This window comes from Lentzea sp. NPDC006480 (assembly GCF_040611995.1).
Lineage (GTDB): Bacteria > Actinomycetota > Actinomycetes > Mycobacteriales > Pseudonocardiaceae > Lentzea.
Genome location: NZ_JBEXPJ010000069.1, coordinates 1 through 41,033, shown reverse-complemented (window position 1 = coordinate 41,033; position 41,033 = coordinate 1). Strand labels below are relative to the sequence as shown.

At 67.9% G+C, this 41,033-nt stretch carries 39 protein-coding genes and 1 tRNA gene; 22 read left to right on the top strand and 18 right to left on the bottom strand.

What is annotated here, in order from left to right; genetic code table 11:
* Positions 1–98 precede the first annotated feature (98 nt).
* Entirely contained in the window at positions 99–2,543 is a 2,445-nt protein-coding gene (locus ABZX92_RS25365) for a M14 family zinc carboxypeptidase (protein WP_355564077.1), read from the top strand.
* An 88-nt stretch (positions 2,544–2,631) separates the two neighbouring features.
* Complete coding sequence (locus ABZX92_RS25360; protein ID WP_355564069.1) at positions 2,632–2,784, top strand: hypothetical protein; 153 nt, start codon at positions 2,632–2,634, stop codon at positions 2,782–2,784.
* A gap of 160 nt (positions 2,785–2,944) precedes the next feature.
* Here ABZX92_RS25360 and ABZX92_RS25355 read toward each other — a convergent pair whose 3' ends face one another.
* Positions 2,945–4,174 (bottom strand): aspartate aminotransferase family protein, encoded by a 1,230-nt coding sequence (locus tag ABZX92_RS25355; protein ID WP_355564066.1) that lies wholly within the window; start codon positions 4,172–4,174, stop codon positions 2,945–2,947.
* 77 nt (positions 4,175–4,251) lie between these two features.
* On the opposite strand from ABZX92_RS25355, the gene ABZX92_RS25350 reads away from it, so the two are divergent.
* The 6 genes from ABZX92_RS25350 to ABZX92_RS25325 all read left to right on the top strand — a co-directional run bounded on the left by ABZX92_RS25350 (position 4,252) and on the right by ABZX92_RS25325 (position 11,115).
* On the top strand, positions 4,252–5,118 hold the full coding sequence (locus ABZX92_RS25350; protein WP_355564063.1) for a LysR substrate-binding domain-containing protein: 867 nt from the start codon (positions 4,252–4,254) through the stop codon (positions 5,116–5,118).
* 2 nt (positions 5,119–5,120) lie between these two features.
* On the top strand, positions 5,121–6,089 hold the full coding sequence (locus ABZX92_RS25345; RefSeq protein WP_355564060.1) for a LacI family DNA-binding transcriptional regulator: 969 nt from the start codon (positions 5,121–5,123) through the stop codon (positions 6,087–6,089).
* Between the two features lie 110 nt (positions 6,090–6,199).
* A complete protein-coding gene (locus ABZX92_RS25340; RefSeq protein WP_355564058.1) occupies positions 6,200–7,483 on the top strand; it encodes an extracellular solute-binding protein in 1,284 nt (427 codons plus the stop codon).
* A complete protein-coding gene (locus tag ABZX92_RS25335) occupies positions 7,480–8,376 on the top strand; it encodes a sugar ABC transporter permease (RefSeq protein WP_355564056.1) in 897 nt (298 codons plus the stop codon). Before ABZX92_RS25340 ends, ABZX92_RS25335 begins: the two co-directional genes overlap by 4 nt.
* Positions 8,373–9,185 carry a carbohydrate ABC transporter permease gene (locus ABZX92_RS25330; RefSeq protein WP_355564054.1) on the top strand — a complete coding sequence of 271 codons (813 nt, stop codon included), beginning with the start codon at positions 8,373–8,375 and terminating at the stop codon, positions 9,183–9,185. Before ABZX92_RS25335 ends, ABZX92_RS25330 begins: the two co-directional genes overlap by 4 nt.
* 34 nt (positions 9,186–9,219) lie before the next feature.
* Positions 9,220–11,115: a glycoside hydrolase family 2 TIM barrel-domain containing protein gene (locus ABZX92_RS25325; protein ID WP_355564075.1), complete on the top strand. Its 1,896-nt coding sequence runs from the start codon at positions 9,220–9,222 to the stop codon at positions 11,113–11,115.
* Here the strand turns inward: ABZX92_RS25325 and ABZX92_RS25320 are convergent.
* The 7 genes from ABZX92_RS25320 to ABZX92_RS25290 form a co-directional block, all read right to left on the bottom strand.
* Positions 11,006–11,839, bottom strand: coding sequence for an alpha/beta hydrolase (locus ABZX92_RS25320; protein WP_355564052.1), 834 nt, complete (start codon positions 11,837–11,839; stop codon positions 11,006–11,008). The two genes, ABZX92_RS25325 and ABZX92_RS25320, sit on opposite strands and share 110 nt — an antisense overlap.
* A gap of 69 nt (positions 11,840–11,908) precedes the next feature.
* Positions 11,909–12,694, bottom strand: coding sequence for an SDR family NAD(P)-dependent oxidoreductase (locus ABZX92_RS25315; RefSeq protein ID WP_355564049.1), 786 nt, complete (start codon positions 12,692–12,694; stop codon positions 11,909–11,911).
* Positions 12,695–12,704: 10 nt separating this feature from the next.
* On the bottom strand, positions 12,705–14,021 hold the full coding sequence (locus ABZX92_RS25310) for a M20/M25/M40 family metallo-hydrolase (protein ID WP_355564072.1): 1,317 nt from the start codon (positions 14,019–14,021) through the stop codon (positions 12,705–12,707).
* A 28-nt stretch (positions 14,022–14,049) separates the two neighbouring features.
* Positions 14,050–14,940, bottom strand: coding sequence for a glutaminase (locus tag ABZX92_RS25305; RefSeq protein ID WP_355564046.1), 891 nt, complete (start codon positions 14,938–14,940; stop codon positions 14,050–14,052).
* A gap of 30 nt (positions 14,941–14,970) precedes the next feature.
* A complete protein-coding gene (locus ABZX92_RS25300; RefSeq protein ID WP_355564043.1) occupies positions 14,971–15,558 on the bottom strand; it encodes a DUF6801 domain-containing protein in 588 nt (195 codons plus the stop codon).
* A 144-nt stretch (positions 15,559–15,702) separates the two neighbouring features.
* Positions 15,703–16,860, bottom strand: a complete 1,158-nt coding sequence (locus ABZX92_RS25295) for a helix-turn-helix domain-containing protein (protein WP_355564040.1) — start codon at positions 16,858–16,860, stop codon at positions 15,703–15,705.
* Between the two features lie 58 nt (positions 16,861–16,918).
* Positions 16,919–17,587: a GAP family protein gene (locus ABZX92_RS25290; protein WP_355564037.1), complete on the bottom strand. Its 669-nt coding sequence runs from the start codon at positions 17,585–17,587 to the stop codon at positions 16,919–16,921.
* A gap of 78 nt (positions 17,588–17,665) precedes the next feature.
* On the opposite strand from ABZX92_RS25290, the gene ABZX92_RS25285 reads away from it, so the two are divergent.
* Genes ABZX92_RS25285 through ABZX92_RS25275 form a run of 3 tightly spaced genes read left to right on the top strand, consistent with a single transcriptional unit; the run spans position 17,666 to position 20,015 of the window.
* On the top strand, positions 17,666–18,076 hold the full coding sequence (locus ABZX92_RS25285; RefSeq protein WP_355564034.1) for a hypothetical protein: 411 nt from the start codon (positions 17,666–17,668) through the stop codon (positions 18,074–18,076).
* A gap of 49 nt (positions 18,077–18,125) precedes the next feature.
* Positions 18,126–19,115: a serine hydrolase domain-containing protein gene (locus ABZX92_RS25280; protein WP_355564031.1), complete on the top strand. Its 990-nt coding sequence runs from the start codon at positions 18,126–18,128 to the stop codon at positions 19,113–19,115.
* 18 nt (positions 19,116–19,133) lie between these two features.
* Positions 19,134–20,015 (top strand): LysR family transcriptional regulator, encoded by an 882-nt coding sequence (locus ABZX92_RS25275; RefSeq protein WP_355564028.1) that lies wholly within the window; start codon positions 19,134–19,136, stop codon positions 20,013–20,015.
* Here ABZX92_RS25275 and ABZX92_RS25270 read toward each other — a convergent pair.
* A complete protein-coding gene (locus tag ABZX92_RS25270) occupies positions 19,996–22,578 on the bottom strand; it encodes a hypothetical protein (RefSeq protein ID WP_355564025.1) in 2,583 nt (860 codons plus the stop codon). The genes ABZX92_RS25275 and ABZX92_RS25270 overlap by 20 nt on opposite strands.
* Positions 22,575–24,920: a LuxR C-terminal-related transcriptional regulator gene (locus ABZX92_RS25265; RefSeq protein WP_355564023.1), complete on the bottom strand. Its 2,346-nt coding sequence runs from the start codon at positions 24,918–24,920 to the stop codon at positions 22,575–22,577. Before ABZX92_RS25265 ends, ABZX92_RS25270 begins: the two co-directional genes overlap by 4 nt.
* A gap of 169 nt (positions 24,921–25,089) precedes the next feature.
* On the opposite strand from ABZX92_RS25265, the gene ABZX92_RS25260 reads away from it, so the two are divergent.
* The 4 genes from ABZX92_RS25260 to ABZX92_RS25245 are packed head-to-tail and all read left to right on the top strand — an operon-like array spanning position 25,090 to position 28,497.
* A complete protein-coding gene (locus ABZX92_RS25260; RefSeq protein WP_355564020.1) occupies positions 25,090–26,055 on the top strand; it encodes an ABC transporter ATP-binding protein in 966 nt (321 codons plus the stop codon).
* Entirely contained in the window at positions 26,052–26,759 is a 708-nt protein-coding gene (locus tag ABZX92_RS25255; protein ID WP_355564017.1) for an ABC transporter permease, read from the top strand. The genes ABZX92_RS25260 and ABZX92_RS25255 overlap by 4 nt, the downstream gene beginning before the upstream one ends.
* The gene (locus tag ABZX92_RS25250) at positions 26,756–27,895 is read left to right on the top strand and encodes a histidine kinase (RefSeq protein WP_355564014.1); all 1,140 of its coding nucleotides are present in this window, start codon (positions 26,756–26,758) and stop codon (positions 27,893–27,895) included. Before ABZX92_RS25255 ends, ABZX92_RS25250 begins: the two co-directional genes overlap by 4 nt.
* Positions 27,892–28,497, top strand: coding sequence for a response regulator transcription factor (locus ABZX92_RS25245; RefSeq protein ID WP_355564012.1), 606 nt, complete (start codon positions 27,892–27,894; stop codon positions 28,495–28,497). Before ABZX92_RS25250 ends, ABZX92_RS25245 begins: the two co-directional genes overlap by 4 nt.
* Here the strand turns inward: ABZX92_RS25245 and ABZX92_RS25240 are convergent.
* On the bottom strand, positions 28,494–29,414 hold the full coding sequence (locus ABZX92_RS25240) for a squalene cyclase (protein WP_355564009.1): 921 nt from the start codon (positions 29,412–29,414) through the stop codon (positions 28,494–28,496). The two genes, ABZX92_RS25245 and ABZX92_RS25240, sit on opposite strands and share 4 nt — an antisense overlap.
* 337 nt (positions 29,415–29,751) lie before the next feature.
* Between ABZX92_RS25240 and ABZX92_RS25235 the strand changes: the two genes are divergently transcribed.
* Positions 29,752–29,834, top strand: a tRNA-Leu gene (locus ABZX92_RS25235).
* On the opposite strand, the gene ABZX92_RS25230 is transcribed toward ABZX92_RS25235, so the two are convergent.
* From ABZX92_RS25230 to ABZX92_RS25205, 6 genes are all read right to left on the bottom strand, one after another.
* Complete coding sequence (locus tag ABZX92_RS25230; protein WP_355564006.1) at positions 29,816–31,579, bottom strand: recombinase family protein; 1,764 nt, start codon at positions 31,577–31,579, stop codon at positions 29,816–29,818. The two genes, ABZX92_RS25235 and ABZX92_RS25230, sit on opposite strands and share 19 nt — an antisense overlap.
* Before the next feature lie 150 nt (positions 31,580–31,729).
* The gene (locus tag ABZX92_RS25225; RefSeq protein WP_355564003.1) at positions 31,730–33,853 is read right to left on the bottom strand and encodes an FtsK/SpoIIIE domain-containing protein; all 2,124 of its coding nucleotides are present in this window, start codon (positions 33,851–33,853) and stop codon (positions 31,730–31,732) included.
* A complete protein-coding gene (locus ABZX92_RS25220) occupies positions 33,850–34,491 on the bottom strand; it encodes a hypothetical protein (protein ID WP_355564000.1) in 642 nt (213 codons plus the stop codon). The genes ABZX92_RS25225 and ABZX92_RS25220 overlap by 4 nt, the downstream gene beginning before the upstream one ends.
* Entirely contained in the window at positions 34,488–34,820 is a 333-nt protein-coding gene (locus ABZX92_RS25215; protein WP_355563997.1) for a hypothetical protein, read from the bottom strand. Before ABZX92_RS25215 ends, ABZX92_RS25220 begins: the two co-directional genes overlap by 4 nt.
* Complete coding sequence (locus tag ABZX92_RS25210) at positions 34,817–35,155, bottom strand: WhiB family transcriptional regulator (protein WP_355563994.1); 339 nt, start codon at positions 35,153–35,155, stop codon at positions 34,817–34,819. Before ABZX92_RS25210 ends, ABZX92_RS25215 begins: the two co-directional genes overlap by 4 nt.
* The gene (locus tag ABZX92_RS25205; RefSeq protein WP_355563991.1) at positions 35,148–35,345 is read right to left on the bottom strand and encodes a helix-turn-helix domain-containing protein; all 198 of its coding nucleotides are present in this window, start codon (positions 35,343–35,345) and stop codon (positions 35,148–35,150) included. The genes ABZX92_RS25210 and ABZX92_RS25205 overlap by 8 nt, the downstream gene beginning before the upstream one ends.
* A 212-nt stretch (positions 35,346–35,557) precedes the next feature.
* Between ABZX92_RS25205 and ABZX92_RS25200 the strand changes: the two genes are divergently transcribed.
* The 3 genes from ABZX92_RS25200 to ABZX92_RS25190 all read left to right on the top strand — a co-directional run bounded on the left by ABZX92_RS25200 (position 35,558) and on the right by ABZX92_RS25190 (position 37,974).
* A complete protein-coding gene (locus ABZX92_RS25200; RefSeq protein WP_355563989.1) occupies positions 35,558–35,917 on the top strand; it encodes an XRE family transcriptional regulator in 360 nt (119 codons plus the stop codon).
* A gap of 135 nt (positions 35,918–36,052) precedes the next feature.
* Entirely contained in the window at positions 36,053–37,627 is a 1,575-nt protein-coding gene (locus ABZX92_RS25195) for a transcriptional regulator (RefSeq protein ID WP_355563986.1), read from the top strand.
* Positions 37,624–37,974 (top strand): signal peptidase I, encoded by a 351-nt coding sequence (locus ABZX92_RS25190; RefSeq protein WP_355563985.1) that lies wholly within the window; start codon positions 37,624–37,626, stop codon positions 37,972–37,974. The genes ABZX92_RS25195 and ABZX92_RS25190 overlap by 4 nt, the downstream gene beginning before the upstream one ends.
* Here ABZX92_RS25190 and ABZX92_RS25185 read toward each other — a convergent pair whose 3' ends face one another.
* The gene (locus tag ABZX92_RS25185; protein WP_355563982.1) at positions 37,975–39,453 is read right to left on the bottom strand and encodes a transcriptional regulator; all 1,479 of its coding nucleotides are present in this window, start codon (positions 39,451–39,453) and stop codon (positions 37,975–37,977) included.
* Positions 39,454–39,724: 271 nt separating this feature from the next.
* On the opposite strand from ABZX92_RS25185, the gene ABZX92_RS25180 reads away from it, so the two are divergent.
* From ABZX92_RS25180 to ABZX92_RS25170, 3 genes are read left to right on the top strand one after another with little or no spacing between them, the layout of a single operon-like run.
* Positions 39,725–39,970 (top strand): hypothetical protein, encoded by a 246-nt coding sequence (locus tag ABZX92_RS25180; RefSeq protein WP_355563979.1) that lies wholly within the window; start codon positions 39,725–39,727, stop codon positions 39,968–39,970.
* Positions 39,967–40,146 (top strand): hypothetical protein, encoded by a 180-nt coding sequence (locus tag ABZX92_RS25175; protein WP_355563977.1) that lies wholly within the window; start codon positions 39,967–39,969, stop codon positions 40,144–40,146. The genes ABZX92_RS25180 and ABZX92_RS25175 overlap by 4 nt, the downstream gene beginning before the upstream one ends.
* The gene (locus tag ABZX92_RS25170; protein ID WP_355563974.1) at positions 40,143–40,454 is read left to right on the top strand and encodes a hypothetical protein; all 312 of its coding nucleotides are present in this window, start codon (positions 40,143–40,145) and stop codon (positions 40,452–40,454) included. The genes ABZX92_RS25175 and ABZX92_RS25170 overlap by 4 nt, the downstream gene beginning before the upstream one ends.
* Positions 40,455–41,033 lie beyond the last annotated feature (579 nt).

Here is a 41,033-nt window from a genome sequence, read left to right as displayed (position 1 = left end):
CTTGTCACCAACTGACCGCACCGCGACGAAGGACGCCACGCTTGATCACGCAATCATGGACAGAGCCGCCCGTTTGACACACCCAGGGCCGGAACGGGCTGCTCGTCGCGAACCCGGACGGCTACCAGTACACGTTCGACGCGGAACGGTTGTGGCGCAAGAACCTGCGCGACAACGACGGCAACGGCCAGATCACCGTCGGCGACGGCGTGGACCCGAACCGCAACTTCGACGAGCACTTCAACTACGACAACGAGGGCTCGTCGTCCGCGACCGCGAGCGAGACCTACCGCGGCACCGGCGCGGCCTCCGAGCCGGAGACCAAGGCCATGCAGGGCCTGCTGACCCGGATCAAGCCGAAGTTCCAGACCAACTTCCACTCCGCGGCCCAGCAGATCCTCTACCCGCAGGGCTGGCAGACCGGGTCGCCCGAGGCCGACAACCCGATCTACGTCGCCATGGCCGGCACCGACGCCAAGCCCGCGATCCCCGGCTTCGACCCGGGAATCAGCTCCGACGAGCTGTACGTCACCAACGGCGAGACCACCGATTACGCCGACGCTCACGCAGGGACCGTGGCCTTCACGCCCGAGCTGAGCGAAGGCTGCGAGGGGTGTGGTTTCGTCTTCCCGGACGACGAGGCTCTCGTCGAAGCGGAGTTCCAGAAGACGCTGCCGTTCGCGTTGTCGCAGGCCAGGTCCGCACTGGACCCGAGCAACCCGAAGTCGTCGGTCGGCATCACCGTCGAGCCGTTCTACCTCGACCAGGCCGACATCGACCCGGAGAACGCGCCACTGTCCATGTTGGACTTCACGTTCGACGTCTCCTACGGCGACCCGCAGGAAGTGCGAGTGCTGGCGAAGAAGTCGCTCGGCGCGGTCCAGGCGAAGTGGCAGATCGGCAACGGGCCGGTGCACAGCACGACGACGTCCGAGTGGACCGGTGGCGAGAAGTACGGCATCGGCAACGCCAACTACTTCCACGTCATGCGCGGCACGGTGACCGGGACCACCCCCGGCGACCAGGTGAAGGTGTGGTTCGAGGGCGGCGGCAAGACGAGCAAGTCGTTCACCTACCGCGCCGTGTCCGAGTCGAACGACAAGGTGCTCGTCCTGTCCGCCGAGGACTACACCGGCGCGTCACCGAACCAGGGCGTCACGGCGCCGAAGTACGTCAACTACTACACCGACGCACTCACCGCCAGCGGCATCAGCAGCGACGTGTACGACGTGGATGCCAACGGGCGCAAGGCACCTGACGCGCTCGGTGTGCTGAGCCACTACAAGGCCGTCATCTGGTACACCGGTGACGACGTCGTCACGCGCGAACCAGGATGGGGCCCCGGCAACGCGTCGAGCCTCGCGCAGTCCGAGCTGTTCGAGGTCCGCGACTACCTCAACGAGGGCGGAAAGGTGCTCTACACCGGCAAGTACGCCGGGCACCAGTACGCGGGCGGGCACGGCACGCAGCTCTACGACCCGTTCGAGAACAAGCAGTGCAGCACGCTGGCCGACGCCGATCTGCGGTGCCGTCCGCTGTCCGGCTCCGGCGACGGTGTGAACGACGTCATCGAGTACTGGTTCGGCGCCTCCGTGATCAACGAGGGCACCGGCCAGGACGAGAACGGCGACCCGTTCGGCGTCAACGGCGTCGCGAACCCGCTGACCGGCGTCTCGCTGACCCTCAACGGCACCGACAGCGCGCAGAACCAGGACCACACGGCGTCGTTCCTGACCACGAGTGGCCTGCTGCCGGCGAACCAGTACCCGCAGTTCGCCAGCGACGTCGCCGCGGCCTGGGACCGTCCTGGCGGCCCGTTCGCGCCGCACTTCGGCGACTACTACGTGTACTCGCAGATCAGCGACGTGTCGTACAAGCGGCTGACGCGCACGATCACCGTTCCGGCTGGCGGCGCGCAGATGTCGTTCTGGACGTCGTACGACACCGAGGCCGCGTGGGACCACCTGTTCGTCGAGGCGCGCACCGCGGGTGGCACCAACTGGACGACGCTGCCCGACACCAACGGCCACACGACGAACGCCACCGGGGAAAGCTGTCCGGCGGGGTGGCGCGACCTGCACCCGCAGCTCGACCACTACCAGACCCTCAACCCCGACGGCACGTGTTCGCCGACCGGCACGACCGGTAGCTGGAACGCGGCGTCCGGCGGATCCGGTGGCTGGCAGCAGTGGAACGTCGACCTGACCGCCTACGCGGGCACCCAGGTCGAGGTCTCCATCGCCTACGCGAGCGACTGGGCCACGCAGGGTCTGGGCGTGTTCGTCGACGACGTCACCGTCACGACCGGTGAAGGCACCACGTCGTTCGAGTCCGGTTTGGACGGATGGGCCGCCACCGGTCCGCCGGCCGGAAGCGCTCCGAACGGCAACAACTTCGTCCGCACCACCGCCGCCGGCTTCCCGGAGGGTGCCGTCGTGAAGACCGCCGACACCCTGTACTTCGGGTTCGGCTTCGAGGGCATCAGCGACGCGGCGACCCGCAACACGGTGATGGCGAGGTCGATGCAGTACCTGCTCGGCTAGCGCTGCTGCCACTTCGGCACGGGCGGCGCGGTGTCAGGACCGCGCCGCCGCAGTGCGGGACGCCCTTGAGCAGGCATAACATGGAGGCATGGGTACTACCCTGGAACTGACCGACGAGGAGCTCGTCCTCCTTCGGCACGCGCTGCGCCACTACCTGTCGGAGTTCGGCCACGAGGAGGCCGACATCGTCCGCAAGGCACGCGCGCTGCTCGGCAAGCTGCCCGCGCCGGCGTCCAAGTAGCCGTCAGGGTTCCGCACCTCGCCGCGGCCCGGCGAGCGATGACGCTTGGCCTGGACCGCGCACCAGCCGAGGAACGCGCCCACGGGCGTGATCGTATGAGGCCGCCGACCAACCGGCCTCGCTCTTCCAGCCGAGGCGCCGCTGCCCTCTCCCCACTCCGTCAGCCGGCAGTCCCGATCGCCTCGTCGAGGATGCTCAGCCCCAGCGTCAACTCCTCCTCGGTCGCGGTGAGCGGTGGCGCGATCCGGAACACCCCGCCCATCCCCGGGATCTGCACGATGTTCATGTGCAGCCCCAGCTCCAGGCACTTCTGGGTGATCGGCGCGCTCAGCGACTCGTCCGCGATCTCCAGCCCCACCAGCAATCCGCGCCCGCGCACGTCCGACACCAGGTCGTGGCGCGCGGCGATGTCGTCCAACCCGTTGCGCAGGAACGTCCCGAGCTTCGTCGCCCGCTCGTCCAGCCGCTCCTCGACCAGCACGTCCAGCACGGTGTTGCCGACCGCGGCCACCAGCGGATCCGACACGTGCGTGGTGAAGAACAGGTAGTTCCGGGCGTGTGCCTCCTCCTCGATCTCAGCCGAGGTGATCACCGCCGCCAGCGGCAACCCGGCGCCCAAGGTCTTCGACAACGTCAGGATGTCCGGCACCACACCGTCGCGCTCGAACGCGTACCAGGTCCCGGTGCGGCACAACCCGGTCTGCGCCTCGTCGAAGATCAGCAGCATCCCGCGCTCGCGGCACTTCTGTCGCAGGGCGGCGAAGTAGCCCAGCGGTGGCTCGAGAATCCCGCCGGAACTGAGGATCGGCTCCACGATGCACGCCGCCAGCGACCCCACCGACTGCGCGTCGATCAGCTCGAACGCCAGGTCCAGCTGAGCCTGCCAGTCACCGGACGGCGCCGGAATCGCGAAGTTGCCCGGCGTCGCGGGCCCGTAACCCTTGCGGCCCGCGGAGTAGGTCGCGGAGGCCGCCGCGCCCGTCATGCCGTGCCACGAGCGAGCGAACGCCACCACCTCGTGCTTGCCCGTCACGAGCTTCGCCATCCGCAGGGCGGCCTCGTTCGACTCGGCACCGGTCGTCAGCAGCTGCACCTTGGACAACGAAGGCGGCAGCGACGAAGCGAGGCGCCGGGCCAGGTCCACGACCGGGCGCGAGAGCATGCCGCTGAACAGGTGGTCGAGGTTGGCGATCTGCCGCCGCACGGTCTCGACGACGCGTGGATGCGAATGGCCGAGGATCGCGCTCATCTGGCCGGACGTGAAGTCCAGGACGCGGCGGCCGTCCTCGGTGAACAGGAAACTCCCCGCCGCGCTGTCGATGATCTCGCGCGTGAACGTGCCGCCGTAGCGGACGAGGTGGCGGTCGGCGTCGTCCCAGAAGGTGTCCATACCCGAAAAGCTACGAGCGCCTGAGCATCAGGTCCATCTCACAATTCCACGCTCGCTGTTCGGTAATACTGAACAGCATGACGCTCAACCCGTGGCGGCTCAAACTGCTCAGCCAGCTCGACGCGCTGGGCACGGTCCGGGCGGTGGCGCAGGCCGCGAACCTGAGCGCGTCGAGCGTGTCGCAACAGCTCGCGGTGCTCGAAAGCGAAACGCGCACGCAGCTGCTCGAACGCACCGGGCGACGAGTCCGGCTGACGTCGGCCGGACTGATCCTGGCGCGGCGGGCCCGCTCGATCCTCGACCACATGGACGCGGTCGAGGCCGAACTCAGAGGCCTCAACGAGGAGCCGTCCGGACGCGTGCGGCTGGGCGGTTTCCAGAGCTCGATCCACACCCTGGCCGTGCCCGCGATCCAGCACCTGAACCATCCGCACCTGGACGTCGAACTGGTCGAGCTGGAACCGCACGCGAGCATGCCCGCGCTGCTCGCCGGCGAGGTCGACGTGATCATCACGACCACGGACTTCGTGGAGCTGCCGGTGCCGGAGGACGTCGACGTCGTCCCGCTCGGCCAGGACCCGGTCGTGCTGGTCACGCCACCGAACCACCCCGCAGGCGGCCTCAGTCAGTGCAAGGACGAGCCGTGGGCGTTCGACATCCCCGGCTCATACATGGCGAGCCTCGCGACGCGGCTGTGCCGGGAAGCCGGGTTCGAGCCCAAGATCGTCGGCCGGTTCAGCAACTACATGCTGACGCTCAAGCACGTCGAGGCCGGGCTGGCGGTCGCGGTGCTGCCCGCGCTGGCCGTCGACCCGAGATTCGACGTGGCGACGAAAGAGCTGCCCGTGACCAGGCGGATCACCGCGGCCGTTCGGCGGGATTCGCGCGCCGCGATCACAGTGGTGCTCGACGCCCTGCATACTCGGTCCCTGGACGGGAGGTGATCATGGGCAAACGGGTCACCATCAACGACGTCGCGAGCGCGGCCGGGGTGTCGCGGCAGACGGTGTCGCGGGCCCTCAACGACAAGGGCGAGATCGACGGCGACACCAAGCAGCGCGTGCTCGACGCGGCCAGGGAGCTCGGCTACCGGCCGAGCCGGTTCGCGAGGGGCCTGGTGCGACCGGACACCACCTCGATCGGCCTGGTGATCCCCGACCTGCTCAACCCGTTCTTCACCGAGGTCGCCGCCGCCGCGCTGGAAGCCGCGCGCGCCAAGGGCTGGCACGTCGTCATCTACGACACGGCCGACAGCGTCGACGAGGAGCTCAGCACGCTGCGGGTGATCGGCTCGCAGGTCGACGCGGTGGTCGGCTACTTCAACCTGCCGGAATCGGCGCTCGACCAGCACACGCACGGCATCCCGGTGGTGCTGATCGGCCGCGAGCACCACGCGCCGCGGTTCAGCTCCATCCGGATCGAAGGCGCCGAGGGCGTTCGCTCGGCCGTCGACCACCTCGTCGCCGCGGGTCACCGCCGCATCGGCATGCTCGACCACGCGCACGCCGAGCCCAGCGACAAGCACCAGTGGTTCTGCGACGCCATGAACGCGCACGGCCTGGTCCCGGACAAGGTCGCGGGCGCCGTGCAGTCGGTCGACGGCGGTGCGGACGCGTTCACCAGGCTGCTCGAAGCCCAGCCGGACGTCACGGCCATCTTCACGTTCAACGACATCATCGCGATCGGCGCGCTGCGGGCGGCCCGGCGGTCGGGCCACGACCTGGCCGTCATCGGGTTCGACGGCCTGCAACTCGGCACCGTGGTCGACCCGGCGCTGACCACCGTCGCGCTCGACACCCGCAGGATCGGCGCGCTCGCCGTCGAGCAGGCCGCCCGGCTGATGTCCGGCGACGAGCCACTGTCGGGTGAGGACATGGTCGTGCAGGCCTACCTGCTCCTGCGCGAGTCCGCCTGACCTGCTATTTCAGTGAGCGGGGGTTGACACCCTCACACGAAGGGGCTCATGCTTCGCGCCACGCCGTGAACGTTCACGGGAGCGTTCACGGGCTCCTCGGAGGGTCCCCGATGACGTTGACTCGACGCAGGTTCCTGACCGGCACGGCGGCAGTCGCCGCCACCGCGTTCGGCGCAGGAGCATGTAGCAGCCCCACCACGGCCAACCCCGGCCGCATCACGCTCTGGTACGGCACGAACTCGGTGTCGGAGAAGCTGCTGGCGCAAGCCGTCGAGCGCTTCCCCGCGCAGAAGCTGACGCCGTCCAAGGTCAGCGGTGAGCTGAACCAGCGGTTGCTCGCCGCGCTGTCCGGCGAGGCCTACCTGCCGGACATCACCCTGATCGGTGACGGCATCTCGACGTACTTCTCGGCCACCGACCGGTTCGCCGACCTGAACTCACTGGGCGCGAAGCAGGACGAACCGCGCTACCTGCCGTGGAAGTGGCAGGCGGGCCGCAGCCCGGACGGGTTCCAGCTCGGGTTCCCGATCGACATCGGGCCGGCCGCGCTCTACTACCGCGCCGACCTGTTCGGCGAGGCCGGGCTGCCCACCGAGCCGCGGGCCGTCTCCGCCGCACTGTCCACTTGGGACGACTACTTCGAGTTCGCCCGGCGGGTCAAGGACAAGCTGCCCGGCCGGTACCTGATCACCGACACGAAGATGGTGTTCACCTACTCGCTCGCGCAGGAGAAGCAGAAGTACCTCGACCGGCAGAACCGCTATCTCGCCGACCAGTCACAGGTGCGACGAGCATGGGACCGCGCGGTCAAGGCGTTCCGGATGGGGCTCACCGCGGGGTACGCGGGTTCGGCGAGCGGAGAGGGCGTCGACCGGCTCGCGGCCTGGAACAACGGCAAGGAGGTCAGCTTCGTCAACGCCTCCTGGATCACCGGCAGCCTCAAGCAGTCCGCGCCGGGCACCTCCGGCAGGTGGCGGGTGTGCGGTCCACCGGGCGGTCCGGGCAACCAGGGCGGGTCGTTCCTCGCCATCACGAAGTACTGCCCGGATCCACAGGGCGCCTACGAGATCGTGAAGTGGTTGCTGTCGCCCGAGAACCAGGCGGCCGCCTACCAGGAGCTCGGGTTGTTCCCGTCGAGCCCCGCCGCGTTCGACGACCCGCGGGCGCTCGCTCCCGAGGAGTTCTTCGGCGGCCAGGTGACCATGGAGGTCTTCGCCGAGGTCGCCTCCGAGGTCCAGGCGGTCTACTTCTCGCCGTACGACATCTCGATCAGCGACACCTACACCGACGAGCTCACGAACGTCGAGAGCGCGGGCAAGGACCCGGACCAGGCCTGGGAGGACGCGCAGACCGCCGTCGAGCGACTGCTGCGCCGGCAGGGGGTGCTCGCGTGAAGCGCAGGTACCTGCCGCAGTACCTGGCGATCGCGCCGTTCTTCGTGCTGTTCGCGGTGTTCGGCGTCTACCCGGTGCTGTACTCGCTCTGGTTGTCGCTGCAGCGGTGGAACGGCGTCGCCGAGATGAAGTTCGTGGGGCTGGAGAACTTCCGGTTCCTGCTCACCGACACCGCGTTCTGGGACTCGATCGGCAACACCCTGATCATCTGGGTGATGTCGACGATCCCCATGCTGATCCTGTCGATGCTCGTGGCACTCGGCCTGAACTCCGCGGTGCGCTGCAAAGGCGCGCTGCGGATCGCCTACTTCCTGCCGAACGTCACGTCGATCGTCGCGATGTCGCTGGTGTTCGGCTCGTTCTTCTCCAACGAGTTCGGTGTCCTGAACTGGTTCCTGGGCCTCGTCGGCGTGGATCCGGTGCAGTGGCTCAGTGATCCGTGGGCGATCCGGGTGGCCATCTCGTTGATGATCATCTGGCGCTGGACCGGCTACAACGCGATCATCCTGCTGGCCGGACTGCAGGCGTTGCCGAACGACGTGTTCGAGGCCGCGAAGCTCGACGGCGCCGGGCCGGTGCAGACGTTCTTCCGGGTCACGCTTCCGTTGCTGCGCCCGGTGTTGCTGTTCTCGGTCGTGATGTCGGCGATCGGCGGGCTGCAGATCTTCACCGAGTCGCAGATCCTGCTCGGCAACCGCGGTGGCCCCGAGGGCGCGGGCATGACGATGGTCCTCTACTTCTACAACACCGCGTTCGCGGACAACGACTTCGGCTACGGCGCCGCCATCGCGTGGGGCATCTTCGTCGTGGTCGTCCTCTTCTCGATCCTCAACTGGCGGCTCGTGCAGCGCCCGCCCAAGTTGAGGTCACAGCTGAAGGGAGCGGCTGAGTGAACCGCGCATTCACCTCGGCGGCGCTGGCGATCGGCGCGTTGATCACGCTGTTCCCCTACTACCAGCTCGCGGTGATGGCCTCGAACACCACCGCGGACATCTACTCGTCGCCGCCCACGTTCTGGTTCGGCGGGCACCTGGTCGAGAACATCGGCGAGGTGTTCGCGAAGATCGACTTCTTCGGCTCGGTGGTCAACACGCTGATCGTGGCCGTCGCGACGACGTTGCTGGTGCTGTTCTTCGACTCGCTGGCGGCCTTCACGTTCGCCAAGTACGACTTCCCTGGCAGCAACGTCCTCTTCGGACTGCTGCTGGCCACGTTCGTGGTGCCGACGCAGCTCGCGGCGATCCCGCAGTTCAGCCTGATGGCGGCGTTCGGCTGGGTCGGCGACCTGAAGGCGCTGATCATCCCGGCGGCGGCGAACGCGTTCGGCATCTTCTGGATGCGCCAGTACGCCCGCGGTGCGATTCCGGACGAGCTGCTGGAAGCCGCACGGGCTGACGGCGCGGGTTTCTTCCGCACCTACTGGTCGATCGGCCTGCCGGTGCTGCGGCCGGCGCTGGCGTTCCTCGGGATCTTCACCTTCATCAACGCGTGGAACGACTACCTGTGGCCGCTGGTCGTGCTGATCGACTCGAACCACGTGACGCTGCAGGTGGCGTTGTCGCAGCTCAACGGCCTGTACCTGAAGGACTACGCCGTCGTGATGGCCGGGACGCTGGTGGCGATCGTGCCGCTGGTGATCGTGTTCCTGATCGGTGCTCGCCATTTCATCCGCAACATCGCCGCCGGTGCCCTAAAGGGTTGAGCACAGTAAGGGCTGACAGTTGTACATCGAAGACATGGGTCCTGGTACCGGAACGTTGCCGCCGCGCGCCTTCTTCACCTCAGACGCGGCGTCGTTGTCGCTCAACGGGACCTGGGAGTTCCGGCTGTCCCCGAACGCGGCCTCGGCCGATGCCGGGGACGACTGGGGCACGATCACCGTTCCCGGCCACTGGCAGCTGCAGGGCCACGGTTCGCCCGCGTACACCAACGTCGTGTACCCGTTCCCGGTCGAGCCGCCGTTCGTGCCGTCCGAGAACCCGACGGGCGACTACCGGCTCTCCTTCGACCTGCCGGCCGAGTGGCCTGCGGCCGAACCGGCTGTGCTGCGGTTCGACGGCATCGACTCGTGCGGGCGGATCTGGCTCAACGGCACCGAACTCGGCGTGACGCGCGGCAGCCGGTTGCCGTCCGAGTTCGAGGTCGGCCACCTGCTGCGCCAGGCGGGGAACGTGCTCTCGGTGCGCGTGCACCAGTGGTCGGCCGGCAGCTATCTCGAAGACCAGGACATGTGGTGGCTGTCCGGCATCTTCCGTCCGGTGACTTTGCTGTCGCGGCCTCGCGGCGGTGTCGCGGACTACCACCTGCAGGCTTCGTACGACCACGTGTCCGGGCTCGGCACGTTGTCGATCGACGGCGCGCTGGTGAGCGTGCCGGAGCTGGGAGTGGTCGGCGCACGGTCCGCCGAGGTGCCGGTCGAGCCGTGGAGTGCGGAGAATCCCAGGCTCTACGACGGTTTCGTGCACACCGATGTCGAACGGGTGCCGGTGCGGATCGGGTTCCGCACGGTCACCATCGAGGACGGCGTGATCCTGATCAACGGCTCGCGCGTGGTGTTCCGCGGCGTGAACCGGCACGAGCACCACCCGAGGTTCGGCCGCGCGGTGCCGCGCGAGACCATGCTCGCCGACGTGCTGTTGATGAAGCGGCACAACGTGAACGCGGTCCGCACCAGCCACTACCCGCCGGACCCGCACTTCCTGGAGCTGTGCGACGAGTACGGCCTGTGGGTGATCGACGAGTGCGATCTGGAGACGCACGGATTCGGCGAGCTGGACTGGGCGGGCAACCCGAGCGACGACCCGCGCTGGGCTGAGTCCTATGTGGACCGCATGCGCCGGATGGTGGAACGCGACAAGAACCACCCGTCCATCGTGATGTGGTCGCTGGGCAACGAGTCCCACACCGGCCGCAACCTGGCCGCGATGGCCGAGTGGACCCGCGACCGCGACCCGTCCCGCCCCGTGCACTACGAGGGCGACTACGCCTGCGAGTACGTCGACGTCTACAGCCGCATGTACGCCTCCCACGCCGAGGTCGAGGAGATCGGGCGCGAACGCAGGCACGGGCTGCCGTTCGTGCTCTGCGAGTTCGCGCACGCCATGGGCAACGGGCCGGGCGGGATGCTGGAGTACCGCGAGCTGTTCGAGCGGTACCGGACCGTGCAGGGCGGGTTCGTCTGGGAGTGGATCGACCACGGGATCGAGGCCGGCGGGCACTACGCGTACGGCGGCGACTTCGGCGAGACGATCCACGACGGCAACTTCGTGATCGACGGGCTGGTGTTCCCGGACCGCACGCCGTCACCGGGTCTGCTGGAGTTCGCCAAGGTCTTCGAACCAGTCCGGATCACCGGCACTCCCTCCGGAATCAGGATCGAGAACCACTACGACCACATCTCACTGGACCACCTGCGCTTCCACTGGACCTACGAGGCCGACGGCACCGAGGTGGCGACAGGTGCCGTGAACGGCTCTTTCGCGGACCTCAGGTCCACGAAAGAGCCGCTCATGGCACACGTCCTCACGCCTTGGCGGCCACCTCGCGGATCAGGTTCGCGAGCTCGGCGGGCCGTTCGAGGGGGAGCATGTGTCCGGCGTCGGTCAGCACGACCGCGGTGCCGCCGAACTTGATCGCGTCGGACTCGGGCACCAGCCGGTCCTCGTCACCGACCACGGCGACCACGGCCTTCTCCTTGGCCACGGTCAGCCCTGCCTCGCGGTCGTACCGGTCCACGGCGGGCCGGAACAGCGCGACCGTCTCCGGCCACTGCCCCCACACCATGTCCGCGGTCAGCTCCACGTCCTCGTCCGCCGGCTGGTCTCCGAACAGCCACCACCGCAGCCCCGCGGTCTTGGTCGGCTCGATCCTCTCCCGCACCGCCCGCACGATCGGCCCGAACGCGCGTTCCAGCTCCCGGACGAGCTTCCCGACCGCCTTCGGCCACGCCAGCGACGACTCACTGCGCCCGCTCGCCGCCGTCGACACGAACACGTTGCCCAGCACCCGCTGCCGGAACAGCCGCGGCCGCCGCTCGGCCATCGCGAGCGCCGCCATGCCGCCCATCGAGTGCCCGGCGATGACGACCTGCCCCTGCGGCACCGCTCGTTCGATCAGCTCCCCCAGGTCGTCGCCGAGCTGCTCGATCGTCGCCGTCTCCTTGGTGGCACCGGTCGACTTCCCGTGCCCGCGGTGGTCGTAGGCGACGACCTGGAACTCCGGGCTCAGCGCGGCCACGACCTTGTGCCAGCTGCGGTGGTCGAGCGCGTAGCCGTGTGCCAGCACGACTGTCACCGGTGCCTCGGGATCGCCCGCCCGCACCACGTTGAGCTCGGTCCCGTCCTCCAGCCGCACCATCGGATTCCCTTTCGCCGTGTCGTCTGATCGTCCTAACGAGACAACACGGATCCGGTTATCGCCGTGGCGTCAAACTCGGCCGAGCACCACATCAGGGGGCAGCTGGCCGCCGCCCACTCCCGGCACGCCGCGGAACTGGTAGGCCGACGCCTTGCCACCCGCCTGGATGATCCACGCCTCCCCCGGCTCGGCCTCCGCGATCACCGACTCCAGGGCGTCGGCGATGTCCGAAGGCGTCAGCAGCGGGAACTCGACCGCGACGAACTCCTCTCTCGCCGCCCCGAGCAGCAACGTGTCCACGAAGCCCGGACACAGCGCGGCGACCACGATCCCGTCCGCGGCCAACGCCTTCCCCGCGGCCCGCACGTACCCGACGACCGCGTGCTTGGTCAGCGTGTACAACGGATCCGCGGGCATGGCGGCCAGCCCGGCCAGCGACGACGTGATCACGATCTTCCCGCCGCCGGCCCGCCGCAACGCCGGCACAGCAGCGCACAACCCGTACACGACGTGGTCGACGTTGACCCCGACGAGCTTGCGGTACCTGGCCACGTCCAGGGAGTCGATTCCGACCTGGCCGCCACCGATGCCCGCGTTCAGGTGCACGATGTCGAGCCGCCCGAACTCCTTCTCGACCTGCGCCACCACCGCGGGCATCGTCGAAGGATCGGTGACGTCACCGGCGATGGCGATCCCGCCGGCAGCGGAGGCGACGCGTCGTGCCCCTGCGGCATCGAGGTCCAGGACAGCCACCGAGGCGCCGAGCCGGGCGAGCCGGCGCACCACCGCCGACCCGATTCCGCCCGCACCGCCCGTGACCAACGCGACCCGGCCTGTCAGATCCACAGTGGACACAACGCACTCCTCAGCTGTTGCGAAGGAAACGGTCCAGCACGCGCACACCGAACTTAAGCGCATCCACCGGCACGCGCTCGTCCACGCCGTGGAACAACCCCGAGAAGTCGAGGTCCGGCGGCAGCTTCAGCGGCGAGAAACCGAAGTTCCGGATGCCGAGCTGCTGGAACGACTTGGCGTCGGTGCCGCCCGACAGCATGTAGGGCAGGACGCGCGCTCCGGGGTCCTCGGCGATGATCGACGCGGTCATGGCGTCCACCAGAGCACCGTCGAACGTCGTCTCCACCGGTGGCAACCCGACCCACTCGCGCTCGACGTCCGGCCCGAGCAGCTCGGCGAGCTCGCGGTCGAACGCCTCCTCGCGGCCCGGCAGGATCCGGCAGTCGACCGTCGCCTCGGCGGAAGACGGAATCACGTTCGCCTTGTAACCGGCGGACAACATCGTCGGGTTCGCCGTGTCCCGCAAAGTAGCGCCGATCATCCGCGACAGCGCGCCGAGCTTGCCGATCGAGCCCTCGATGTCGTCGTCGGGGAAGTCGAGCCCGGTGATCTCCGAGACGCCGTCCAGGAACTCGCGCACCGACGGCCGCACGATCAGCGGCCACTTGTGCTGGTCCAGCTTGGTCACCGCCGCGGCCAGCTTCGCCACCGCGTTGTCGTGGTGGATCATCGAGCCGTGCCCGGCGGTGCCCTTGACCCGCAGCTTCAGCCAGCGAATGCCCTTCTCGGCGGTCTCCACGAGATAGGCCCGCACGTCGTCCTTCAGCGTGATCGAGAACCCGCCGACCTCGGAGATCGCCTCGGTCACGCCCTCGAACAGCTCGGGCCGGTTCTCCACCAGCCACTTCGCGCCGAAGAGCCCGCCGGCTTCCTCGTCCGCGAGGAACGCGAACACGATGTCGCGCGGCGGCACGACACCCTCGCGCTTGAAGTGCCGGGCCAGGGCCAGCGTCATGCCGACCATGTCCTTCATGTCGACCGCGCCGCGCCCCCACACGTACCCGTCCTGCACCGCACCGGAGAACGGGTGCACGGACCACTCGGACGCGTCCGCGGGCACGACGTCGAGGTGACCGTGGACCAGCAGCGCGCCACGGCTCGGATCGGCACCGGCCAGCCGCGCGACCACGTTGCCGCGCCCTTTAGCGCCCGACTCGACGTACGTGGTCTCGTACCCGACCTCGGACAGCTTCTCCGCCACCCACTCGGCGGCCTTGCGCTCCCCCACCAGCGTCGCGGGATCACCCGTGTTGGTGGTGTCGATCTGGATCAGCTCACTGACCAGGGTGACTGCCTCGTCCTCGGCCAGCGCCAGTGCGTTCCCCAATGTGCTCACCCCGTCTTCCTACCACCCGTCAGAACACCGACCAGCCAGTGAGAGTGGTGAATCGGTCCAAGGCGTCCAACCCCGCCACGGAGTTGCCTCGTGCGTCCAAGGCTGGACTCCACACGCAGATCGCGCACTTCCCGGGCACGACGGCGATGATCCCGCCGCCGACCCCGCTCTTGCCGGGCAACCCGACCCGGTAGGCGAACTGCCCGGCGGCGTCGTAGGTGCCGCACGTGAGCATCACGGCGTTGACCCGTTTCGCCCCGCTGACGCCCAACAGCCGCGTGCCGTCATTGCGCACACCGTGGCGCGCCAGGAAGAGGGTCGCCCGGGCAAGATCAGCGCAGCTCATCGCGATCGAGCACTGCCGGACGTACTCGTGCAGCACGACGTCGACGGAGTTGCGCATGTTGCCGTACGAGGCCATGAAGTGGGCCAGCGCGCGGTTGCGATCGGAGTGGTCCAGTTCGGACTTGGCGACCTCGGGATCGACGTCGACCGAGGCGTTGCCGCTCTCCGCGCGCAGGAAGGCCAGCAGCCGGTCCGCCGCCCCGAGCCCGAGGTGGTCGGTGACGACGAGCGCGCCGGCGTTGATGAACGGGTTGCGCGGGATCCCCTGCTCGGTCTCCAGCTGGACCAGTGAGTTGAACGGCGACCCGGACGGCTCGCGGCCGACGCGCGCCCACACGTCGTCGTCCGAGTGCAGGGCCAGAGCCAGCATGAACGCCTTGGAGATGCTCTGGATCGAGAACGGCGTCAGATGGTCGCCGGCGCCGAAGACCTCGCCGTCCAGTGTGGCGACGGCGAGGCCGAAGGCGTGCGGGTCGATCCGGGCGAGGGCCGGGATGTAGTCGGCTACCTCACCACCTGGCGTGACCTCGGCGGCGATGCGGTCCACCAGTTGCTGGAGCTCCATGCCGCCAATCCCATCACGGGATCGGGAGGACTACGCCACCGGGAAAGTGTAGAAACTCGTGTTCTGACCGGCCTTGACAGTGCACGGAACCGTGATGGTGCCGAGCCACGTCGGGGAGCCGTCCGCCATGCGCGGCGTCAGCTTGAGCGTCGCGTTGCCGAGCGAGATCGTCGCCGAGCCCGGGTTGGCGAGCGTCATCGCCGGGAACGTGCCCGTGGCCGTCACGTCGAACGTGCCGCTGGACGGCACCGGCGTGTTCGGAATGGTCGACACCGACGTCAGCGTCTGGGTGGCGCCGCCGTTGGCGACCGGCACGTTGCTGGTCATCGTGCCGTCGACGGACTTCGCGCCGAGGAAGCCCAGCGTCGTGGTGGCGTCCTCGGACACCGTGCTCTTCACCGTGGTGTTGGACACCGCGGTCGGCACACCGACGGTCGCGGAGTCCGGCAGGTCCGCGGAGCTGACCGTGGTCGGCATGTCCTGCGCACCGATGAGCGTGAAGTTGCAGGAGTACGTGATGTTCAGCGACGCCGTCGCGGCGAAGCTCGGGACGGCCGTGGCGACGCTCAGTGCTCCGGCGGCCAGTACGCAGGCAGCGGCGCGTGCGAGGGTCTTCATCTGCAGGGACCTCCGTGAGTACGACATTGAACTGCAAGAAGGCGGTGTTGCTTTACTCGCCAGCAAAGTAACCAGCGGAGATTCCGCAAAGCAAGAGAAAAACCGCTTTTGTCACCTGCGTACGAATTGGCTACGAGCGATTTATCAGTCTCGATCCAATAAATAGTGCGCGCGCAGTGCCAGCTCCAGCGTGAACCGCTCCTCGGCGTCGTGCATTCGGTCGCCGAAGAGTTCGTCCAACTGGTTCACCCGGTAGCGAACGGTCTGCGCATGCACCTGCAGCCGGGCGGCCACCTCGGGCGCGCCGCCGCGTGCCGACAGCCACACGAGCAGCGTTTCGGCGAGCTTCGTCCGCTGCCGTTCTGTCAACGATGCCAACGGCGCCAACGCCCGTTCCGCCAGCTGCCGGGCCAGGAACTCGTCCGCGAGCACGGTCAGCTCGACCAGATGATCGGCGCAGTCGAGCACCGGGCGGTCCGGCAGCACCTTCTCGCGTGCCAGCGCCAGCACCCGGCGTGCGCAGGCCAGCGACCACGGCGCCTCGGCGGGCACCACCGGCAACCCGACCGCCGCGCGCCACCCCGGCAACGCGCGGCGGATCCAGCGCGACACCGCGACCGGGTTCGGCACCAGCAGGTACGGCGTGGCGTCCTCGAAGTTCACCAGGACGTCCGGCGGCAGGTCGTCCGCCGGTGCGGCAGACGGCTCAAGAGCGACCGCGCAGAGCCGGTCGGGCATCGGCCACGCCGCCGCGCCCGCCGCCTGCACGACGCTCTGCCAGTTGCCGGACGGATCACCGACCAGCAGCTCCATCAGCTTGCGCCGCTTGCGTTCCAGCGTCCCCGCCGCACTCGCCTGCGCGGCCGCGTACCCCTCGACCGACAGGCTCACCAGCTCGTCGACGTGCGCGATCATCGCCTCGCCGAGCACCGACATCTGACGCAACGACAGCTCGCGTTGCTCGGCGAACCCGCACACGTGCCGCCACGCCACCCGCGCGCCGATCCGGTACGCCGCCTGCAGGCTGTCGAGGCTGCGGCCGGACTTGAACTCCCACGCCCCGAGCTTGCGGTGGATGTCGTCGTGCGGGTCCGGTTCGGAATCCGGTTCGGCGATCATGTCGACGAACTTCACCAACGCCTGTCGAATGCCATCGACGACGTTGTCCCTGAACAGGCTGTATTCCGGAATCGATTTCTCGATCGCCTCGAAAATGCTCACCGAGACGGGCGCGACTTCCATTCGGAGCAACGGCGCGAGCTCCCGCGGGACCGATCTGCGCGGATCGTCCAGCCCAGTCACCCTCGCGAGTGTAGGAGGAAAACGAAACGCGGTCGTTCAGCCAACTGGACCAAATGGTTCACAGGAAGAACAGCCGTGCGATGGCATCGCGTGCCACCAGGAACCCGGCGATGCCGAGAATCCAGCCCGTCAGGCCGGCGCCCTTCTCCGCGAACCACGCGCTGATCCGGGTCAGCAGCGGCTCGATCTTGCTCTGGAGAGCCAGCCGCGCGGCGAGCAGCACGACCGCCGGCACGATCATGACCAGGCAGTATCCGGCGAGCAGCAGCCCGATCTGGGGCGCCGGGAGGTCGGCGGCGCTCATCATCCCGATCGCGCCGAGGTACGGCAGCATCGTCGCGAGCTCGACCACACCCGCGAGCACCGCGATGCCCGCCAGCGCTCCCGCCGAGCCGGTGGCGTTGATCCGCTCCTGCCACTTCCCCGTGCCCGGCTTCTTCTTGCCGTCGAACCGGAAGCTGATCACGAACAGGAACACGCCGATCACCAGCTGGACCCACAACGCGATCTTGCTGTCGAGGTGGTCGATCACCCGCGAGGCGCCGAGCACGATCAGCACACCGGCCCCGAAGTAGAAGACGGTGATCGTGCCGAGGTAGACGCCGAACCTGCCGAGCTTCAGCCGTCCCGGCGTGAGCATGAGCCAGATCGGGATGAACAACGTCCCGATGCTCGTCGAGTCGAGCAGCGCCAGCCCGGCCAGCGCCGCCACCAGTCCCAGCGTCATCCGTTCCCCCAATTTTTTAGCACGCTCGTAATATTACAGGCCGCGCAACCGAGGCGGCGACCAGGCGTCAAGATCGGCATGAGACGTTGGGTGCAGGCGACCGGGGCCGTGGTGGTGGCCGTCGCGGGGGTGGTGGTCTGGCAGGTGTCGACCACGGAGTGGACGACGGTGATCACCGCGATCCACCCCGACGGCACCGTGGAGTGGGTCGAGGGCGAGGCGCGGCACACGGAGGACAACAACTCCTACGTCTTCAAGACCTCCGAGAAGCCGCACGTGGCGAAGCTCGCCGACGACGCGGTGATCCGCACGGCGTTCGGCTGCGCGTCCCCGCCGACGCAAGGGCTCGACCTGGCGTGGAACGGGCTCGGCGCGGTCGAGTGCAGCCGGGAGGAGTTCCTGGCGATGCGGTACCCGCCGTACGCGCCGTGCCTGACCTTCAACTGGCGCGGGGAGATCACCGAGATCGCCGGCCGCTACCACCCGTGAATCGGAAAAGAACGCGCGTTCCGGGCAGTCGCCGTGCCACGGTCGCCGCATGGAAGCAGAGTTGGACGAGGTGGCCCGTGCGAACGACTTCTCCGGCGTGGTCCGGGTGGAGGAGGACGGGCAGGTCTTCGAGAAGGCGTACGGGCTCGCTCATCGCGGCTACGGCATCCCCAACACGGTCGACACCAGGTTCGCGATCGCCAGCGGCGGCAAGGGTTTCACCGCGCTGGCCGTGGTGAGCCTGATCGAGGACGGCACGCTCGGCTACGACACGAAGGTGCGCGAGTTCCTCGGCGAGGACCTCAAGCTCATCGACGACGAGGTCACGGTCGGGCAGTTGCTGGCCCACCGGTCCGGCATCGGTGACTACCTCGACGAGGAGGTCATCACCGACTTCAACGACTACGTCCTGCCGGTGCCCGTGCAGAACCTGCGCGACATCGAGCAGTACGTGCCGATCCTCGACGGGTATCCGCAGAAGTTCCCGCCCGGTACGCAGTTCGGCTACAACAACGGCGGCTACATCGTGCTGTCGCTGATCGCGGAACGGGCGAGTGGTGTGCCGTACCACGACCTCGTGCTGCAGCGCGTCTGCGAGCCGGCGGGGTTGACGGACACCGACTTCCTGCGGTCGGACTCGCTCGGCGCGCGCACCGCCATCGGCTATCTGCTGATCGACGGCGAGTGGCGCACCAACGTGTTCAACCTGCCGATCCGGGGCGGTGGCGATGGCGGCATCTTCACGACCGCCGCCGACGTCAGCGCGTTGTGGAAGGCGTTCTTCGCCGGCCGGATCGTGTCGCCCGAGTGGGTCGCCGAGATGGTCAAGCCGCACAGCGAGATCCCCGAGGACAAGCTCCGCTACGGCCTCGGCTTCTGGCTGCACGGGTCGAGGAACCAGGTGCAGCTGGTCGGGCAGGACGCCGGGGTGTCGTTCAAGACCGTGCACGAACCGGAGTCGGGCGTGACTCGCACGGTGCTGGGGAACACCGCGGACGGTGTGTGGCTGGTCGCGCGGTTCCTCAACACGCGAGGCTGATCCGGTATCCATGTCCGCATGGATCTCACGGCGGTTCCGCTGGTGTCGTTGCGGGTGTTCCAGGAGGTGGCCGAGCGCGGGACGCTGAGCTCGGCCGCGTCGGCGCTGGGCTACACGCAGTCCGCGGTGTCCCGGCAGATCGCCGCGCTCGAACGGGTCGTGCGCGCGCCGTTGCTCGACCGTCAGCGTGATGGCGTCCAACTGACCGGCACGGGCCACGTGCTGCTGCGGCACGCCGGTCTGGTTCTTGCGCAACTGGACGCGGCCAGCCGGGAGTTGTCCGGACTCCCGGCCACCGCGGGGACCGTGCGGCTCGGCTGGTTCGCGGGTGCGGGTGGCACTCTCGTCCCGTCGGCGTTGGCCGCGTTGAGGCGCAGCCATCCGGCGTTGACCGTCACCACGCGCGAGGGCACCACCACGTCACTGGTGCGCGCACTGCGAGCCAGGACCGTTGATCTCGCTGTGCTCGCCTCTCCGTCGCCGCTGGACGACGAGACGCCCGCGCTGCGGGTCAAGGTCCTGGACGAACGAGAGCTGCAGCTGGCCGTGCCGTCCACGCACCCGTTGGCGCACAGGGATTTCGTCGACGTCGACGATCTGCGCGGGTGGGCGTGGATCGCCTCGCCACCGCCCGGCCTCGGTGTGTGGCCGGGCGTGGACGAACGACAGGTCGTCGCACACATGGCCCGTGACTGGATGGCGAAGCTTCAGCTCGTGGCGTCCGGTGCGGGCATCACGACGTTGCCGGAGTCTCTCGCAGCGTCTGTTCCTCAAGGCGTGCAAGTACTTCGGGTGCGTGGCGGTTCACGAGAGAGGCTCCGCGTCGTCGTGGCGTGGCTGAATCTCTCCGAACCGGCGTCCGTGGTGGTGGACGCCCTCGTCAGTGGTACTCACCCGTGAGCATCGCCGTCGCCAGCTCCACGCGTGACCGGTAGCCGGTGCGTTGGAAGAGCCGGGTCAGCTTGGCCTCGATGCTCTTCTCCGTGGACCTGAGCACACCGGCCAGCTCGCGGTTCGTCAGCCCTTCCGCGACCAGGCACGCGAGCAGCCGTTCCTGCTCGGCCGTCGTCGCCGCTCGTCCGGGCACCGCCACGCCGTGCTCACGCATGATGTGACGCAGCAAAGCCCTGGGCAGCAACGCGTCCATGATGCCGAACAGCTCGTAGGCCTCGCGCAACGTCCGTGCGTCACCGAGCCCGTGCGTCGCCAACGCGGTCAACGTCAGCGCGATCTCGTGCGGGTGGTCGCGTTCGCTGACGATCCTGCGCACCTCGGCTGCGGCCCGCTTGTCGTGCCACGTCACCGCGCGGGCGAGCAGGTGGTTGCGGTGGGCGCGGCCGGTGTCCATGGTCTCGGCGATGTCGGCGAGCCGTTCGACGCGGAACTCGGCGTCCTCGCGGTCGCCGTCCTCCAGCGACAGCACGGCCAGCCGCATCTCCAGCTCGTCGGTGCCGATCACGATCGCGTACTGAGCAGCGAACGCGAGGCCGCGCTGCAGGGCCCGGCGGCTCTTGTCCCGAGCGCCCAGCACGAGTTCGAGATCGGACTCCGGGGCGTCCAGCAGGTGCGGAAGGATGTTCTGGCCTGCGCGCGCGTCGGCGATGACCTCGCGCGCACGGGTGAGCTTCGCGCGTGTGATGAGCATGGTGGCGAGGTCGTGTGCCAAGGCCGTGTGTGCCGCGACCTGGCCGAGCGTCGAGCCGGTGACCAATGCCTTGCGGGCGTTGCCGAGCGCGTCGTCCCAGCGTCCGTCCGCCGCCTGGATCAACGCGAGATCGGCGGCTTCGAGCTGCCGGCCGACGAGCATCCGTTCGGCGCGCTTCATCTCCCCCGCCAGCATCAGGCAGCGCGCCATCGCCGCCTGGAGCGCGGGCTGGTGCCGATCCACCGCGTAGAGCGGGCACAGACCGGGATCGCTGGCCACACGTTCGAAGTCGGCCATCCGTCCGGACATCAACGCCGCGCTCATGCCGAACAGCTCGCCGAACGTCACCGTGGCCGCGTTGCCGAGGCGCCACATGCCACGCGTACTCGCCAGCAACGTCGCCGCCTCGTCCCATCGGTCCGTGTAGCACATGGCGACCGCACGGCCGATGAACCGCGCGGCCGTGCCACCGGGAAGCGAACGCCAGCTGCTGTCGGCGACCTTGCGCAGTGCGGCCCGGTCCCCCGCCGCGCACATGCCCACGAGTCGGATGAGGTGCAGCTCCTGCATCTGGTCCGGGGTGAACTCGTCCGGCAGCTCCAGGGCCGCTTCGGCGCTGGCCATCGCGGTCACGAAGTCGTTGTGGGACGCACAGGCGACGGAGTGCATGAACAACGCTTCCGCCTGCTGAGTCGGGCTCGTGGCGCGATCGGCGGCGGCGCGCAGCCAGCGCCGTGCTGCCGGGTCGCGCCGGACCGCGGCCTTGCCCGCGGCGAGCAGCTGCGCGCAGGCCTTCTCCGCGTCGGCGAACCCACCCGCGTCGATCAGCCGGTCCGGGAGGTAGCCCGGGTTCGCGCAGAACGCCCGGCCCTCCCAGATCGCGCTCACCGCACGCCATCCGAGGTCGTGGCGCTCGTACGGGCCGAGGACAGCCGCGAGCGCATGGGCGAGCACGGGCGCACGGAACCGGTAGCCGTCGTCGTGCCGTACGAGCACGCCTTCCGCTTCGAGCTCGGGCAGCGCGCGGGTGTCGCCGAGGAGCTCTTCGGCGGCCGGGCCGAGCGGGTGCAGGACCGCCATGGCCTTGGCGGTCTGCCAGGCGTCCTCGCCGAGCAGCCGGATCCGTTCGACGGCGGGGTGCCGGTGGCCGGTGCCGCGTGGTTCGTCGACGAGGTAGGCGGTGCGGTCGATGATCCGCAACGCACCGCCGCGCAGGTAGCTGTCGACGGCGAGGTCGGCCAGGCCGGGAACGCCGCGGCTGTCCTTGTGCAGCCTGCGGGCGAGCTCCGGATCCGCCGAGACGTTGAGCAGGCCGGTGAACATGAGGCTGACCTCGGCCCGGTTCAACGGCGTGAGGGGAACGATCTCGGTGAGCGCGTTCGACTTCAGCGCATCGGCGAGATCGGTGTGTTCGAGGCGCACGGGCGTGCGGTAGCTACCGACGACACAGGTTGCCAGTTGGGGCAACGCGTCGAGGAGCGCGCGCAGCACGTCGTGGTTGAGGCGGTGCAGGTCGTCGAGGAACAGCACCGGCGGCCGTGACCACCGTGCGAGCTCCTCGCGCACACGGGCGACCACAGCCTGGGGGCGGTTGCGGTCGGCGCGCAGCAGTGGCACGTCTGCTGTGCGCACACGCTGATGTTCGAGCGTGTCCCGGACCTCGTTGAGGAGCGCCGTGCGGCCGATGCCCGCGGGTCCGGTGACGAGCACCAGCCGCGTGGTCCCCGACAACAACGGCCACACGACGCTCGTGTGTGCGTCATCTCGCGCGATCAGGTTGGAGGTAGGGGTGTCCGTGTGGTCGAGCGTTCCCGTCATCCGGTAGCTCCTCGATCATCGAGCCTGCCTGCCAGGCTCGCGGCGGCCAGTTCCACGCGCGACCGGACGCCGGTGCGCAGGAACAGGCGGGTGAGGTGGTGCTCGACGGCCTTCTCGGAGGTCTCGAGCTCGGTGGCGATCTGACGGTTCGTCTGGCCCGCGCGGACCAGTTCGACGATGCGCAGTTCGGTGCCGGTGAGCTCGCCCGGGTTCGCCCTGGTGCGCGGCGCGGTGACACCGAACTTGCGCATCAGCGCGGAAACCCTGGCGGGCAACAGGAACGACGAACCGCCTTCCCTGGCGATGGAGTGCAGCTCGCGCACGATCTGGCGCGGGTCGTCGGCGAACTGGGCGAGGATGTGGCACGCCCACAACAGGTCCGGGCGGTGGCTCCGACGACGCACCAGGTCCGCGCCGCGTACCGCCTCGGCCGGGTCGTTGTGGAGCAGTCCCTTGGCCAGCAACAGGACCTGGAGCGTGCAGCGGCAGTCGCCCCACCGGTGCAGCTCGGTGATCTCGGTCATCACCGAGCGCGCGATGTCGAGGTCGTTGTTCCTCATCGCGATCTGCAGTGCTTGCAGCATCAACCGGCTGGTGCCCGTCCGCACGCCCGCGTGCTTGACGCGCTGGAGCGTGCGCCAGGCGAGGTTGACCGCGGCCTGGGAGTCGCCGGCGCGGTGCAGCAGGCCGCATTCGACCATTGCGCGCGTGGGGGCGTACCTCGTCGCGTGGCTGACCTTGGCGAGCCACGCGAAGGCCTGCCGGTGCTCGCCGCGTGCGGAATGCATTGCGGCGGCGAGGATGCGGCCGTGGTGGTGGGCGGGCATCGGTCGTTTCGTGAGCTCTAGTTGACGCACGGTCTGCAGTGCGGACGTGAAGTCTGCTTTGGCGTAGTCGCGGACCATGCGTTGGTAGAGCTTCAACGGGCCGTGGTCCGGAGTGCGGTAGCCCTGGCCCAGGACGAGTTCCAGGACCGTCGCGACGTCTCCGGCCGTGCTCGCTTCGATGATGTCGTCGAGGCGTTCCCGCGCTTGCTCGTCGCGGACGAACCTCAGTGCCGTGCGGCAGGCCTGCACGTCCGAGCGCAACGCGTGGTAGATCGCATTCAGCTCGGCGTTGGTGATGACCACTTCGTCGTCGTGCGTGGTCATCGGCAGAGGCGTCCAGTCGGGCGGTCCGCCGAGCCACCACCGTGCGAGCGCCACGGCCGGGCCACCCTTGGTGTGGGGCTCTTCGCCGTTGAGCAGCAACAGCATCGACACGGCGTCGGTGTTCGCGTCCTCGGTGACGCACTCGTCGAGAACGGTGCGCATCAGCTCGTCCTGGCCCGTGGCGACGAGCACGGCGAGCGCTCGGTAGTACAAGCGTCCGCACGGACGGTCCTGCGCGGCGGTCATCCGGACCGCGGCGGTGAGCCAGCGCCCGGCCCGTTCCGGGTCGGTGGCCTGGATCTCGACGGCGCGGTCGGCGAGCCAGCGGGCCTTGTGCGGCGCGTCAGGCAGGTCCGGGCCGGCCAGCGCGACGAGGTCCGGGTCGGCGGTGTCCGCGGCGAGGGCGACGTGCATGCGGCGCACCTCGTCCGCGCCGCTCTGGTCGATGATCGCGTTCGCGAGCGCCGGGCAGAGGACCTTGAGGTCCTTGGTGAGCACGCCGCGGTCGACGAGGTCGTCCAGCGCGCGGCCGCAGGCGTCCAGGTTCTCCTTGAGCAGCTTGAGGTCGGTGACCTCGATGCCCTGGCGCACGACGCACAGCAGCGCGACCTTGTGGGCGAGCCCTTGGACGTGCTCCATCAGCGAGTGGTGCTTCGGCAGGCTGATCCGGTCGCCCGCGAGGAAGAGCCGGTCGCCGACCCACGTCAGGTTGAGCTCGTTGAGGGTCGCGAGGACCGTGCCGGGGTTGCCGTAGAGCGGCCCGAGGGCGTTCCGGAGAGCTTCGACCACGCTGTGGTCGAGCGGGTCGCGGCTGGTGATCAGCTCGGTGACGATGTCGGCTGACAACGTTGACACGTCGATGACGAGGTCCGCGGCCTCGGCCAGCTCCGCGTGGTCACGGCAGACGGCGACGACGAGGCAGCCGGGCATGCGCATGGCGGTCGACGTGAGGACCGGGTCGTCGAGCTGGTCGGCGTCGTCGATCAGCACGACCGCGCGGGATCTGGGGCGGTGGCTGACGACGGTCACGCCCTCGGCGCGCCACATCAGGGCGGCCTGGCGCAGCAGTTCGGAGCGTCCGCTCCCCGGCTCACCGCGCACCACCGCGAGTCGTCCACGTGAGGCCGAGGCCTCGAACGCGGCGCGCAGTGCGGCAATCTCCCCATGGCGTCCGCGCAGCTGTTCCTGCACGTGACGACTCCCCTCGCTTGGACGGGATCCGGCGGGCCCCTGCCACCCGCCGGATCCCGGAGGTGGCCGTGCCCGGACTGGGCGGCGGCGAAGCTGGACCGGGACGGCCACTGCAACGAGATTAGGTGAGAGCGCGACCGTCGCGAATGGACGCGGGGAAACCCCTCAGATGGCCCGCATGACATCTGTCATGGGTTTCTGGTGTGTCCCGGCACTGCCCTTTCGGGGTGTTTCCCGAGATCGTGGGCTTGTGACAGCGATCTCGGTGCGGGGGCTAACACGCCGGTACAGCGGAGGTTTCGAAGCTGTACGGGGCGTCTCATTTGATGTGGAGCGGGGCGAAATGTTCGCTTTGCTCGGTACGAACGGTGCGGGAAAGACGTCGACGGTCGAAGTTGTGGAAGGGCTCTCACGTCCTGCGTCGGGAACTGTGTCGGTGCTGGGGCACGATCCGTTTCAGGAGCGCGCTCTCGTTCGGCCACGAGTTGGCGTGATGCTGCAGGAAGGCGGCTTTCCTCCCGACTTGACTGTGACCGAGGCCACAAAGATGTGGGCGGGGACGTTGACTTCACCGCGCCCGGTCGAGGAAGCGTTATCTCTTGTTGACCTGGCACATCGGGCTTCCGTGCGGGTGAAGCAGCTGTCCGGCGGTGAACGCCGGCGGCTCGACCTGGCGCTGGCGTTGCTGGGGCGGCCGGAGGTGCTGTTCCTGGACGAGCCGACGACCGGGCTCGATCCGGAGTCGCGCCGCAACACGTGGGAGCTGATTCGCGCGCTGCTGCGCGAGGGCGTGACCGTGTTGTTGACGACGCACTACCTGGAGGAGGCGCAGGCGCTGGCCGATCGGCTGGCGATCATGCACCGAGGCCGGATCGTCGTGCAGGGAACGGTTTCCGAGGTGGTGGACGCGTATCCGTCTCGCATTTCGTTCGTGCCGCCGGGCGGTGTCCCGCTGCCGTTCGTGACTGATGTGGACGGTGCCGGGCGAGTCACCGTGACGACCAACAATCTGCAGGAGACCTTGCACGAGCTTCTTGCGTGGGCTCATGTCAACTCGGTGGAACTGTCCGGTTTGGACGCCCGGTCGGCGTCACTGGAAGAGGCGTTCCTGGCGATCGCGCAGGAGGCGGCATGAGGGCCGTGGCGGTGGGACAGGCCGAGCTGAAGCTGTTCTGGCGCAACCGCACCGCGCTGTTCAACTCGATCGTGATGCCGTTGCTGATCACACCGGCGTTGCTGGCCGCGGACGCCGACGGGGTGCCGTTGGTAATTGGTCTAGTCGGGTTCGTTCTGCTGATGGCGGTCTACTACAACCTCGTCACCACGTTCGTCGCGCGGCGGGAAGAGCTTGTTCTGAAACGTCTTCGCGTGGGTGAGCTGACGGATCCGGAGATCCTGCTCGGCGCGTCGCTGCCGTCCGTTGTGGTCGCTCTGGGGCAGATGGCGTTGTTCACGGTGGTCGTCGGGGTCACGACCGGCATCTCCCCGCCGTCCCGGCCTTGGTTCCTGCTGCTGGGCGTCATCGGTGGCGTGGTCGTGTTCATGCTGCTCGCCGCCGCCTCGTCCGCGTACACCCGCACGGTCGAGATGGCGCAGGTGACGTCGTTGCCCGTGCTGGTGGCCTGCCTGCTGGGTTCCGGGGTGTTCTTCCCGCTGTCGGTCGTGCCTGCCGAGGTGGCGTCCGTGCTGCGGCTGCTGCCTCTGTCCCCGGTGCTCGAACTGCTGCGGGCGGGCTGGGACGGTGGGCCCGTGGTGCAGCCGGTGATCGTCCTGGCGGTGTGGACCGGCGCCGGGATCTACGCTGTACGGCGCTGGTTCCGCTGGGACCCTCGGAGGTGAGCTTGCTCGGCTGGTGGCGGTCCCGTGGCAACGCGGCGCGGTTCGACTTCTACGTCCGCGTCACGTTCTACGTGAGCTACGCGGTGCTGCCACCGTTGCTGATCATGGGCATGGCCGGCGAGGTGAGCGTTGCCGCCGTCGTCGCGATCTCGGCGGCGACGCTGGTCCACGCGGTGCTGAGCGTGCGACTGGTCCACCTCGGCATCGAGCACCACCTCGGCAAAGCGCCCCACCCGCGCCGGCTACTGGTGATCCTCGTGGCGTACACCGTCGCCGTGCTGGCCGTGGCCGAGCTCGCCTTCCCGACCCCGGCCGCAGGCAAGCCCGACGGCCCGGCCGCCGACATCGCGGTGATGTTCCTGGTGCTGACGATCACCACCCTGTCCGCCGTGCTCCGGCCACGCCCTCTGGTCCTGGCCGCCGTGGCCGGTGGCCTCTTCATCATGCTCACCGCCGAGCCGACCCGCGGCGTGTTCACCACGATCATGCTGCTGGTCCTGGCCTTCGGTTTCCGCACCACGCTGTGGATGGTGGGCCTGGTCTGGGAGCTCGACCGCTCCCGCGAGGTCCGCGCCAGCCTCGCCGTGGCCGAGGAGCGCCTGCGCTTCTCCCGCGACCTGCACGACGTGGTGGGCCGCAACCTCTCCGTCGTGGCACTGAAAGCCGATCTGGCCGCGCAACTGGCCCGTCGCGGCCGCTCGGAGGCCATCGACGAGATGCTGGAAGTCCGCCGGATCGCCCACGACTCGCTGGACGAGCTCCGCGCCGTGGTGAGCGGCTATCGGACCGCTGATCTTTCGGTGGAACTGGCCGGCGCGCGTTCCTTGCTCGCCTCCGCGGGCATCGACTGCCGCGTGATCGGCGAGGTCGGCGTCTCCGGCGAGCCCGCGGGCGCGCTGGGCTGGGCCGTGCGCGAGGGCGTCACCAACGTCCTGCGCCACAGCTCGGCCAGCTCGTGCACGATCACGTTGCGCGGCAACGTTCTCACCATGTCCAACGACGGCGCTTCTGGCTCTTCATTCCGCTTCGGCAGCGGCCTCACCGGCCTGCGCGAACGCATCTCGGCCCTGGGCGGCTCGGTGACCGCGGCGTCGGAAGCTCCCAACCGTTTCGTGCTCACCGTGGAGCTCCCGTGATCCGCATCCTGCTGGCCGACGACGAACACCTGATCCGCGGCGCCATGGCCGCGTTGCTGTCCTTGGAGGACGACCTCGAAGTGGTCGCCCAAGCCGCCACCGGCGCCGAAGCCCTGGCCACCGCCCGCGTGGTCCGCCCCGACGTGGCCGTGATCGACCTGCAGATGCCCGACCTGGACGGCGTCTCCGTGGCCCAAGCTCTCTCCGCCGAACTTCCTTCGTGCGCAACGATGATCGTCACGAGCCACGGCCGTCCAGGCCATCTCAAACGCGCTCTGGCCGCCGGCGTCCGCGGCTTCCTGCCCAAGACCGTCTCGTCCGACGTGCTCGCCACCGTCGTCCGCACGGTTTTCAACGGCGGTCGCTACGTCGACCCCGCTCTCGCCGCCGAAGCCATCAGCGCAGGCGACAACCCTTTGACCCCACGCGAAGCCGACGTCCTCGAACTAGCCCTGGAAGGCGCCCCGGTAGACGAAATCGCCCGCCGCGCGTCCCTGTCCCCCGGCACGGTCCGCAACTACTTGTCTTCCGCGGTGGGCAAAACCGGCGCCTCCAACCGCCACGAAGCGGCCCGCTTCGCCCGTGCCCGAGGCTGGATCTAACTGTCCCACCACTCCAGCACCCTGATGCCGTAGAAGGTCAGCCACTTGGACGGCTCCCCTGCCTCCACATCGGTCTCGAACCACACCTCGCCAGGATGCCTGCCGGCCTGCAACCACGTCCCGTCGTCCTGCCTGGCCCGCCTGATCATCTCGATCGCCTCGGCCATCCGCGGGTCTTTTCTGTTGGATTCCCTGAAGTAGTCAGCCGCGTTCAGCACGCTGTACCCCCACCGGAACGGCGACCTGAACTCGCTCACCCACTCCGCCACCGGCTCGTTCGTCGACAGCCGCTTGTACAGCTTCCTTTCGAGCAGGTATTCCTCGCCCGCAGCTCTCGTGTTCTTCTTCCCAGTAGCCCGCTCGTGAATCAGCAGCCCTTTGAGCGCGTTGAGCGTCGAGTGAAACGACGACCTGGTCGATCCCTCAACCCACTCGCAATTCCACCCGCCGTCCGCGAGTTGATGCTCCGCGAACCAGTCCGCGATCCCCTGGACGTCCGCCCCGAGCCACACCCCGTTGGCCAGCGTCCACGAGTTGATGCAGACATCGACCTCACCACCCCAATAGGGCAGTCCCTCGTACTCCCACCGGCAGTTCGCCTCAAGCAGCTCGACCGTCTCCCTCCCGGTCAGCACCTCAGCGTCGAGCCCCCACTCCCGCAACGAGTTCAGCGACCACGTGGTAGCCGTCCACGGCTGCCCCGCCCCCGTCCCGTCAAACCCTCGCGGAAAGAACGCCCCACCGCCCCACATGCCATCCGCCCCTTGCCGGGCAAGCAGCCGCGCCCCAAAGCCTTCACCGGCCACCCGCCCGCGCGTGGCCTCCCAAACCTCAGCCGGCTGGTGCGTGATGTCCCGCTCAACCTGCCACCGCAAGGCCGGATCCGAGTCGAGCAACCACCTCGTCAGCTCACTCATCGCCCGACTCTAACCCGGTCACCTGCCCGATCCGGCGGCCTGCCACCTGGACGGAACGCTCTCCTGGCCCGCACAGCCCTGACCATCGCCAGCGCCCGGCGTGAACCTGACCCGGGCAGTGATCGAACTGAACGACATACGTCCGCCCCGGTGGCTGGCACCACCTGATCACCTACACCACCACCGACACCGCAGCCGTAGAGCTCGAGCTCTCCCGCTCCTAGCCCACCATCTCTGACCAGCCAAAACCACGACGGATCACCCCGATTTTGGCCCACGTCGACGATCATGTAATCTATGCACACGTCACGGCGCGAGCCGAGGCAGAACTAAATACGTCCGGGTGGCGGAATGGCAGACGCGCTAGCTTGAGGTGCTAGTCCCCGAAAGGGGGTGGGGGTTCAAGTCCCCCCTCGGACACTGGCTTTATCCCTACCAACGGGCCGGATGCTCGCATCGAGCATCCGGCCCGTTGCGTTGTAGACGATTTCTACGTTCAGCGCTTCATACAATCTTTGCAGCTCGTCGGGGTCGGCCTGCCTGATTACCTTCTTCACGTCGCCGAGCGAATCAATCATGGCGTGGATCTCTGCGGCACTTCGCCCGACGCGTTTCGGAACCCCGCTCAGCTCGGCTTGAGCCGCCGCGCGCTTCTCCTGCGCCTCGTTCATTGCCTCGACCAGAGCGGACGGATCGATCCCGGCCGCGATCGCGTCCTGGAAACGGCGCAACTTCGCTTCCGCATCGGCGAGACGTTGCCTCGCGGCGGCGTGGTTGGGCGTTCCGATCTCTTCGTTGTCCTGTGATGCCAGCAGCGCCGAGACGGTGCTGTCGACGTTCAGCGGATCGAAGAGCCGATCAATCCACTTGTTGAACAACTCCATCGCCGCAGCTTCCGGCAGGTACACGTTTGTCGGGTGGCCCTTCAACGCGGGTGAGCCTGGGACCATCGTCCGAAGTGCACAGCGATAGTAGGTCCGTGGGCCGCGCGGCGTGCCCTCCATCCGACGAGTGCAATAGCCACACTTCACACGTCCCCGGAGCGGATACACCCGCTTGGTCCGCTTCGGTCCACGCACCAGCTTCTTTCCGGCTGAGAATCCACCTGCCGCGCGCGACCGACGAAGTAACTGCGCTTGAACGAAGTCCTCGACCTCGACCACGTGTGGATGGGCCTTCTTGCGAGAACGGACCACGCGATCAGGAGCAGCCTTGCGGAACCGAACAACGTGACCGGCGCCGACGTCCTCGGGGTCGAGCAACATCTCTTGACGCGTCCACCGCCCGAAGAACGCAAAGCCTGTGTAGCGCGGGTTCTCCAGAATGGCTCGGACTGTGCCGCCCTGCCATCCATCGGCGAGCCGATGCCGGTTCTGGTCCGGCCGCCGAGCCGATGGGCACGGAATGGCGTCCCTGTTGAGGCCGTTCGCGATTGCCCGGTCTCCCATCTCGCCGGTCAGGTACTCGGCGAAGATCCGCCGCACGACCTCCGCGCTCGGGTCGTCGATCGCCAGGACGCGCAACCGGTAGCCCTCTGCCGCCTTCCTCGGGTTCGGATGCGGTCCAGCGTCAACAACCGTGTACCCGTACGGTGCGCGTCCGCCCTGATGCCGTCCCTCGTTCACGACCTGGGCATCCATGGCAGCCCGAACGCGGGCCTGCACGTGCTGACGCTCCGACTCGCTCATGCCGCCGAGGACGCTCATCAGCATCTTGTGGGACGGATTCCGCGAGTCGTACTTGCCGCCGAGTTCCGGCACCCACAGATCCACACCGTAGGCGGCGAACTTCGGGGCTATCAACGAGAACTGGTTCCCGAACCAGCATCGCGTGCCTTCGCCGACCACAACCGCGTTCCAAATCCGGTTCTTGTCCTTCAGCGCGGCCAGAAGGCGGGACGCTTCCGGTCGTCGCTCCCAAGGCACGGAGCGCGACTGTCCGACGTCGAAGTACTGCTCGACGATCTCGCCGCCCAGCGGGTCGACGAACTTGTGGGCGTTGCCGTACTGCCAGCCTCGCGACGTCTCCGGATCTTGGTTGTCCTCGGTCGAACACCGACCGAGGAACGCGAGTGGTCCGATCCCATCGCCGAGCGTTTCCCTGACCTCAACGCCGAGCAGGTTGTCGAACATCGCCCATGGGTCGTAACTGATTTCAACAGTCATCTGCCCTCCCTTCCCGAGGCCCGTCCAGCGCCTCGACCTCAGTGACTCTGATCAGTACTTCTAGCAGTATGCGACTTAACTCCCTGGTGAGGACAGGTAGTTCAGCAGGTGGGTTGAACTTGAGTTCGCCGCGCGGCGGCTCGTCGGCGATCACGATCCCGTCCCGCCCGCACCGCTCGACGTGCCGATTTCATCATCGGACGCGATGCGCTCGACCGCCGCGCGCAGGTCGGCTGTCAGGTAGCCGCGTACACGCCGGGTGCCATCGTCGGTTGGGACGTACTGGCGTGTCGGCCGACAACCCAGCTCGCCCATGTCGACGCCGAGCGCGGTTACCTCGACGTCGAGCGCCTCGGCGAGTTCAGCGGTCGGCACGAACTCCCGCGTGTTCACGTCGTCGCCGAGGTAGTCGACGACCGACGCGAGCGGCTCGGGTAGCTCGACCTCGGCCAGACTCGTCACGATGCCGGTTCCGATTGCCTTCACCGCCGCCGAGCGGTCGAGCATCGGCGGGACGTCCTGGCCTGCTGCGTGTCCGCTCAGCGTCCCTTCTGCCTCACGCAGGGCACGGCCGCGCTCGCAGATCTCCCGCCAGTCCTCGTTCGGCATGTAGTAGGTCCGCACCGTCAGCGCCAGCACATCGGCACCTGCTTGGGTCTCGCCGTCCGGTCGCAGGATGCCAACGCCCCGATGCGATGGGAGTAGGCGGCTGCTGTCGTACCCGCGCGTGTTCATCTGCTCGCCAAGGATGATGTTGCTGTCGCGGAAGTCCATGACGCGCAAGGCAAAGCGCGAGCCGAGCACAGCACGCAGCTTGGTCGGGATGGTCTTGCTGTCCGGCCGCTGCGTGGCCAGAACGAGGACGATGCCTGCGGCCGGGGCCTTCTTAGCGAGCCACGTCAGCAGCTCGCCGACGTACTCCCCTGCCGTGAGCTTCTTCCCTTGCACCTCAACAGGAGTGCGGTCCTCCAGCGCGATGTGGACCTCATCCACGATCAGTGCCGTGATCGGCATCCCCACCGACTGATCACGTGACATGTCCGGCGTCACCTTCGACTCGGGACATGTCACGTCGTCGAGGTCCTGCATCCGCCGATAGCGGCTCTGGACGTCGGCAACCAGCTCGACGAGCCAGTCCAGGAACGCGAGCACGTCCTCGGCACCGTCGCCCGCCATGAACCGGTGGGCCACCTTCTCAGCGGCCTTCCAGTCCTTGCCGTTCTTGAAGTCGGCGACGTAGAGCCGAACGTGCGGGTCCAAGATCAAGCCCGCGGCCGCCAGTCGTTCGGCCATCGTCTTGCCCTGACGGGGAAGCGCGCCGATCAGAAGCGACGTCCACACCAGCGGCAGCGTGATCCGCCTACCGCGCGCATCCGTGCCGAACGGCACCGGCCGCCACGCGTCCCACCGCTCGACCGCAAGCAACGGCGTCCGAATCGGCGGCTTGGCGTACGGATCCTCATCGGCAACCCACATCGCGACGCGCCCGGCATGCCCGCCGTTGCCGCGCACCCGCTCGACACTGAGCTGGATCTCATCGACCGCCAGAGCCGACGCCAGGTCCTCCCGGTGCTTCACGACGTCGGCCGCCTTGCGGGTGGCAGGGAGATCGACGGTGACTGCCCATCCCCCGCCCTGGTGCTTCGCTCGCTCGACGAGCCGCAGGCTCTCGTCCTTGCCGATCAGCTTCGCGTCCCGGAAGGCGTCCACCAGGATCTGCGGGTCCATCGTCCACGCGAGCGAGCGTGGTCCGGCGAGAGCAGCCTTTCGACCGGGGTTCCCGTCCTTCTGCCTGCCGAGGATCGCCAACGCCGCCGAGCCGACGACGCCGGCGATCCACAACACCCGATGCCCGTAGAGGAGATCGAGGATCGCAAGGGAGACAACGGAAACCGCGAACACGACGCCGGTGACCTTCCACCGGAACAACGTCAGTCCACGGATCTCTGCGAACTTGTCCGCCAACTTCTCCGACTGCTCCGCAGCTTCGCGGTAGTCATGCACCCGCACCCATCGCCGCCATCCGCGCACGGCGGCTACCAGACCGCGAACAGTGGATCGGAGGAAGTGCCACGGCGAGCGCGCCACCCACACGAACCCATCCTTCGCCGCGTACCCGAGGGCCTGCCTCGACTTCAACGCCGCCGGAACGAAGCGCGAACGCTGCCACCACCCGACGACCCGATGAGACGGTGGCGGCTGAATCGCGTCGGCCTGGTCGTCAACGAGTTCGCCGTCGAACACCGGCCCCGCCGGAACAATCTCGGCGTTCACGACTGCACCTCGGCGTTCAGCGTCGAAGCCAGCCTCGACGACAGGCCACGTGAGCACTCCGTCACTTCACGCACCCATGCGGGCGTGACCGTCACATCCGGCGTTCGAGCCGCCTTGGCAATCGCGAGGTAGTCGGCGAACGACGTCCTCGGATTCCCGCGCTTCGATGCTTTCCGCTGAGGACTCGGCGAAACCTGCGGTACCGCCTGCACGGCCGTGAACGCGGCAACCGCCGAGCCGAGCTTGTCTCGAAGATCCGTCACCGCCTCGGCGGCGACGAACACGACGAGCGGCGGAACCGAGTGCAGCACCACCAGCGCGGCCGATCCGGCGGCGTACGCGCTCCACGTGTTCATGACGTACGTAGCACCGAGCGTGAACCACTTCGCCGCCCGCACCCAACCACCCATGTGGATGCCGTGCCGGGCCGTGACCTGCTCGGCTCGAAGGATCGCCAGGAGCACCAACGACACCATCGGGTCGAGCAACCACGCCGCGCACCAGGCGAGCGACCACACCGGAGAGCCAGCCGCCGCGAACTGCTGAACGTTGGTCATCGTGAACGCCAGCCCGAGCAGGATGCCGGTCCAGCACAACCGATCGACCTGTACCGCTACGCGCTCGATCGGCTCGCTCATCGCCGTTCACCGCCTCGGCGATGCGGCTCGTACGTCGTCACGGTCAACGCCTTGGTCAGCGTGTACGACGCGAACAGCGCAGGCACGGCGAGCACCGCAACGAGCAACCAGCCGCTACCTCGTTGGGTGATCACGATCCACTGCGCCACGACGATCAGCGCAGCGTTGAACACCACCCGCCCGGCGAGCGAGGCAAACCGTGCTCCCGTGCGTGCCGCGTTCGCCGCCGCTTTGGCGCGACGTGACGCCGTCCGCCAGACGAGCACCAGCACCAGGAGCACGCCGACGCCCGCCATGACCTGAGTCGGGGTGAGAGTGAGAGCGTTCATGAACGCGGCCCCCTCTCGAAGCGCTCACCGCGTCGGAGCCAGTGCGGGTACAGCTCTCGCCGGTCGTCATCGGTGAGAGCACCCCACACGCCGCTGGTGTCCTCACCAGCTGTGCGCAGTTCGAGTTCCAGGCACTCGTCTTGCACCGGGCACCCGGCGCACGTGCGCTGAGCCAGTTCACGATCGGTCAGCTCGTCACCAGCGTCCGGCGGCTCGTTCGTGAACGCCCACATGCACAGCCCGTCGCGCTCGACCACCTCGGCGAGCTGGTCGGTCGGCACCCAACGCAGGCGGTCGAGCAGCCACGCGATGCCGATCAGTCGGTCGTCAGTCACGGAGCACCCCCGGACCGGCGTTGGCGAGCAGCGGGAGAAGCGCGCTCACGGGAATGACGGTCTGGCCTCGTCGCTGCTCGGCGTGCAGCTTGCCGAGCCGGATGGCGCGGCAGACCTCGGACCGGTCGACGCCGAGCAGCCACGCAGTCTCGCGGATGGTGTGAGCGGAGGAAGACAGAGAAGTACGCATGAGGAATAGCCTTTCTACTGGAAATGATGATTTCAGTTTGATTCGTGCTGATATCAGTTGTCGCGAAGACATGCGACGCCGCGAACGGCGCGTGAAACGCCGTGTCACACCGCAGTGCGCGAAACAGTGACTAATGTCTGCGCCGAGGCGGAGCGCGGAGGAAATACGTGTCGGAGGATTGGGCGGCAGTCGCCAAGGCGATCAACCAGCGAGTGGACGAGCTGGGATTGCGACAGAAGGAACTCGCCGAGCGGTCACATGTGTCGCTCGCGATCGTCCGCGAGGTTCAGCACAACCTCGTGGAACGCCGGCGGAGCCCTCGAACCCTCGAATCCCTTTCCACAGCACTGGGTTGGCACCCACAGCACCTGGACGCCGTGCTGCGCGGCCGCAAGCCTCCCGAGGTCGGCGACCCGGTTGTGGACCTCGCCGACACGCTGTGGTCGCGAATGGACCGTGTCGAAGAGCGGCTCGAAGACATCACTGAGCGGCTCGACGGTCTCAAATCCGACGTTGCTTCGGTAATGAGCCAGCTCGCGGAACTCGCGAAGCATGTCCGCGGCCGCCGGTAGTTCGTTGTTTGTCCTGGTGGAGCTGCTGTTTTCCATGGCTCTAATTCCACTGCGAAAACGCACCGGAGCCCATGCAAGGCCACTACACAACCACGACAAGTTCCCTACATATCGCGCTTCGGGGGTAGCGACGAGATGACGTTGCCGAGCGGTTGGACCGGCGCCGACGCGTGCGCCTTGCAGGACGCGCTACGGCTCAGCCAGGAGGGGTTCGCCGATCTCCTCGGCGTTCACTGGCGCACGGTGGGCAACTGGCACAAGAAGCCCAGCTCACGACCCAAGCCAGAGCTACAACAGGCCTTGGACACAACGCTCGATCGAGCGTCCGACGATGTGAAGGCGCGCTTCGCAGAGGCTCGCGCGGGCGTGTCGCCCGCCGCGACGTCACCTGTGCTGAGCAGCGCGGCGGCAGACGCAGAGCAACGGCTCGCCGCCGATCCGAACGTCGTTGCTGCCCTCGACTGGCTCGACGGCCGTGCGGCTCGCGAACCAGGAGCCGCGCGCCGCGCCGTGGCGTTGCGTCTCTCTCAGATCGACGTGAACGCCTTGCGGGACAGGGGAAGCCGTCGCGGGCGCGTCGATCAGTGCACCGTCGCTCAAGCTCTCGCGAGCTACTACGGCAGCCGCTCCGACGGGTACGGCCGATACGCCGCACGGTTCGGCGACGTCGAGGCGGACACCAGCATCTTCACGCGCGGGGACTGGCTTGATCTCGCCTGCCCGATGGTCGCTGCCCACGATCGGCTGTCGCTCGAACGTACGGCCGGAGAGGCGCCGCTCACCCTCGACGAGGAGGCTTTCGACCAGGCCGTTCAGCGACTCGCCGAGTCGCTCTCGCTCGGCGTCCGGTTCATGAACATGCCGCTCTACCGCTTGCTGAGCGTCGACATGGGACCGGAGTCGATCGGCGGCTCTGTCGGACTCACGTCGTTCGTCGAGTACATCGTGACGATGGACCTCCTCGAAGGTGAGCTGGTCGACGCGCTGTCGGGCGACACACAGGCGAGTGCTCTCCCACTTCGTGACCGCTACCTGCCGAACCTCGACGCCGTCCTGGACGTGGGCGGGCGTCTGACCGCAGGCGGCACGCTCGCGCTGTGCGCGTTCGCGCGACCGGCCGACCCGTTCCGAGGTCCGGCGGACTACGTTCTCCTGGTGCAGGAGCGCTCAGGTCACGTCATCAACGCCGCGCGTCGGCTTGCCGTGATTCCGAAGGGCTTTCACCAGCCGCTGACGGACTTCCGGGCCGACGCACAGGTGGGCGCGACGATGCGCCGCGAGATGGAAGAGGAGCTGTTCGGCCGCCACGACATCGACAACACGGTGGGCGACCAGCGCAGCGCCGATCCGATGCACCCGAGCCGCCTTTCCGAGCCGATGCGCTGGCTCCTCGGCGAGCCGGGCCGTCTGAGGATGGAGTCCACCGGATTCGGGCTGAACCTCGTAAGCGGGAACTTCGAGTTCCCGCTCCTGATCGTCGTCGATGACGAGGAGTTCTGGCAGCGCTACGGCGGGCAGATCGAGGCCAACTGGGAGACGGCGAACCTTCGCCAGTACTCCAGTGCCGATGCCGAGCTCGTCGAGGAGCTCGCGGCCGACACGGCGTGGAGCAACGAGGGCCTATTCGCGCTCCTGCAAGGACTTCGCCGACTCAAGGAGATCGGCGGAGACCGCGTGAACGTGCCAACGATCGAATGGGAGATACGGTGACCGCGAGCTGGAGCCACGGCAACGCAGCGGAGGACGGAAGCGCCACGCGCGGCTGGCTAGTCGGGCACTTCATCGACCCGTCCGAGGGCGTGCGGTCGTCGAAGGACGTCGAGGTGAAGTGGTTCAATCACCCCGCTGGTGACAAGCGAGTCGAGTGGACCTCGGACGACCAGCGCACGACGCTTGTTCTGTTGGTACAAGGGCACTTCCGCGTTGACCTGACCGAGGGCAGCGCAACGATGACGCGCCAAGGCGACTACGTGATGTGGGGTCCCGGCATCGACCACTCGTGGGAGTCCATTGAGGACTCGGTAGTCATGACGGTCCGCTGGCCGTCCCAGACGTGATCAGTCGCTGAGCCGCCACTTGACCGGCGGCAGGCTGACGCGGTCGCCGCCGATCTCGCTCAGCCGACGCAGGCCCTGGAGCAACGCGAACAGTCCCTCGTTGCTCCAGGCCTCTTGCGAGATCAACTCGCTCACCAGGTCGCCGTCGAGACTGGAATACAGCCGCAGCCCGCTTGCTTCCCAGTTGGCCTCGACCTGTCCACCGAAGCGGTGCCAGAACTCCTCGTCCTCGATCACGACGAGGCTCGCGAACTCGTAGTTTCCGCTGACCAGGTTCAGCCCGAATCCTGTGCACTCCATCCGCAACCGCCCCGGTGCCCCGGTCAGCCACTTCATCGGCTCCGATCGTCGGCTCGGATGCATCGGTGCCGCAGAGCGCGCCTCACCCGCCGTCGCATCGACGTCGTGACGGCCGAACAGCTCCTCTTCCAGCTCTCGCCGGAGCGTCGCGCCCACCGCCGCCTCGGCTCGCACATCGGTCAGCGGCTGATGGAAACCCTTCGGGATTACCGCGAGCCGCCCAGCGGCGTTCAGCACCTGGCCGGAACGCTCCTGCACCAGCAGAGCGTAGTCTGCCGAACCGCGGACTTGATCATGCGGCCTCGCGATCGCACACAAAGCCAGAACGCCACCGGCACACACGCGCCCGGACATGTCGTGCACCGCGTCAAGGCTCGGCAATCGCTTGTCCCGCAAGGGAGTTCGCCGGGCAATACTTCCGGCACCGACCGCATCGATCAGTTCTCGTTCGAGGAGATCGGCCGTCAGCGCGTACTCGACGAACGGCACGATGCCTACACGCCCCCGCACTCGCCCTGGACCGACGTCAACGCTTCGTAGGCGATACAGCGGCAGGTTGGCGAACCGCACGCCGAGCGCGACCGACTCTGTCAGCCGCGACAGGGCCGCCGATGCCTCGACCTCGTCCAGCGCCCGGTGACCGCCGGTGTCCTCGGCGAGCGTCAGCTCACCACGGGCACCGCCGAGCGGACAGGCCAGGTCGAGCCATTCCGCACGGCTAACAACGCTGGTCAAGATCTCAGCGTCCGCACAGATCGCCCGGTAGATGCCCTGGTCGCCGTAGTACTCGACGAGCGCGCGGGCCAACGCCGTTCGCCCAACTCTCGCCCGCCGCGCTCCCCGATCCAGCAGCGCCCCCAGGTCGAGCACATCAAGCCTCGCGCGTACCTTCGAGCGGCTCGTTCCTGGCTCCCACTCTGCACGTTGGTCGAGCCAGTCGAGAGCAGCGGCCAACTCGACCGCGTCCCGTTCCGGCCGTTGCCGCCCAACGATCTCAGGTGGCTTCGGTGGCGACAGCAGGTCGTCGATCCCGACCTCGAAGATCCGTTCCAGCAGGCGGGCGGTCGCCGGCTGAACGGTTGGCCCCAGCGGGTCCCCAGAAGCCTTCCGACCAGCGATGAGCCGCTGAAGATGACGCTTGCCGATCGTCCCCGGCTCATTGTGCTCGCGCGCGAACACCTCGGCGAAGTCGATGAACTCCTGGAGAGTCTGACGCCGTTCCCGGATCTTCTGCTCCAGGACCGTCCGGAACGTCCGCACGCCGTCCCACCTCCCGTTTCACCCATGTCGCCTACATGTCGCCGCCAGGTCGTTCCGCTGACCAAGTGCTGATGAGACGTTGATTTCAGTTTGACATGGGTCGCTCACAAGCGGTCCCCCGAGCCGTCCGGCGGCGTGGACACCTCCTGTCCGCCTCAGCGCCGCCGGACACCTCGCAACGGAGGTCACCGTGAATACGCCCGACGAACGGCACCCAGCAGCCGAGGGTCTACTCGGTTCGGGCTACGTGGTTTCGATGGTGCGGCAGGACACCACGATCGAGGCGCACCTCGGCGACGACCTGATCTGCGTCACGCTGCCCGGCACTCCCTGCCAGGTGTTGATCGCCTTCCACCCGCAAGCCGCCGAGCGCTTCTCCGCAATGTTGAACGAGCAGCTCCGTGCGTTCGCCGACCGCCAGGATCAAGACCGATGACAGACGGACAGTTGTGCGTCTGCGGACTCGACACGGTCCTGGTGACCGTGCTCGCCGTGATCATCGCCGTCGTGTACGGCGAACTCGTCGCACGCCTCGCCGTGCGCCACGCCTCGCCTGATCAGCCCCGCCACCGCGCATCCGAGCGGGCGCCAGACGCGAGCGAGCCGCAATGACTGCCCTGACGATCTTCGTGAGCGTCTCGTGCGTTGCCGTCTGGACCTGCGTTCTCGGCGACATCTTCGGCTGGTGGAGAACCCCTCTTGCCTTGGCCCTGAAGCCGCCATCTCACCCGCACGCCCTCTACCGCTCGCCGTCAACGATCATCGGGGTTCAGATCATGGCAACGCCGGAAGACATCGCCGACGCGTGGCTCTCGCTGACCAACGAGGAACGCTCCGAACTGTTGGAGATGCGCAGAAAGAAGCAACTCGACGACCTCAACAGTCGGGCGCTGCCGACGGGCGAGTCACCGACGCCTTAGCTCACGGACAGATGACATCATGTCTGGATGCCTGCTTCTCGCCGTCCGCCAGCGTCGACACCAGCATCGGATGCTCCCCCACGACTGATGGTTCCGGCCGATCAACTTCACCAGGAGATCAATGATCGCCTGGATAAAGGCCAGGAGCTACTCAATACTCCAGTGAGGACTGATACCGACGTCAGTCAGCTTCGGGAGCTCTACGACACGTGGACAGAATTCAACAAGGCGCTCCTGCGCCGTTCCTTCGACATCCCTACCCCGTCCGAAGACTACGCGCGTTACATCGGCATTGCCTTTGGCGGCGCGTACTCACTGACGGAGGAGATAAAGGATCTACGCGACGACATTACAACGAGAATACGTCGGCTGCGTTCAATACAGGAGCAACTCTCACTATTCGAGTTGCATCCTGACGCAAAGTCGTCTGCGCCGCCGCCACCCGACCCTTCCGTGGTCGGCGACGACATCTTTATCGTTCATGGTCACGACGACGAACCCGGACTGCGTCGTGGTCGTGCTCGTCGTCGAACTGGTGTTGCTGGACGCGTTGCTGCTCGCGCCGACCTTCTGGCCCAC

Coding starts and splice junctions, on each gene's coding strand:
- ABZX92_RS25360 (WP_355564069.1), top strand. CDS start 2,632: ATGGGTACTACCCTGGAACTGACCGACGAGGAGCTCGTCCTCCTTCGG.
- ABZX92_RS25355 (WP_355564066.1), bottom strand. CDS start 4,174: ATGGACACCTTCTGGGACGACGCCGACCGCCACCTCGTCCGCTACGGC.
- ABZX92_RS25350 (WP_355564063.1), top strand. CDS start 4,252: ATGACGCTCAACCCGTGGCGGCTCAAACTGCTCAGCCAGCTCGACGCG.
- ABZX92_RS25345 (WP_355564060.1), top strand. CDS start 5,121: ATGGGCAAACGGGTCACCATCAACGACGTCGCGAGCGCGGCCGGGGTG.
- ABZX92_RS25340 (WP_355564058.1), top strand. CDS start 6,200: ATGACGTTGACTCGACGCAGGTTCCTGACCGGCACGGCGGCAGTCGCC.
- ABZX92_RS25325 (WP_355564075.1), top strand. CDS start 9,220: ATGGGTCCTGGTACCGGAACGTTGCCGCCGCGCGCCTTCTTCACCTCA.
- ABZX92_RS25320 (WP_355564052.1), bottom strand. CDS start 11,839: ATGGTGCGGCTGGAGGACGGGACCGAGCTCAACGTGGTGCGGGCGGGC.
- ABZX92_RS25305 (WP_355564046.1), bottom strand. CDS start 14,940: ATGGAGCTCCAGCAACTGGTGGACCGCATCGCCGCCGAGGTCACGCCA.
- ABZX92_RS25300 (WP_355564043.1), bottom strand. CDS start 15,558: ATGAAGACCCTCGCACGCGCCGCTGCCTGCGTACTGGCCGCCGGAGCA.
- ABZX92_RS25290 (WP_355564037.1), bottom strand. CDS start 17,587: ATGACGCTGGGACTGGTGGCGGCGCTGGCCGGGCTGGCGCTGCTCGAC.
- ABZX92_RS25285 (WP_355564034.1), top strand. CDS start 17,666: ATGAGACGTTGGGTGCAGGCGACCGGGGCCGTGGTGGTGGCCGTCGCG.
- ABZX92_RS25280 (WP_355564031.1), top strand. CDS start 18,126: ATGGAAGCAGAGTTGGACGAGGTGGCCCGTGCGAACGACTTCTCCGGC.
- ABZX92_RS25275 (WP_355564028.1), top strand. CDS start 19,134: ATGGATCTCACGGCGGTTCCGCTGGTGTCGTTGCGGGTGTTCCAGGAG.
- ABZX92_RS25270 (WP_355564025.1), bottom strand. CDS start 22,578: ATGACGGGAACGCTCGACCACACGGACACCCCTACCTCCAACCTGATC.
- ABZX92_RS25260 (WP_355564020.1), top strand. CDS start 25,090: ATGGCCCGCATGACATCTGTCATGGGTTTCTGGTGTGTCCCGGCACTG.
- ABZX92_RS25255 (WP_355564017.1), top strand. CDS start 26,052: ATGAGGGCCGTGGCGGTGGGACAGGCCGAGCTGAAGCTGTTCTGGCGC.
- ABZX92_RS25240 (WP_355564009.1), bottom strand. CDS start 29,414: ATGAGTGAGCTGACGAGGTGGTTGCTCGACTCGGATCCGGCCTTGCGG.
- ABZX92_RS25230 (WP_355564006.1), bottom strand. CDS start 31,579: ATGACTGTTGAAATCAGTTACGACCCATGGGCGATGTTCGACAACCTG.
- ABZX92_RS25220 (WP_355564000.1), bottom strand. CDS start 34,491: ATGAGCGAGCCGATCGAGCGCGTAGCGGTACAGGTCGATCGGTTGTGC.
- ABZX92_RS25215 (WP_355563997.1), bottom strand. CDS start 34,820: ATGAACGCTCTCACTCTCACCCCGACTCAGGTCATGGCGGGCGTCGGC.
- ABZX92_RS25205 (WP_355563991.1), bottom strand. CDS start 35,345: ATGCGTACTTCTCTGTCTTCCTCCGCTCACACCATCCGCGAGACTGCG.
- ABZX92_RS25195 (WP_355563986.1), top strand. CDS start 36,053: ATGACGTTGCCGAGCGGTTGGACCGGCGCCGACGCGTGCGCCTTGCAG.
- ABZX92_RS25175 (WP_355563977.1), top strand. CDS start 39,967: ATGACAGACGGACAGTTGTGCGTCTGCGGACTCGACACGGTCCTGGTG.
- ABZX92_RS25170 (WP_355563974.1), top strand. CDS start 40,143: ATGACTGCCCTGACGATCTTCGTGAGCGTCTCGTGCGTTGCCGTCTGG.